71 protein-coding genes and 1 tRNA gene (2 of these 72 cut by a window edge) are annotated in these 52,016 nt (G+C 66.9%); 32 read left to right on the forward strand and 40 right to left on the reverse strand.

The features are described from left to right. The 17 genes from TS85_RS15740 to TS85_RS15810 all read right to left on the reverse strand — a co-directional run. Positions 1-1,338: the 5' portion of a phage major capsid protein gene (locus TS85_RS15740; protein WP_077228652.1), read on the reverse strand. Its footprint begins 30 nt before the window's first position; 1,338 of the gene's 1,368 nt are visible here — the first part of the coding sequence; it begins with the start codon at positions 1,336-1,338; its stop codon lies off the left edge, out of view. Between the two features lie 16 nt (positions 1,339-1,354). Next, positions 1,355-2,017 (reverse strand): HK97 family phage prohead protease, encoded by a 663-nt coding sequence (locus TS85_RS15745; protein ID WP_044333513.1) that lies wholly within the window; start codon positions 2,015-2,017, stop codon positions 1,355-1,357. Further along, positions 2,017-2,259, reverse strand: a complete 243-nt coding sequence (locus TS85_RS15750) for a hypothetical protein (RefSeq protein WP_044333514.1) — start codon at positions 2,257-2,259, stop codon at positions 2,017-2,019. The genes TS85_RS15745 and TS85_RS15750 overlap by 1 nt, the downstream gene beginning before the upstream one ends. Before the next feature lie 11 nt (positions 2,260-2,270). After that, complete coding sequence (locus tag TS85_RS15755) at positions 2,271-3,500, reverse strand: phage portal protein (protein ID WP_044333515.1); 1,230 nt, start codon at positions 3,498-3,500, stop codon at positions 2,271-2,273. Then, positions 3,500-3,655: a hypothetical protein gene (locus TS85_RS25480; RefSeq protein WP_155006440.1), complete on the reverse strand. Its 156-nt coding sequence runs from the start codon at positions 3,653-3,655 to the stop codon at positions 3,500-3,502. Before TS85_RS25480 ends, TS85_RS15755 begins: the two co-directional genes overlap by 1 nt. After that, positions 3,652-5,388: a terminase large subunit gene (locus TS85_RS15760; protein WP_044333517.1), complete on the reverse strand. Its 1,737-nt coding sequence runs from the start codon at positions 5,386-5,388 to the stop codon at positions 3,652-3,654. Before TS85_RS15760 ends, TS85_RS25480 begins: the two co-directional genes overlap by 4 nt. A gap of 3 nt (positions 5,389-5,391) precedes the next feature. Further along, positions 5,392-5,895: a P27 family phage terminase small subunit gene (locus TS85_RS15765; RefSeq protein WP_044333519.1), complete on the reverse strand. Its 504-nt coding sequence runs from the start codon at positions 5,893-5,895 to the stop codon at positions 5,392-5,394. A gap of 107 nt (positions 5,896-6,002) precedes the next feature. Then, on the reverse strand, positions 6,003-6,209 hold the full coding sequence (locus TS85_RS26145) for an HNH endonuclease (RefSeq protein WP_227698514.1): 207 nt from the start codon (positions 6,207-6,209) through the stop codon (positions 6,003-6,005). A gap of 124 nt (positions 6,210-6,333) precedes the next feature. Then, positions 6,334-6,537 (reverse strand): hypothetical protein, encoded by a 204-nt coding sequence (locus TS85_RS15775; protein WP_044333521.1) that lies wholly within the window; start codon positions 6,535-6,537, stop codon positions 6,334-6,336. 9 nt (positions 6,538-6,546) lie between these two features. Further along, positions 6,547-6,861: a hypothetical protein gene (locus TS85_RS15780; RefSeq protein ID WP_044333523.1), complete on the reverse strand. Its 315-nt coding sequence runs from the start codon at positions 6,859-6,861 to the stop codon at positions 6,547-6,549. Continuing rightward, a complete protein-coding gene (locus TS85_RS15785) occupies positions 6,861-7,403 on the reverse strand; it encodes a host-nuclease inhibitor Gam family protein (RefSeq protein ID WP_044333524.1) in 543 nt (180 codons plus the stop codon). The genes TS85_RS15780 and TS85_RS15785 overlap by 1 nt, the downstream gene beginning before the upstream one ends. Beyond that, positions 7,400-7,573 carry a hypothetical protein gene (locus TS85_RS25485; protein WP_155006441.1) on the reverse strand — a complete coding sequence of 58 codons (174 nt, stop codon included), beginning with the start codon at positions 7,571-7,573 and terminating at the stop codon, positions 7,400-7,402. The genes TS85_RS15785 and TS85_RS25485 overlap by 4 nt, the downstream gene beginning before the upstream one ends. 41 nt (positions 7,574-7,614) lie before the next feature. After that, entirely contained in the window at positions 7,615-7,836 is a 222-nt protein-coding gene (locus TS85_RS15790; protein ID WP_044333526.1) for a hypothetical protein, read from the reverse strand. A gap of 126 nt (positions 7,837-7,962) precedes the next feature. After that, complete coding sequence (locus TS85_RS15795; protein ID WP_227698515.1) at positions 7,963-8,625, reverse strand: hypothetical protein; 663 nt, start codon at positions 8,623-8,625, stop codon at positions 7,963-7,965. Further along, entirely contained in the window at positions 8,600-9,016 is a 417-nt protein-coding gene (locus TS85_RS15800) for a LexA family protein (RefSeq protein ID WP_044333527.1), read from the reverse strand. The genes TS85_RS15795 and TS85_RS15800 overlap by 26 nt, the downstream gene beginning before the upstream one ends. Positions 9,017-9,064: 48 nt before the next feature. Beyond that, complete coding sequence (locus tag TS85_RS15805) at positions 9,065-9,457, reverse strand: type II toxin-antitoxin system HicB family antitoxin (protein ID WP_044333530.1); 393 nt, start codon at positions 9,455-9,457, stop codon at positions 9,065-9,067. A gap of 21 nt (positions 9,458-9,478) precedes the next feature. Then, a complete protein-coding gene (locus TS85_RS15810) occupies positions 9,479-9,661 on the reverse strand; it encodes a type II toxin-antitoxin system HicA family toxin (protein WP_044333532.1) in 183 nt (60 codons plus the stop codon). 80 nt (positions 9,662-9,741) lie between these two features. On the opposite strand from TS85_RS15810, the gene TS85_RS15815 reads away from it, so the two are divergent. Further along, positions 9,742-10,098 carry a thermonuclease family protein gene (locus tag TS85_RS15815; RefSeq protein ID WP_227698516.1) on the forward strand — a complete coding sequence of 119 codons (357 nt, stop codon included), beginning with the start codon at positions 9,742-9,744 and terminating at the stop codon, positions 10,096-10,098. Here TS85_RS15815 and TS85_RS15820 read toward each other — a convergent pair. From TS85_RS15820 to TS85_RS15835, 5 genes are read right to left on the reverse strand one after another with little or no spacing between them, the layout of a single operon-like run. After that, a complete protein-coding gene (locus TS85_RS15820; protein WP_155006442.1) occupies positions 10,095-10,418 on the reverse strand; it encodes a hypothetical protein in 324 nt (107 codons plus the stop codon). The genes TS85_RS15815 and TS85_RS15820 overlap by 4 nt on opposite strands. After that, positions 10,415-10,660 (reverse strand): hypothetical protein, encoded by a 246-nt coding sequence (locus TS85_RS15825; RefSeq protein ID WP_044333537.1) that lies wholly within the window; start codon positions 10,658-10,660, stop codon positions 10,415-10,417. Before TS85_RS15825 ends, TS85_RS15820 begins: the two co-directional genes overlap by 4 nt. Before the next feature lie 54 nt (positions 10,661-10,714). Next, complete coding sequence (locus TS85_RS15830) at positions 10,715-11,083, reverse strand: HIRAN domain-containing protein (RefSeq protein WP_044333539.1); 369 nt, start codon at positions 11,081-11,083, stop codon at positions 10,715-10,717. A 37-nt stretch (positions 11,084-11,120) separates the two neighbouring features. After that, a complete protein-coding gene (locus TS85_RS25490) occupies positions 11,121-11,345 on the reverse strand; it encodes a hypothetical protein (RefSeq protein ID WP_155006443.1) in 225 nt (74 codons plus the stop codon). 8 nt (positions 11,346-11,353) lie between these two features. Then, a complete protein-coding gene (locus tag TS85_RS15835) occupies positions 11,354-11,761 on the reverse strand; it encodes a helix-turn-helix domain-containing protein (RefSeq protein ID WP_077228653.1) in 408 nt (135 codons plus the stop codon). A 77-nt stretch (positions 11,762-11,838) separates the two neighbouring features. Here TS85_RS15835 and TS85_RS15840 point away from each other — a divergent pair, with 77 nt between their 5' ends. The 16 genes from TS85_RS15840 to TS85_RS15905 all read left to right on the forward strand — a co-directional run bounded on the left by TS85_RS15840 (position 11,839) and on the right by TS85_RS15905 (position 20,601). Continuing rightward, positions 11,839-12,090 (forward strand): transcriptional regulator, encoded by a 252-nt coding sequence (locus TS85_RS15840; protein ID WP_077228654.1) that lies wholly within the window; start codon positions 11,839-11,841, stop codon positions 12,088-12,090. After that, positions 12,087-12,254, forward strand: coding sequence for a hypothetical protein (locus TS85_RS25495; protein ID WP_155006444.1), 168 nt, complete (start codon positions 12,087-12,089; stop codon positions 12,252-12,254). Before TS85_RS15840 ends, TS85_RS25495 begins: the two co-directional genes overlap by 4 nt. A gap of 364 nt (positions 12,255-12,618) precedes the next feature. Then, positions 12,619-13,086: a hypothetical protein gene (locus TS85_RS15845; RefSeq protein ID WP_044333543.1), complete on the forward strand. Its 468-nt coding sequence runs from the start codon at positions 12,619-12,621 to the stop codon at positions 13,084-13,086. A 306-nt stretch (positions 13,087-13,392) separates the two neighbouring features. Beyond that, the gene (locus tag TS85_RS15850; protein WP_052507961.1) at positions 13,393-13,851 is read left to right on the forward strand and encodes a helix-turn-helix domain-containing protein; all 459 of its coding nucleotides are present in this window, start codon (positions 13,393-13,395) and stop codon (positions 13,849-13,851) included. Then, entirely contained in the window at positions 13,848-14,105 is a 258-nt protein-coding gene (locus tag TS85_RS15855; protein ID WP_044333545.1) for a hypothetical protein, read from the forward strand. The genes TS85_RS15850 and TS85_RS15855 overlap by 4 nt, the downstream gene beginning before the upstream one ends. Further along, positions 14,105-14,344, forward strand: coding sequence for a DUF2312 domain-containing protein (locus TS85_RS15860; protein WP_044333547.1), 240 nt, complete (start codon positions 14,105-14,107; stop codon positions 14,342-14,344). The genes TS85_RS15855 and TS85_RS15860 overlap by 1 nt, the downstream gene beginning before the upstream one ends. Then, positions 14,341-14,607: a hypothetical protein gene (locus TS85_RS15865; protein WP_044333549.1), complete on the forward strand. Its 267-nt coding sequence runs from the start codon at positions 14,341-14,343 to the stop codon at positions 14,605-14,607. Before TS85_RS15860 ends, TS85_RS15865 begins: the two co-directional genes overlap by 4 nt. Beyond that, positions 14,604-14,906: a hypothetical protein gene (locus TS85_RS15870; protein ID WP_044333552.1), complete on the forward strand. Its 303-nt coding sequence runs from the start codon at positions 14,604-14,606 to the stop codon at positions 14,904-14,906. The genes TS85_RS15865 and TS85_RS15870 overlap by 4 nt, the downstream gene beginning before the upstream one ends. Beyond that, positions 14,903-15,073 carry a hypothetical protein gene (locus TS85_RS25875; protein WP_173426238.1) on the forward strand — a complete coding sequence of 57 codons (171 nt, stop codon included), beginning with the start codon at positions 14,903-14,905 and terminating at the stop codon, positions 15,071-15,073. Before TS85_RS15870 ends, TS85_RS25875 begins: the two co-directional genes overlap by 4 nt. After that, entirely contained in the window at positions 15,070-15,327 is a 258-nt protein-coding gene (locus tag TS85_RS15875) for a hypothetical protein (protein ID WP_044333555.1), read from the forward strand. Before TS85_RS25875 ends, TS85_RS15875 begins: the two co-directional genes overlap by 4 nt. Further along, positions 15,317-17,434, forward strand: coding sequence for a ParB/RepB/Spo0J family partition protein (locus TS85_RS15880; protein ID WP_044333556.1), 2,118 nt, complete (start codon positions 15,317-15,319; stop codon positions 17,432-17,434). The genes TS85_RS15875 and TS85_RS15880 overlap by 11 nt, the downstream gene beginning before the upstream one ends. Continuing rightward, positions 17,431-17,766, forward strand: coding sequence for a hypothetical protein (locus TS85_RS15885; RefSeq protein WP_155006445.1), 336 nt, complete (start codon positions 17,431-17,433; stop codon positions 17,764-17,766). Before TS85_RS15880 ends, TS85_RS15885 begins: the two co-directional genes overlap by 4 nt. Beyond that, the gene (locus tag TS85_RS15890; RefSeq protein ID WP_044333559.1) at positions 17,763-18,182 is read left to right on the forward strand and encodes a hypothetical protein; all 420 of its coding nucleotides are present in this window, start codon (positions 17,763-17,765) and stop codon (positions 18,180-18,182) included. The genes TS85_RS15885 and TS85_RS15890 overlap by 4 nt, the downstream gene beginning before the upstream one ends. Beyond that, positions 18,179-18,658: a hypothetical protein gene (locus TS85_RS15895; RefSeq protein ID WP_044333561.1), complete on the forward strand. Its 480-nt coding sequence runs from the start codon at positions 18,179-18,181 to the stop codon at positions 18,656-18,658. The genes TS85_RS15890 and TS85_RS15895 overlap by 4 nt, the downstream gene beginning before the upstream one ends. 238 nt (positions 18,659-18,896) lie before the next feature. Then, positions 18,897-19,103, forward strand: a complete 207-nt coding sequence (locus tag TS85_RS25500; RefSeq protein ID WP_155006446.1) for a hypothetical protein — start codon at positions 18,897-18,899, stop codon at positions 19,101-19,103. A 160-nt stretch (positions 19,104-19,263) separates the two neighbouring features. Then, positions 19,264-20,601 (forward strand): site-specific integrase, encoded by a 1,338-nt coding sequence (locus TS85_RS15905; protein ID WP_044333566.1) that lies wholly within the window; start codon positions 19,264-19,266, stop codon positions 20,599-20,601. A gap of 14 nt (positions 20,602-20,615) precedes the next feature. Here TS85_RS15905 and TS85_RS15910 read toward each other — a convergent pair. Both TS85_RS15910 and cpdR read right to left on the reverse strand, forming a co-directional pair. Beyond that, positions 20,616-20,690 (reverse strand) — tRNA-Val (locus TS85_RS15910). A gap of 60 nt (positions 20,691-20,750) precedes the next feature. Continuing rightward, on the reverse strand, positions 20,751-21,125 hold the full coding sequence (gene cpdR / locus TS85_RS15915) for a cell cycle two-component system response regulator CpdR (RefSeq protein ID WP_044336426.1): 375 nt from the start codon (positions 21,123-21,125) through the stop codon (positions 20,751-20,753). 117 nt (positions 21,126-21,242) lie between these two features. On the opposite strand from cpdR, the gene TS85_RS15920 reads away from it, so the two are divergent. After that, complete coding sequence (locus TS85_RS15920) at positions 21,243-22,088, forward strand: N-formylglutamate amidohydrolase (protein ID WP_044333568.1); 846 nt, start codon at positions 21,243-21,245, stop codon at positions 22,086-22,088. Between the two features lie 289 nt (positions 22,089-22,377). Here the strand turns inward: TS85_RS15920 and TS85_RS15925 are convergent, their stop codons facing one another. Then, positions 22,378-23,154, reverse strand: a complete 777-nt coding sequence (locus TS85_RS15925) for a SapC family protein (RefSeq protein WP_044333570.1) — start codon at positions 23,152-23,154, stop codon at positions 22,378-22,380. 47 nt (positions 23,155-23,201) lie between these two features. Next, entirely contained in the window at positions 23,202-24,650 is a 1,449-nt protein-coding gene (locus TS85_RS15930; protein ID WP_044333572.1) for an FAD-binding oxidoreductase, read from the reverse strand. 74 nt (positions 24,651-24,724) lie between these two features. Between TS85_RS15930 and TS85_RS15935 the strand changes: the two genes are divergently transcribed. The 3 genes from TS85_RS15935 (at position 24,725) to TS85_RS15945 (ending at position 27,128) form a co-directional block, all read left to right on the forward strand. Next, the gene (locus TS85_RS15935) at positions 24,725-25,180 is read left to right on the forward strand and encodes a hypothetical protein (RefSeq protein WP_044333573.1); all 456 of its coding nucleotides are present in this window, start codon (positions 24,725-24,727) and stop codon (positions 25,178-25,180) included. 137 nt (positions 25,181-25,317) lie between these two features. Further along, a complete protein-coding gene (locus TS85_RS15940) occupies positions 25,318-26,847 on the forward strand; it encodes a DEAD/DEAH box helicase (protein WP_044333574.1) in 1,530 nt (509 codons plus the stop codon). Positions 26,848-26,930: 83 nt separating this feature from the next. Next, positions 26,931-27,128: a DUF1289 domain-containing protein gene (locus TS85_RS15945; protein ID WP_044333576.1), complete on the forward strand. Its 198-nt coding sequence runs from the start codon at positions 26,931-26,933 to the stop codon at positions 27,126-27,128. Between the two features lie 10 nt (positions 27,129-27,138). Here TS85_RS15945 and TS85_RS15950 read toward each other — a convergent pair whose 3' ends face one another. The 7 genes from TS85_RS15950 to TS85_RS15980 all read right to left on the reverse strand — a co-directional run bounded on the left by TS85_RS15950 (position 27,139) and on the right by TS85_RS15980 (position 33,638). Continuing rightward, positions 27,139-27,759 carry a glutathione S-transferase family protein gene (locus TS85_RS15950; protein WP_044333577.1) on the reverse strand — a complete coding sequence of 207 codons (621 nt, stop codon included), beginning with the start codon at positions 27,757-27,759 and terminating at the stop codon, positions 27,139-27,141. A gap of 62 nt (positions 27,760-27,821) precedes the next feature. Then, on the reverse strand, positions 27,822-28,691 hold the full coding sequence (locus tag TS85_RS15955) for a dienelactone hydrolase family protein (RefSeq protein ID WP_044333578.1): 870 nt from the start codon (positions 28,689-28,691) through the stop codon (positions 27,822-27,824). A 247-nt stretch (positions 28,692-28,938) separates the two neighbouring features. Continuing rightward, complete coding sequence (locus TS85_RS15960) at positions 28,939-29,613, reverse strand: DUF1013 domain-containing protein (protein ID WP_044333580.1); 675 nt, start codon at positions 29,611-29,613, stop codon at positions 28,939-28,941. Between the two features lie 308 nt (positions 29,614-29,921). Beyond that, a complete protein-coding gene (locus TS85_RS15965) occupies positions 29,922-30,944 on the reverse strand; it encodes a glycosyltransferase family 4 protein (RefSeq protein ID WP_044336428.1) in 1,023 nt (340 codons plus the stop codon). A 23-nt stretch (positions 30,945-30,967) separates the two neighbouring features. Further along, complete coding sequence (locus TS85_RS15970) at positions 30,968-31,843, reverse strand: UDP-2,3-diacylglucosamine diphosphatase (protein ID WP_044333582.1); 876 nt, start codon at positions 31,841-31,843, stop codon at positions 30,968-30,970. Between the two features lie 94 nt (positions 31,844-31,937). Next, entirely contained in the window at positions 31,938-32,555 is a 618-nt protein-coding gene (locus TS85_RS15975) for a glutathione S-transferase family protein (protein WP_044333584.1), read from the reverse strand. 84 nt (positions 32,556-32,639) lie between these two features. Beyond that, a complete protein-coding gene (locus TS85_RS15980) occupies positions 32,640-33,638 on the reverse strand; it encodes an NAD(P)H-quinone oxidoreductase (RefSeq protein WP_227698517.1) in 999 nt (332 codons plus the stop codon). A gap of 79 nt (positions 33,639-33,717) precedes the next feature. Between TS85_RS15980 and TS85_RS15985 the strand changes: the two genes are divergently transcribed. From TS85_RS15985 to TS85_RS16005, 5 genes are all read left to right on the forward strand, one after another. Continuing rightward, positions 33,718-33,915 (forward strand): DUF1192 domain-containing protein, encoded by a 198-nt coding sequence (locus TS85_RS15985; protein WP_044333586.1) that lies wholly within the window; start codon positions 33,718-33,720, stop codon positions 33,913-33,915. A gap of 133 nt (positions 33,916-34,048) precedes the next feature. Further along, positions 34,049-36,376: an ATP-dependent Clp protease ATP-binding subunit ClpA gene (gene clpA, locus TS85_RS15990; RefSeq protein WP_044333588.1), complete on the forward strand. Its 2,328-nt coding sequence runs from the start codon at positions 34,049-34,051 to the stop codon at positions 36,374-36,376. A gap of 246 nt (positions 36,377-36,622) precedes the next feature. Next, positions 36,623-38,311: a sensor domain-containing diguanylate cyclase gene (locus TS85_RS15995; protein WP_044336432.1), complete on the forward strand. Its 1,689-nt coding sequence runs from the start codon at positions 36,623-36,625 to the stop codon at positions 38,309-38,311. A gap of 64 nt (positions 38,312-38,375) precedes the next feature. Further along, positions 38,376-38,579, forward strand: a complete 204-nt coding sequence (locus TS85_RS16000; RefSeq protein WP_044333590.1) for a hypothetical protein — start codon at positions 38,376-38,378, stop codon at positions 38,577-38,579. 31 nt (positions 38,580-38,610) lie between these two features. Next, a complete protein-coding gene (locus TS85_RS16005; protein ID WP_044333592.1) occupies positions 38,611-40,299 on the forward strand; it encodes a long-chain-fatty-acid--CoA ligase in 1,689 nt (562 codons plus the stop codon). A gap of 554 nt (positions 40,300-40,853) precedes the next feature. Here TS85_RS16005 and TS85_RS16010 read toward each other — a convergent pair. Both TS85_RS16010 and TS85_RS16015 read right to left on the reverse strand, forming a co-directional pair. Beyond that, entirely contained in the window at positions 40,854-41,111 is a 258-nt protein-coding gene (locus TS85_RS16010; protein ID WP_044333594.1) for a hypothetical protein, read from the reverse strand. A gap of 24 nt (positions 41,112-41,135) precedes the next feature. Then, positions 41,136-42,518, reverse strand: a complete 1,383-nt coding sequence (locus TS85_RS16015) for an NAD-dependent succinate-semialdehyde dehydrogenase (protein ID WP_044333596.1) — start codon at positions 42,516-42,518, stop codon at positions 41,136-41,138. A gap of 113 nt (positions 42,519-42,631) precedes the next feature. Here TS85_RS16015 and TS85_RS16020 point away from each other — a divergent pair, with 113 nt between their 5' ends. The 5 genes from TS85_RS16020 (at position 42,632) to queA (ending at position 46,149) form a co-directional block, all read left to right on the forward strand. After that, positions 42,632-42,877, forward strand: a complete 246-nt coding sequence (locus TS85_RS16020; protein WP_044333598.1) for an exodeoxyribonuclease VII small subunit — start codon at positions 42,632-42,634, stop codon at positions 42,875-42,877. An 11-nt stretch (positions 42,878-42,888) separates the two neighbouring features. Continuing rightward, positions 42,889-43,788, forward strand: coding sequence for a polyprenyl synthetase family protein (locus tag TS85_RS16025; RefSeq protein ID WP_044336434.1), 900 nt, complete (start codon positions 42,889-42,891; stop codon positions 43,786-43,788). A 17-nt stretch (positions 43,789-43,805) separates the two neighbouring features. Then, positions 43,806-44,309, forward strand: coding sequence for a pantetheine-phosphate adenylyltransferase (gene coaD / locus TS85_RS16030; protein ID WP_173426281.1), 504 nt, complete (start codon positions 43,806-43,808; stop codon positions 44,307-44,309). A 78-nt stretch (positions 44,310-44,387) separates the two neighbouring features. Beyond that, on the forward strand, positions 44,388-45,077 hold the full coding sequence (locus TS85_RS16035) for a peptidylprolyl isomerase (RefSeq protein WP_052507962.1): 690 nt from the start codon (positions 44,388-44,390) through the stop codon (positions 45,075-45,077). Between the two features lie 19 nt (positions 45,078-45,096). Next, entirely contained in the window at positions 45,097-46,149 is a 1,053-nt protein-coding gene (gene queA, locus TS85_RS16040; protein ID WP_044333603.1) for a tRNA preQ1(34) S-adenosylmethionine ribosyltransferase-isomerase QueA, read from the forward strand. 19 nt (positions 46,150-46,168) lie between these two features. On the opposite strand, the gene TS85_RS16045 is transcribed toward queA, so the two are convergent. Genes TS85_RS16045 through TS85_RS16055 form a run of 3 tightly spaced genes read right to left on the reverse strand, consistent with a single transcriptional unit; the run spans position 46,169 to position 48,358 of the window. Next, positions 46,169-46,486, reverse strand: coding sequence for a DUF3325 family protein (locus TS85_RS16045; RefSeq protein ID WP_044333605.1), 318 nt, complete (start codon positions 46,484-46,486; stop codon positions 46,169-46,171). After that, complete coding sequence (locus TS85_RS16050) at positions 46,476-48,068, reverse strand: PepSY-associated TM helix domain-containing protein (RefSeq protein WP_044333607.1); 1,593 nt, start codon at positions 48,066-48,068, stop codon at positions 46,476-46,478. Before TS85_RS16050 ends, TS85_RS16045 begins: the two co-directional genes overlap by 11 nt. After that, complete coding sequence (locus tag TS85_RS16055; RefSeq protein ID WP_044333609.1) at positions 48,065-48,358, reverse strand: hypothetical protein; 294 nt, start codon at positions 48,356-48,358, stop codon at positions 48,065-48,067. Before TS85_RS16055 ends, TS85_RS16050 begins: the two co-directional genes overlap by 4 nt. Before the next feature lie 93 nt (positions 48,359-48,451). On the opposite strand from TS85_RS16055, the gene TS85_RS16060 reads away from it, so the two are divergent. Next, on the forward strand, positions 48,452-50,752 hold the full coding sequence (locus tag TS85_RS16060; protein WP_044333611.1) for a TonB-dependent siderophore receptor: 2,301 nt from the start codon (positions 48,452-48,454) through the stop codon (positions 50,750-50,752). A gap of 8 nt (positions 50,753-50,760) precedes the next feature. Here TS85_RS16060 and TS85_RS16065 read toward each other — a convergent pair whose 3' ends face one another. Both TS85_RS16065 and TS85_RS16070 read right to left on the reverse strand, forming a co-directional pair. Continuing rightward, on the reverse strand, positions 50,761-51,819 hold the full coding sequence (locus tag TS85_RS16065; RefSeq protein WP_052507963.1) for a serine hydrolase domain-containing protein: 1,059 nt from the start codon (positions 51,817-51,819) through the stop codon (positions 50,761-50,763). Further along, positions 51,816-52,016 carry the 3' portion of an alpha/beta fold hydrolase gene (locus TS85_RS16070; protein ID WP_044333612.1) on the reverse strand. 804 nt of this gene lie beyond the right edge of the window, so the window shows 201 of its 1,005 coding nt (coding positions 805-1,005); its start codon lies off the right edge, out of view; the stop codon is at positions 51,816-51,818. Before TS85_RS16070 ends, TS85_RS16065 begins: the two co-directional genes overlap by 4 nt.

Below are 52,016 nucleotides of genomic sequence, written 5' to 3' on the forward strand. Positions count from 1 at the left end.
GAAGTTGACGGCACCGCCGCCCACGCGCCGACGCATGTGATATTTGACGAAGCCGGGCTGGGTGATGTTGTCGCGCACCACCGAGGTCCCAAGTCGATCGACGATGATGTACGCCTCGGCGAAGTCGCCAAACAGGACCGAGAGGCTGTCGGCACCGATCGCCGGCATGTCCTCGCCATCCGCAACCGGAAAGCCGAAAATCGATTCGACCAGCGCTCCGTCGCGCAGGCGAAGGTCAACCAGATAGTTGCCCTGCCCATCCTTGAGCTTGCGGACGGCGCCGACGGTGCGGCGTGCCATCAGGAAATTGGCGTTCTGGCGATAACCGGACTTCAGCTCGAAGATCAGATCGAGAAGCTTGTCCGAACCGTTGGTGCCGGTGCCGAACCCGCCCGAAGTGCCGGTGGCAATCGCCTGGAAGACGCCCCAGGCGCGGGTCTCGTCGGCGGTGGTGGCGAAGCTGTACTGCAGCAGCCCCTTGGGCTTCTGGTTGCCGTCACCGTTGATATAGGCTGCGTTCTCCTTACGGGCGAACTTGCCGTTCGACTTGTCGGAGATCCACGCTTCCACGTCGATCTTGGAGTCCTCGAGCAGCTTCTGCGTCACCTTCGGGTAAGCATAGAGCTCGTTGACCGGGATGCGCCACATCCCCAACTGGCCAGTGTCGGTCTGGCCCCGGGTGCCGGTCTCGCCAACCCAGGCGGCGTCGCCGTCGCCATTGTCGATCGGGCCTTCCAGCGCGTCGGTGCCGATCGCCACGACGTTTGCGAGCTGACGCATCGGCGTCGACTCGTAAATCTTCTTGACCATCCGGCCCGAGACGTCGGGGGTGACCCAGTATCCGCCGCTGGGGTCCGACGCGACCTGCATCGTGGTCGCCTTAAACTCGTTACGGCGCAGATAGCCGCCCAGGTCGGACTTATATTCGGTCAGACGGGCAGGATCGAAATCCTTCACCCCGATCAGCTCGCCGAAATCGCGCGCCGCCTTTACCTCGGAAGCGGCATCGCCGCCGGAAAGCGCGATACGGTTGGCCTTCGCCTCCATTTCGTCGAGACGCTTCTTCAGCTCAGCCTGGCCGTCGTCGATCGCCTTGTTCAGCTTCTCGACCTGGTCCTTGGTGACAGCGTCCTCGCCCTTCTTTTCCGCCTGCTTCAGGCGTGCGTCGTTCTGACTCTTGAACTCCTCGAACGTGCGGCCAAGGGTATCGACCGCCGCCTTCACTTCGGCGGTGAGATTGTCATCCTTGGTCTCGGGCGCGCGGGCAAGGGCGTGGGGTTGCGCCAGGGCGAGCGCCGCCGTAGCAGCCAGAAACTGGCTGCGATTACCGATGTACATGGTGGGTTTCCGCTTCTTAGCGCAGCGACTGGGCCGACTTGCGCAGGGCCATGAGCACGTCTTTCATCCCGTCACGGGATGCTGGCTCGGGACGCCCTTCGTCGCGGAGGGCCTGTTGTTTGCGGACGACGCTGACAGCCAGCTTCGCCTCGCGGTGGGAGAGCCCTTCGTCACGAAAGGCATGCTCCAATGCGCGATCGTCGATCGATTTGGCGCCGGTGATCAACGTCAGCTCGTTCATCGGAAAGGTAACGAGGCTGATCTCCCAGAGATCGGCCTTCAGAATGCGGCGGAGGCCGGTGGTGCGGTCGATTTCGTCCTTCGTCGTGCGGTAGCCGATCGAAAGGCCTTTTACCGCACCGGCGACGATCAGGGCACGCGCCGCAGCGGCCTGCGGGACTTCGAGCACCAGCTGCCCAGCCACCTTCAACCCGCGTTCGTCCTCGGCGATGTCGGTCCAGACGCCAACCGGCGTCCCGGCATCGTGCTGCCACAGCATCGGCGGATGCGCATTTTTCTTGCGCCACGCCGCGAGCGACTCCTTGAACGCACCCGGCATCACGATGTCGCCGCCACGATCGATCACGTTGTAGACCGAGCCGTAACCCGAAACGCTGCCCGTCGCGCCGTCGCCGTCGCCGGCGAGCTTCAGCTCCAGATCGAAAGACGCGCGCTCCATCAGGCGACCGCCAGCCGCTTTAGCTCGGCTTCAGCGCGAAACTTCACACGGTCGGCCAACTCTTCAAGGTTCAGCACCTCGGCGAGGCTGGAAATCCCACGAGCCGAGAACATTTTCCCCGCATAGGCTGTTCGTTCGCCGACCTTCCGCGACAGCACGAAATGGTACACGCCGCGCTCGATGCGACGATATCGAAAGCCGCGCGAGCGCATGGCTCGCGCGAGCTGCAGTATCACTTTCATGCTGCCTCCTATTACGCGATGACAGTCTTGATCGGCACTAGGTCGCGTCCGTCCTGCACCGCCATGTTGCCCTCGACGATGAACTGTTCGCCGCCTTCGTCCTCGCGCGGGTCCATATCCTCGAGCGAGAGCCAGCCATTCGCGTTGATCACGCCGTTGCGGCGCATGATCTGCAACCCTTCCTGGCGCGATTTGAAGTCGCCGCGCATCATGGCGGCCAGGTTGACCTTCACTTCCAGCCCTTGGGCCTGATCACGCTCGCTCAGCAAATTGACCTCGGCCGATTGCTCCATCCGCCCGCCCCACGGGGCCAGCGTGTGCATCGTGTGTGCGATGAACATGGTTTCGCCATTGTCATAGGCACCGGCGGCGCCAGGCACGCCGAGCATGATCGGCATCACCCGCGCAGCACGGCAGATTTCCTCGACTTGGAATCTCCGTGTCTCAATATGCTGGGCGTCCGCCCCGGTCATGCGCTGGGTGAACCACTTCGCCCCCCGGTCGAGAACCAGCGGATCCGCGTTTCCGGCCGCGGCATGGTTTTTCAGCCACTTCGTCATCAGCTTGTGCTGATCTTCGTTGAGGGGGCCGTCGATCGAGTACATTCCGGGGATCTTCAGCCCATCACGGTGCTGCCGCGCGTGCGATTCCTCCAGCGCGATCGCTAGCCCGAGCGCCTCCTGGGCGAGCTTGACCGTCTCCATGCCCATCCAGCCGTTCCAGCTTGGGCCGCGCAGGTGCCAGATGTCGCGCGCTTGAATCCGCCGGACGCGGTCATCGCTGCCTGTCACTTCGTAGGTCAGCGAAAGATCGGTGCCCTGCTTCACCGTTACGCGGCGAGGCTCAAGGGGGATCAACTCCAGCACCCGCCCATCGCCCGACCAACTGATGTAAACGAAGGCGTTCCCCACCAGCATCAGATGGAAAACGAGCATTTCCCAGAACTCGAACGCCGTCTGCCAGCTGTTGGGGCGTCGATGCAGGATCCGATAGAGCGGGTGATCGGTCGCGGCCTCGCTCCCGCGCCCGTTCTTCTTCGGTCGGCGCAGCTTGAATCCGCACTGCGCGATTCCTTCAGCCACAACCCGGGCGCAGGCAAACATCGCGGTCACCTGCAGCGCCGTCGACCAGGTGACGGCTACGCCCGACTTGCTTTCCTGCCCGATTAGGAAGCCGGGAAGGAACTCCAGGGCCGACTTCCGCTCAAGGCGCGCGCCGATCGAGCCGAAAATCCCGGCCATCAGTGGCGCAGGGCCGTATTGAGGATCGCGCCGGTCACGAGCAAAAGCCCGGCGACAATTACGCCCAGCGGTATCCAGATCATGCCGCACCCGGCGGCAATCGCCGCGGCGCCGGCGATGCCGGCAGCTTCCGCGATCCACTCGCTTCGCTTCATGCTGCCTCGCTTTCCCAGAATGACCTCGGCTCCGCGTTGCCGTTCATCGCCACCCCCAGCGCCGCCATCAGCGCGACCGGATTGTCGATTTTCGCCTCTTCGCGGGGCTTGTTCGGGTAGACATTGTCTTTCTTGTCGGGCTTCCCGACGACGTTATTCATCTGCCATTCCATGACGGGGCAGCCTCCATGGCGGATCAGCCCCGCCTTGGTGAGCGCGTCGAGCTGCTTCATCGGCTCGGAGAAGTTGAGCACGATCGGCCGGTACTCGATGACCGGCACGCCTTTCTTCTGCAGCCGGGTGACCAGCATCGTCGCCTGGTGCGGGTCGTATGCGACGGACTCGACCTGAAACGCGCTGACCGCCTCGTCGATCGCGAGCTCGATCTCCTCGTAATCGACGATGTTGCCGTCGGTGACGTCGATCAGTGCCTGAGCGTCCCATCCTGCATAGGATGGGGTATTCGCGACCGTCTCGGAGGGCAGGAAGTACCGGCCGAGCCGGATATACGGATCTTCCTTCGTCGCCTTGTCGCCGATCGGCGGGAATAGATACTCCAGCGCCGCGATGTCGACCTTCGAAGCGAGGTCGAGGCTCAATATGCAGCGCCGGCCCCGCAGCATCTCCAACGCCGCCGCTTCGGCGAACCGCATCGGAATCGCCTCGTCGCGGCATTGCCGCCACTTCTCGACGTCGAAATAGGCGGCCTTCGCCGCCACCCACAGGTTGAGATGCTTAGTCTTGAAGATGCCGCGTTTGCGCGGCGTCGAAATCGCGTCCCGCAACCGAGCGATCAGAAAGTCGGCGCGAACCGAAATCCCGAAATTCGGGTTCGCTTTGCGAAGCGTGGCCTCCGCCTTCCAGTCGTCCTCCGGGTCGGCCGCATATTCGGCGAAGAACGTGTCGTGATCGAGCGGCGGACCACCATTATGGCCGATCCCGGCCAGCTTCTCTCGCTCCTCCTGGATCAGCGCATAACACGGCCCGGCAAGGTTCTCACCGGCGGTGGTGATGAGGATCTGCAGCGGCTGATCGCGGGCACCCATGCCCGTGATCATCGTATCGACCTGAGCATCGTCGGCGTGCTCGTGATATTCGTCGTGGATCGAGCAGCTCGGGCTCTGCCCGTCGCCCGGATCGCCGACGATCGTCTCGAACTTCGACCCGTCCTCTTCGCGGACGATCGCCTTGGCGGGTACCTCCAGCCCGAAACGCCGCTTCAGCCCCGGCGTGCGCTGCACCATCAGCCGCGCGGGACGGAAGACCTCCCATGCCTGCTTTTCGTTGGTCGCGCCTGAATAAACCTCGGCGCCGAACTCCCCGTCGTAGCAGAGCATATACAGCGCGAGGCCTGCGGCGATCGCCGACTTGCCGTTCTTGCGCGGCACCACCAGGAACAGCCGCCGGAACCGGCGGAGCCCCTTCTGCTCACCGCCCCTATGAAGCCACCCGAAGGTCGCGCAGATTACCCAGACCTGCCACGGCTGCAGGATCAGCCGCTCTTTCTTCTTCGCCCATTGCCCCTTTGAGTGCGGCAGCATCTCGATGAAACGGCACGGTCGCGACGCTTTTTCGTCGTCAAACCGAAATGGAAACTCAGCCGATCGGCTGCGCTTCAGCTCGTCCAGGAACCGCAGGCACTGCGCGCGGATCTGCTTGCCCGCGGGGATCTTCCCCGTGATGACGTCGGTCGCGTACTGGCGGGCGATCGCCGGGTAATTGCGATCCGCCATACATCAGAGGCTGCCCCACCCGTCGTCATCCGGCTTTTCGCCCGTGGCGATGCGGAGGGCGGCGGATGGATTGAGCATCAGCTCCCCCAGCAGCGACTGCGCCTGGCGCATGGCGTCGGAAAGCATCGCCACCTCGGGCCGCGCGCGCACCATCTTGGTGACGACGGCAACCTTGCCGGCGGAGCGCAGCGTCTCGCTCGTGAAGGTATCCCCCTCGACCTCCAGCACCGCCTTCAACCGCTGCACCTGGCCGAGCCGCACCGCGAGCAGCGCGACATGCTCGGAATAATGCTGGCTCGCGCGCTTCTGCTCCTCGAGCAGCGCCGCGATGGAACCGAAGATCAATTGCTCGAGGTCGCCGAGGTGAATCGGCGGAATCATCGTGCCGATCGGCGCGGGCTCGCCCTGGGCAAGCTCGCGATCGGGCCGGCTATTGCCTGTCAGCGCCTTAAGCGCAGGCTCCTTCCGCCGCCGCCCGGAGCCGGGCCGAGGTCCACCACTGGCCATCCGCCCTCACTTTTTACCCTTTGAAATCGCCCGCGCAAAAATTTGTCTGAACGTCGGTGTCCGGTAGGGGGGACCCCAGACATCCGACCCACCCCCCACCCTCGCGGCTACCGGCGGGCCTCGGCGCGGTCCGCCGCGGCCGCCGCGCGCTCCGCCGCCGACTTCGCGTCGTGGCAGGGCACGCAGAGGCCCTGCTTGTTCGACCGCTCGTCGCTGCCGCCCTCGCTCAGCGGCGTGATGTGATCGACGCGTTCGCTTGGGGTGGTGCGGCCGTTCGCCAGGCACGACCTGCACAGCGGTTCCTCGTCGAGCACTTGGCGGCGATCGCGCTGCCCAGCACGACCGCGCTTGCGTCGGTCGTGGGCGCCTGGCTGCAGCTGCCAGGGCTTGCGCTCGCGATACCCGGGTGGCCGGAACGCCGGCGGCTGCATCGGCACGCTAGAACGCGCCGCAGCGCCCGCGCGCATGGTTGCCGCTCAGCCGGCGCCATAGCTTGGGCGCCCGCTTCTCGCGCTTCGCCCGCGCGATGGGGCGCTGCTCCGGGTTGGCTGCCAGGTCCAACCCCAGCCACACCGGATCAGCGCCCATGGCGGGGCGCACTGCGGCGGTGAAATACTCGTCGGCGATCATAAGCACGCGCATCCCGGTCTCCTAAAGCTCGGCCACGGTCAGGGCCTCGAGCGTGGCGTCGGTGCGCCCGCCGGCGCTGCTGACCGCGCTCACCACCAGGTCGGCGACCAGGTGGCCCGGGATTCGCAGCTCGGTATCGCCCAGCCCGCCCAGCCAGGCGTCCATCGCCGGGCCATACGCGCCGTGCAGCTCCACCACGTGGCGCCCGCCCTCGAACGTGCCGGACGACCAGCGCGCGACCCGGTCGGCGCCCACGGCGATCGGCGCCCCGGCCAGCTCGGCCGAGCGCGCCAGCGCACGCCGCAGGCCGCAATGGGCGCGGGCAGGATCGCCCATCAGCGCTTGGCCGCGGGGCGGGCGCCGTCCTGGGCGACCCGCTCCAGGAAGAACTCGTCGGCGCCGGCCGCGACGCTGAAGCCGCGCCGCTTCAGCTTGGCGGCATCGGGCCCGGCCAGCCCCTTGCGCACCGCAGCTTTGTCGATCGACACGGTCACCCGGACATAGGGCTTGCCCCACTCCAGCTTGCGCATCGCCTCGGCCTGCTGATCGAAACTGGCCTTGGCGCTGATCAGGCTCGAGGCTCCGAGCTTCGATCCGATCATGCACCCGCCCAGCTCGATCGACTTGCGCTTGCCCTCGGTCAGCGCGGCGGCGTTCGCCTTCCACCACGGCTCGATCAGCGCGGCGATCGCCGCCATCTCGTCGATCAGCGGGGTCGCTGCCCCATCGGCGGCGGCATTGGCACGCGCCAGAATCTTGGTGCGGCGCTCGGCGATCGTCGTCATCGCACCGGCCAGCACGGCATAGCGCTCGAGCAGCGCGGCGGCTTCCTCGATCGAAGTCGGCGCCTGCAGCGCGGGGGTGTCGGTCGCCGTCATGCGACCACACCCTTCAGCGCGGCGAGCTCGACGACGGCGCGCTGCCCCGTCTCGATCGCGTCGGCCACCTGGACCAAAAAGCCGGGGCTCACCGCGACTCCGTTGCCCAGTATGGCGGGATACGCAGGCGGCGCCGACGCGACGCGGCGGATCAAGCTGACGTCCAGCATTCGGCACTCCTTCGATAAACGGGGCTGGAGGCCCGGCCGGGTCAGACCCAGACGCCGCCGTTGCGCCCCGGCGTGACCTTTATGGTCGCCGGTCGCGCGGCCGATCCGCGAAAGGGGGTGACGATGCCGGTGGCGATCGCCTGCGCGCTCGCTTCGAACGCATCATATTCCCGCGCGGTATAGGTCCGCAGCCGCATGTCGTGGATCAGCTTGTCGAGATCTGCGCTCGCGCGCTCCAGCTGATCGACGATGGGCTCGGCCATTCGGAGCCTCCAGAAACGCATCGAGCCCGCGCTGGTGGGGGACCAGCCGGGCTCGGGGCGCAATTGTTGCGGGGTCGTTTTTGGCCGTTCCGTGTACGTTTTGGGAGCCTCTTTTTCGGCAACCCCCTAAATTATTCCCGCCTGCGCCGCAGCCAGCGCCGCCGGATCGATCTCCTTGCGCACCGCCGCACGGATGCGAGGCCACAGGTCCAGCGCGTCGATCAACAGCCTGCGGGCGCGATCATGGTGCATCCGGTGCCGCCGGGCGGCGCTGGCCAGGCCGACGTCGCCGACGATCATGTCCAGGATCGCGCCGACCGGCCCCTGCACCGCCGCGCGCCAACGGGTATAGGCGACCTCGCTGCGCACCGCGCCCAGCGCCTCGTAAAACGTCCCGTCGCCCTTGCGACCGCCATCGACCCGCGTCTCCAGGCTGGCAGTCTTGATCAGCACCTCGGCAGTACAGCGATGCGCCGCCTCGCGGATCGCGACGCCGGACGCCAGCTGGTCCGCGTCGATTGCCCCCGACTGGTATAGCCGCGCCAGCGCGCCCTGCCGCACCTTGCTGGCATGCTCCAGCGTCTGCGGCGTTCCCTGCTTGTGCGACCAGCGTTCGCGCAGCGCCACCTCCTCCTCGATGCCGGGCGCGAGGGTCTGGACGACCGGTTTGATCTTGCGACTGGTGCGCTTGCCCGCCGGCGGCTTGGGGCGCGGGCGCCCCAGCACCAGATGCTCGAACCGCTGCCGCTCGATCGCGTGCGCGTCACCCGTGCCGTCTGTTCCCGCCATGCCCCACCCCGATCTCGACATCGGGGATATGGTCGAGCTGCGGCGGCAGCGGCAGACTCGGAATCGGCAACGGTGGCGTCAGCTCGAGCTCGCCGACATTGACCCGCCAGCCATTGTCCTGGAGCTGCAAGAGCGCATCGACCTGGCTGAAGCGCTTGGCCCTCCCGATCAGCATGATGCCCCGGCGCTTGCCATACACCCGCCGCACCAGCCCCTCGCTGTCGAGCTGGCGCACCAGAGCCTGAATGCGCTGCTTGCTCAGCCGCATTCCACCGGCGATCTCGCCCTGGGTAGGGCTCACGCCATGCTCCAAATAGAACATCTTGATAAACGCGAGCACCTGGTACTTGCGGCTGATCGCCGCGCTCAGCGATCCGGCACCTTGCAACATACGCGGGCTACCCTCCCGCGCGGAACATAGCAGGAATATGCGCGTCCGCTAGTGCGCCATCTCGATCTCGTTCTTGGTCGCCTCCGCGATGAACGCGCTGCGGGTCAGCTTGCGCGCGCTCGCCGCCGCGTCGATCGCGTTGAGGATGCCGCGATCGAGCGAAATGTTGATGCGCACCGGCGCCCCCGTCCGGGCCACGCGGGGAACCGCGATGAGGAAAGCGCCCTTCGCCAGATCCTCCGCATATTCGGCGGCAATCTCTTCCGCCTCGCGCGGTTCGATCACCGCGTCGGCATCGAACCACAGATCCATCGCCTCGCACGCATTGGGAACGACGTCGGCCAACCTGTCGGCAGCCGAGAAGCACCCGGGCAGATCCGGGAAGGTCACGCCATAGGCGCTATCCGGATCCTTGTGCACGATCGCAAAATACGTCTTCATTCTCACCTCCATGGGGCTGGCTCAGAGCCAGCCCGCCATTTTCGCTATCGACCGCGCCGTGCCGAGCGGCAGGTCTTTCTTCGGGTGCGGGATGATCACACGCTGCGTGCCCTTCGCCATCTTGTGGTGCGAGCCCTTGACCGAAACCAGCGCCCATCCCTCGGCTTCGAGGCGCTTGATGATCTTTTTGCTATCCCGTTCCATACACACAGATATACACATCGACGCCGAACCGGTCAATAGCTAATGTGTAATTTAATACACACAAAATGGGGTTGCCTGTAATGTTGATTGCCGCCGTCCTTGCTTGCGCCCCCGTCGCGATCGACGGGGACACCCTGCGCTGCGGGCGTGAGCGCATCCGCCTGATCGGCATCGACGCGCCCGAGCTACCCGGCCATTGCCGTCGGGGCCGCAAATGCGTGCCGGGAGACGCCCAGGCATCGAAGCGCAGCCTGCAGGCCGCGCTGCGCGGTCGCGCGACGATCCGCCGCTTCGGCTTCGATCGCTATGGCCGCACGCTGGCATCGGTGGCGATCGGCGGGAACGACTTGAGCTGCCACCAGCTCCGCGCTGGCGCTGCGGCCTATGTGGCGCGCTGGGACACGGGTGGCACGGTCCGGCGGGAGTGCGGGCGCTAGGGATGCGCGGGCGGAATAAACCTTATCAGGAGAGCGACCAGCACCCCGATTGCGGTGAGCAGTCCAGCCAGGCAGACGAAGATATAAGGCTTGGTTGGTAGGTGCTTGGTCCGCTCTTCGAGCACGGCGGACTGGACGAGCAATGAGCGCACATCTGCGTTGAGCTGCCCGAGCTGGCGATCGACGCCTTGTTTCCAGTCATCGCTCATGCCGCCGTCATTACCACCGCCGCCAGTGCGTTTCCATTGCTCCTGCGCGATCCGCTGCTGCTCTTCCGAAGAATGAAGTTGGACAATCGAAGTGCGCGGAATGTCGGTCACCGTGCCCCCCATTGGTCGATCATGCGGTTGAGCGCGTCGAGTATCTCGCCGGTCGCCGAGACGGCACGACTGCCAAGTTGCGCTTGCTGATCTGGGCTCCCAGCGAACAGCGATGCCTCGAAAGCGGAGTGGGCGAGCAGAGCGTTGTGAATCGCGAAGGTAATATCGACCAGTTCGCCTCGCGTGACGGGCTCGGCCATGGAGCGGCTCCACATATCTTCGAGGTGCGGATCGTCCGTCATCAATCCAATGCCTCCATCTGGCGCCGACTTTCTCGAAATCCGCGTCCCGTGCTCTCAATATCCCGGAAACTTGGCTGAAATCTCCTCGCTCGACCATCCTCGCTCCCGGCACGCTTCAAGGCCGTCGCCGCCAGTGGCGCAGTTAAGCACGACTCCGAGGCTCGGCCTGTCCGGCGTCCCGCCCGTGATGTGCTCGATCAATGCAAATACCGGCTTTTCCTCGTCTATGATCAGACGGGTAAGGAAACCGTCTCTCGGCAAATATCCAATTGTCTCGTCGGCTTGGCTCACCACGCGAATCGCGCGCCGATCGAAGCGGTTGCCCGGCTCCGGACGGAGGTCAACGAGTTCTCCGGCCTCGCACCGTTCAATCTCATCCTGATAATGCGACTCGCCAACGATATTGACGGTGTAAATTCCCATGCCCTTGCCCCCTTTAGGCCGAAAAGATGCTCCGCGATCAGGATGGGACCCGCGCCAAAATGTCGCGATGCATCGCGACGCATCGATCTAGCTTTTGCCGAAGCGGCCCCGGGGGCAGCTGCTCATTCATCGTGGCGAAAGTATTTAGAAAGGCGGTGATTGCTTGCGAGTTGCCACCTACTGGAAGCAGGGCAACCGTTAGCGCTGAAACCAGATTACTGATCGCCATTCCTGTCAGTTCTGCATCTGTATGATCGCTCATATACCCTCCTATTTCGTTTGATCGCCCGTCGTCTCCGGACGAAATCCCACCGGCGGCGCTTGGACGCGAGCCGGGGGAGATGCATGGCCAGCCATCGAGCGCGCGATCTGAAGGAGTGCCTGCTGATCCGCTCGGCTAAGGCGGTCAAAGCAATCGATCAGCTCGAGCTGCTCGTAATTCAACGTTCGCGCAGCGGCGGTGACCGCGTCGGGATCATCGCTTTCTCCCGTGAGATATTCAGCCGTCGTGCCGAGGGCTCGGGCGATCTTCAGGAGATGAGGAGAGGATCTGCGCGGCCGGCGAATCAGGCTGTTTATGGTCGTTTGTGAAACCTCGACGCGGCGCGCCAGCTCAGACTGAGTAATACCCAGCTCTCTGATTCTGGCTTCAATGCGCGGGCCGACCTCCATACGCATATCCTACCGGAAAGCCGGTAGCATCATATTCCGCAGTTGCGGTTGACCATGTACCGCATTTGCGGTAGGCAACCGGCATGGCGGTAGAACATCATTCCGACTCGTCGTTGGCACGAGCTGTCCGAGTGGCAGGTTCTCAGAGCAAGTACGCGCGCCTCATTGGGGTTGCCCAGCAAACGGTCCACGACTGGCTCAAGAAGAAGCGCCCCCTTCCCGCCGAGCACGTCCTCAAGACCGAAGCCGAAACCGGCGTCTCGCGCCACGATCTCCGCCCCGATCTCTACCCGCGCGAGTCGGCGACTGATCATGCCGGGGAGCTCGATCGATGAGCCCGATCACCGAGCTTGCGATGCTCGCCGGGATATTTGCGGGCCAGTGCCTCACCATGGCGGCGAATCGGCAGCTTAGCCGACAAGTCGCTGACTTCGAGCGGACCGAACGAGCGCGCCTGCATCGCGTCGTCGTTCACGATCCGAACAGGGGGCATCGATAATGCGCCCCTCACCCATCCGAACCGACGTTTCCGGCTCGATTGCGTCGGCTCCGGCCAAGGGGAGCGCGCCTTTAGCCATGCGCGCTCCCTGCGGTCCCAATCCATCATCCCCACTCGGCCCCTGGCAGGCGGGCCGAGACCGCCGCGCGTACCCCTGTGTCTTCCGCGCGCGGCCGCCCCACTGCCTGCCCTGTCTGCGTATCCGGCGGGGTGCCGGGTGTAATCTTCAATCGGCACCCCGTTTCGCAGGCACCGTTGAGTCGGCGCGCGCGCATTCCGGTTCGCGTGACGCGCCGCCCCTCGGGACGCACCGGCGCCGGCCTCCCCTAGAGGGCCGGCGCCGGATTTATTTCGGAGCCGTCGCATGACCAAGCTCCGCGCCCCCGCCTCGATCGAGGAAGCGCTCCAGCGCATCGCCGTCCAGATCCCCGGCGGCCTCGCCACCATGGCACAGCGCATCGATCGCCAGCCCGGCACGCTGCGCGCCTGGGCCGATCCCGACCGCGTCGAGCAACTGCCCCTTCCCTGTGCGATCGAGCTCGATCTGCTGTTCCAGGAACATGGCGGCGCCGGTGCGCCCTGCTTCGAAACCTATGGCTTTCAGCTCGATCAAGGCCGCGCCACCCGCTTCGCCAGCGAGATCGAGCTCGCCCGCTGCACGATCGCCGTCGTGAAGGAAGCGGGCGAGGCCGGGGCCGCACTGATCGTCGCTGGCCTGCCCGGCGCCACGCACGCCGACAGAGCTGCCGCCTTCAAGGAAATCGCCGAGCTGGACGGTGCGATCAAGCGCGTCCTGCCGCACATCACCCCGGATCGGGAGGCGCCCCCCTAAGCACCGGCCAGGCGCCAGCCAGCCGACGGCCCGTCGGCACACCCCGTCAATCGCCCCCGCCGTCCCGCAGCAAACGCGCTGCCGGGAACGGCTTTCTGCTGCCCGAAGGAGTCACCCCGATGCACGTTCAGAATTGGAGCCTTTGCCGATCCGGCGCCGCAATGATGCTGCGCGGCACGCTGCCAGATGGCTCGCCCGTGCGCATTGCGGTCTCCAAGGTCGAGGGCCGCGACGGCACGACCATTGCGATCGATCGCTTCGGCGGCACACGCACGTCCTCGACTCGGGCGAAAAGGCCGGTGCGCTGTGACTCCCGGCACCTATCTGCGCAAACGCCGCACCGCCGCCGGTCTGTCGATCGAAGATGTCGCCGCCCTGCTGCCCACCGAGCCGCACGTCGATCTCCGCGCCCGCGTCGAATGGCTGCGCGGCATCGAGGAGGGCGCCTATCCGGCGATGACGCCAAATACCGTGCTGGCGATGCGCGAGGCATTCCCGTTCGATCCCGACATCGTCTGCTGGTTGTTTGCGCTCCAGAACTCGCCCGATCTTCCGGCGCCGCGCCTCTGCCGCATCTGTGCGTGCAGCGAGGAGGACGCCTGCGTCCCAGTCTGCTCCTGGGTCGCCCCCGATCTCTGCTCATCCTGCTCCGACGAACCCGGCGATGTCCTCGCCTGCAGCTGCCAGGGCGGGCCCGAGCAGACGGGCTGCGCCCTGCGCGCCGACGACTGCCCGATCCACGGCATCGAGGACGCGGCAGCGTGAGCGCCGAACGCGCCCGCCGGCACAAATCGCCGCGCTATCACCCCGCCGCCCCGGGGCGCGCCGATCGGCTGATCCTCGCGCGCCTGGATCGCACGCACCCGAGCTGGTGCCGCTGCACCCGCTGCACGCCCCCCGGCCCGGCCGATCGCGGCCCCCTGCGCGGCTGCGCCCCTGCGCTCGGCCTCGTCGCCGGCGTCCTGTTCGTCGCCCTGCGCGGCACGCCCGCGCTCGCCCTCATTTTCCGGAGCTTTTGATGACCGAACCCGTAGCTGCTGACGAACTTCGCCTCCTGATCGAGCGCGCCGAGCGCCTCGAGGACGAGAAGAAGGGCCTCGCAGACGACCTCAAGGACGTGATGGCCGAGGCCAAGGGCCGGGGGTTCGACGTCAAGATGATCCGCCAGGTGATGCGTCTCCGCAAAATGGAGAAGCACCACCGCGACGAAGCCGAGGCGATCCTCGAAACATACCTCATCGCGCTGGGTATGAAATGAACCCCGGGCTCATCACCAGGCGGCAGAAGCTCCAGGCGGCATACGACTATGTCGTCGAGCAGCAGCGCGCCGACACCCCCGCCGACGCGATCATCGCGCACCTCGTCGCCGCACACGGGGCGAGGCACCGGCCAAACTGGGAAACCAATCGCCTGACGGTCGCCGGCGTTACGTCGACCTGCACCTCCGATGCGGGCGTGCAGCTCCTGCGCAACTGGGCGCGCAACGCCAGCCTCCGCCTGATCATGGCGAATTACCAGTGATCGAACCCGAGAAACTGGCCCCGCCAACCCGCCGCCCGCCGATGCCCGGCCCGCTCGTCGTCCTGACCAACGGAATGGCCCTGATCCTTCAACCCGACGGAAGCCACGCAATGCAGCGGCTCGAGGCCGGGCTCACGCTCGGGTGGATGGACACGCCCGAGCTGGGCGGCATCATCCTCTCGATCCGCGACGCGCACTGTCACGCAGAGGGACTGGTGACGACCCTGTCGCGCCCCGGCCTGCGGGGCTTGATCGAGGACCTGCAGGACATCGACGCGCAACTGGGCGAGCGGCGATGAAGCCCAACCCGGGCCATCTCCCCGCCGAGGCCATGGGCAAGCGCGTCAACGTGCGCCTGGCCAACGGCTCGCTGCGCACGGGCTGGCCCGCCGACGGCCGCGGCGCGTGCCGCTGGACGATCGAGCACAGCCCCTTCGACATCGCGGAATATGAGGTGGCCGCATGAGCGCGCTGCCGGAGATCCCGGACTCGGTGACGACGCTCGATGAGCTCGGCCGCTGGATCGACAGCGCGTGCGCAGGCGGTCTGGCCGAGTCGCTCGCAGACCGGATGCGCCTCACCGTCGCGGTGATGGATCGCGCGGTCCTGATCGGAGAGCGCCTGCGCGCGGAAACCGCAACCGACACGCCGGCGGCACCACCCGCCGGCGCGTCATCTTCCCCCAGCTTTGCCCAGCCGGAGAACGACGATGCCGTATAGAGCGCTGACCATCGACCAACTAGACCTGTCGCCCTTCAACGCGCGCACCGACAAGCGCGCCCTCACGCCATCCGCGATCGAGGCAATGGCAACATCGCTGGCCGCCAAGGGCCAGATCATGCCGATCGTCGTCCACCCGATGAAGGGCCGGAAGGACAAGTTCGGCGTCTTCGCGGGCCAGCGCCGCTATCGCGCGTTCAAGGCACTGATCGAGGCGGGCAGGCTGCCCCGCGACCATCCGATCGACGCGATGGTCCGCGAGGCGGAGACCGAAGGCGACCTGATCGCCCTGTCGACCGCGGAGAACGCGATCCGCTGGGACCTCTACCCCTACGAAACCTATGCGGCGCTTGCCCGGTCGCGAAAGCGGGGATCCTCGATCGAGGAGATCGCCGGCATCATGGGCCAGGACATCGACTGGGTCCGCCGCGGCGTTCGCCTCGGGATGCTGCCCGAGCCGATCTTCCGCGCCTATGCCGAGGACGAGATCACGCTGGAATGCGCCAAGGCCTTCGCCGCCACTGAGGATGCGCAGCTCCAGCTCCACGTCTTCCTGAAGTTCAAGGAACAGCCGCGCCACCTGCGCACCGCGACCACCGTGCGCCAGATGCTCAAGGTCGGCGATCGCGAGCTGACACGCCTGCTCCATTTCGTCGGCGAGGAGACATATCGTGCCGAGGGCGGGCGCTTCGAACTCGACATGTTCGCGGACGAGGAGGAGCATCGCGGCATCGTCACTGACGAAGGGCTGCTGCGCGACCTCGCCTCGGCCAAGCTCGACGATCTGCGCCGCAGGATCCGCGCGCGCGTCGGCCGCGAACTGCGTTTCGGCGCCGAGCCGCCGATGAACGACTTCAACATGATCGACCGGTCGCTCCAGATCGTGCCGCCATTGTCGCCGCTGTCAGCCGAAGACGTGGCCCGGCACGAGCAGCTGCTCGCCGAACAGGCAAAGCTAGAGGATTGCGCCCGCGATCTGCTCGGCGACGATGGCGAGCCGCTGCCCGGATCGGAGCCCGCATTCGCGGAGATCGACGCGCGCTACGGCCCCAACGAAGCGGAGATCGCACGCATCGAGGACAGCCGCCCGATCGCGTTGCCCGCCGGCGATATCTTCGCGACGATCGACATCGATGACGACGGCGCGACCGAGATCCGTTACTGGTGGAAAGACCACAAGGCGCGCGCCGCAGCGGACAAGTCGGCGTCGAAGCCCCCTGCACGTCGCCAGCCGCACAACAGCTTCTCGATCGATCGCATCTTGTCCGATGGTGAGGCGATCGCCGCGCCGATCGGCGAGCCCTGGCACGCCCGCACGATCGCCGAGCACCGCGCGAAAGACAGCTATGGCCTCACCCAGGACGGCGTCCAGTCGCTGCGCTCGCTCCGCCGCGCGATCCTGCGCGGGCAGTTGCTCGAGGATGGCGACGCCGCTGGCACCGTCGCCCGCGACTATTTCGTGTGGGGGCAGCTCCGGATGGTTCTCACCCGCACCGCCAGCGCCGCGATAGGCATGAAGTCCCTGATCGCGCCCGATCGCGACACGCCCGAGGCGCGCGAGCTGATCGAGGCGACGACGATGTGCCGGTACGAAAACGCGCTGCTCGAGCTCGCCGAGTGGGACTGCTTTACCGAGGGCGACCTGGCGACGGCATTCCGCGCCTATCGCGCGCTGGACGAAGCGCAGAAGGACGAAGCGCTGACCTTGCTCGCCTGCATCCCGCTCGAGCGCTCGCTTAACGCTGACGGCTATCGCATCCCGTTGCACGACGCGGTGGCCGCCGAGACCAGCATCCACGGCCCTTCCTCGCTCCGCGAATTCGAGGCGTTCACGCCGACCGCTCCCTTTTTCGCGTTGTTCTCGAAGGATCACCGACTCGAGCTCGCCCTCCCCTTCGTCGATCGGGCCACCGTCGCGACCTGGGCAAAGCGCAAAAGCGCCGAGCAAACCCAGTTCCTCGCCCGCGTCTTCGTCGACCAGACCGCCGACCTCCTCGACGGCACCGATCGCGACGCCGGCAACTGGGTGCATCCGATCCTGCAATTCGGGCCGCAGGACCCGGCCCGGAGTGGCGGGGCAGCCGCAATGCAGGAAGCTGCAGAGTGAGCGACCCAAAAATTTCCCTCGAGCGCGCGGGCGAACTCGCCAAGGTAATGTGCGAAGAAATGGACCAGGTGCTCCGGCGCCGCTTGGCGATCGCCCAGCATGTCTACTCGCCTGCGGAACAGGTAACCGCGCTCGGCATAGCGACCGAGAAGATGATTGGCCTGACGATCTTCGCCCACGCCGGGGTACTGGCCGGTGGCAATCCGCGGCTCGCCGGGATGTCAGCGGCAATGCTCAGGAAAGCCTGCGATCGCGCCGAGATCGAAGCGCCCACGCTCATCGCCCAATTCGACGATGCCATGTTGGCGGTGCTGCGCGGAGCGACCTCATGACCCCGATCGATCTCCCCGCCGCCTATCACGATCTGCTCACCAGCACGATCGAGCCCGAGGGGTTCGAGATACCGCACGCGATCGGCGTCGATGCGGACGGGGCGTTGACGATGTTCGCGCTCGCGCTCCCGGTACCCGATGCCTACCAGCGGATGGTGTCCGAATGGGCATCGGGGAAATTCTCCGAGCTGATCTTCGCGTTCGACCGCTACGCCCTTCCCGACCAGGGCACGACGCTGGGCGACCTAATGGCAGGCTGGCACTTCACCTTGAACCGGCCGCGTCCCTTCATCATCGAGTGCCGTTTCGGCCCGCGCGAAATGCGCCCGATCGACTGGTCCAATGCGCACTGGAATGCCGCGCTGACACGCGAACTGCGCGCCCATATTCGCGCGTCTTTCGGAAAGCGCGGATGACGCAATTCGCCGCCAGCACCACGGTCAGCGCCAGCGCCTCCCGCGATGAGATCGAGCGCACCCTGGTCCGCTACGGCGCCGACCAGTTCCTGTACGGATGGCAGGATGAAGCGGCAGTCGTCGGCTTCCGGATGAACGGCCGGAAGGTCCAGTTCACCCTCGCGATGCCCGACAGGAAAGATCGCCGCTTTACCCATCATTCGCGCGGCGAGCGGACCGCCGAGGCGGCGAGCAAGGAATGGGACCAGGCCGTCCGCCAACGCTGGCGCGCGCTGGCGCTCGTCATCAAGGCCAAGCTCGAGGCGATCGAAAGCGGCATCAGCCTGTTCGAGGACGAGTTCCTCGCCAACATCGTCCTGCCCACCGGCGAGACCGCCGGAAGCTGGATGCGACCGCAGATCGCGGAGGCGTACCGCATCGGCACTATGCCGGACATGCTCCCCATGCTCCCGGCGCCGCCGAAGGGAACGGCATGATGGCGTGCCAGCACCTCGCTCTCCCCGATGGAAGCCACGCGATCGTGTGTTCGTCGCGCCGCGCCCTGCGCTGCACGTGCGGACGGAAGGCGCCCCTCCTGTGCGACTGGAAGGTGCCGGGAAAGAGGAGCGGCACCTGCGACGCGCCGATCTGCGCCGAATGCAGCACCAGCCCGGCCCCGGGCAAGGATCTGTGCCGCGAACACGCCGATGCGTGGAATGCCCGGAAAGCGACGCGATGAGCCGCGGGCAACCGCCTTCCCCGGAAAGGAGCGCCCTCGTCGGCAGGATCGAGGATCTCGAACACCTCGCCTTGCGCGAGGTGGTTCGCCGCTTCCCGACCTGCGGCAACCAGCTCGAGGCAGCCGCCCGCACCGCTTACCGCCTCGGCATCCGCGATGCCGTGCGCCTGCTCACCGCGCCCAGCGCCAAGGGGAAGTCATGAACGCGCCGTCGATCGTCCGCCTCGACCAGAAACTCAGCCGCGCAGCCCAGGACGGCAAGGGGGTGCGCCTCGAAGGCCCCGACCTCGACCTGCTTGTCAGCCTCGGGCTGATCGACATCATCCATCGCGCCAAGACCAGCTATCTGAAGGAACAATCACGATGTCGCGACGCGAGGCTCCGCTCTATCGACGGGGGAAATACTGGCTCGCCTGGGACCGCAAGGCCGACGGATCGCTCCGCAGCCCGTTCCTCGCCATCTTCTGGTACGACCCCGCCGCCCGACGCACCCGCAGCGCTTCGACGGGCACAGCGGAAGTTGAAGCGGGGGTGACGGCGCTTGATCGCCGATACCTTGCCGATCGCGACGAGGCGCCCGCCTATTGCCACGCGTGTGGCCAGCCCTTCGCGCGCGCCGACGCCTATCTGCTGTCCGACGCGATCAGCGACTATCGCCTCGAAAAGGGCGATGAGCGCAGCTCGGCCGACAGCATCGTTGCGCGGCTGAAGCACGTGCTCGACTTTCTCGAGGCCGAATCGGCGAAGGGCGCGGAGGCACGCTTCGGCATCGACACGAGCTGCGCGATCGCGGTGGCCACACCCTTCGCGGAGGCGTTCCGCGCCTGGTCGCGCGCGCAACCGGTCGTCTGGCGGAACGGCGAAGGCGTCATCACGACGTCGCGCCCCCGCGCGCCGGCGACGACCGAGGAATCGATTATCCAGCTCGCGGCCGTCCTCAACCACGCGGCGGATACGAGGCGATCGAACGCACGCCCGGAGTTCAAGCCGCTCCCCCGTCGGCGGGTATCGCGGCCCCGGCGAATCCGCGCCGGAGTCGACGTGCTGGCACGTTTCGCCGCTTATGCAGCCGAGGAAGGCGACAAGCGCTCGTCGCTGCGCCCGTTCCTGGTCGCGTCGATCTGCACGCTCGCCCGGCCCGACGCGATCGTCGATATCTCAATCGCGCCCCACCGAAAGCAATGGTGGCCGGGATCCACCACGCTCGACCTCAATCCCCTCGGTCGATCCCAGACCAAGAAGTTTCGCCCCGTCGTCCCGGTGATGCCGCTCCTGGAGAAGTGGTTGTCGGTGGAGCTGACCGCCTATGAGGCCCTGGAGCCCGCCGAGCGCGCCGGGCGGGGATGGCTGGTCAGCTATTTCGGGCGCCCGGTGAAGGACGTCCATCGCACCTGGTCTTCGATGCTCGAGTCGCTGGGCATGCCAGCCGATCGCGAGTGGATGCCCTACGTGCTGCGGCACAGCCTCGCGACCCTCGTCCGCAACCGCGGCGTCGGTCAGTGGGAGCTCGCAGGCTATATGGGCCACCGCGCTCCCGGACAGACCGAGACCTATGCGGTCGGCGAATATCCGAACGTGATCGCCGCTCTCGGCGACATCCTCGAAGAGATCGATTTGCTGGCTCCGGGAGCACTGCACCGGAGTAGCACCGGAACCGGGTCATCCGTCATTGAGCTAAGGAGAAGCAAAATGACCGGATAGCCCGGCTCATAAGGTGGTGGGCGTGGCAAGGATTGAACTTGCGACCCCTGCGATGTCAACACAGTGCTCTACCACTGAGCTACACGCCCCCAAGGAGGGCGGGCTTTAGCGGGGGTTCGCGCGCTACGCAAGCACCCGAATCCGCAAAATCAATTGAGCCCGACATTCTCCGCTTCGAACAGCCGATCCACCTCAAGCACCAGGTCGCGCAGGTGGAAGGGCTTGGACAGGATTCGCGCCTGCGGCATCTGCTTTCCGGCCTTCAGCGTCACCGCCGCGAACCCGGTGATGAACATCACGCGCATGTCCGGCGCGATTTCGCTCGCGCGCTGCGCCAGTTCGATTCCGTCCATCTCGGGCATCACGATATCGGTCAGCAGCAAGTCGAAGCGCTCGGCCTGGAGCAGCGGGATCGCCGCCGTGCCGCGATCGACGGCGCTGACCGCATAGCCCGACCGCTCAAGCGCGCGCGTCAGATATTCGCGCATCACGCGATCATCCTCGGCGAGCAAAATCCGGATCATCCACCACCCCAAAAGCCATCTGACGGCGCCCATCTTATGCGCGAAGCCCTTAAGATTTTCCAGCCAGGGCGGGGGCGGCATTGCCCAGCATGGGACAGCTGTCCTAGGCTCCACTCCGTGTCGACGCCTCCCTCCTTCGAACGCCACGGCCCGCTGGCGCCGCTGAGCCCGGTGGTGCTGTCGGTGCCGCATGCCGGGCGCGACTATCCGCTGGCGCTGCAGGCGGCGCTGCGGGTGCCGCTGGCGGCGCTCCGGGGGCTGGAGGACCGGCATGCCGATGCGCTGGGCCAGGGCGCCCGGCGGACCGAGACGCTGTTCGTCGCGACCCGCGCCCGCGCCTGGATCGATCTCAACCGCGCCGAGCATGAGCGCGACCCCCGGCTCGACGATGGCGCGACGGCGACCGGGGCGCCGCTGTCGGCGAAGCTGCGCAGCGGGCTGGGACTCGTCCCGCGCCGCGTCGGCAATTCGGGCGACCTGTGGCAGCGGCGGCTGAGCGCCGACGAAGTCGCGCTGCGGATCGTCGAGGACCACCGCCCCTATCACGCCGCGCTGGCGGCGGCGCTCGCGGCGGCGCGGGCGCGTTTCGGGATTGCGGTGCTGCTCGACGTCCATTCGATGCCCCCGCTCGGCCATCCCCGCTCCGCGCCGCGGATCGTGCTGGGGGATCGTTTCGGCAAGGCGGCGGCCAGCCGCTTCTCGGGCAGGATCGAGGGCGTGGTGCGCGCGCACGGCGTCGCAATGGCGACCAACGCCCCCTATGCCGGCGCGCATATATTGGAGCGGCACGGCGATCCGGCCGCGGGCATCCACGCGCTCCAGCTCGAATTCGATCGCGCGCTGTATCTGGACGAGCGGCTGGACGCGGTCGGCACCGGCCTTGCCCCGACGATCCGCCTGCTCCGCGCGATCGTCGATGCCGTCGCCGACGAAGCCGTTCCCACCGCCATCGCTGCCGAATAGGCAAGAAAAAACCACCTCGTGCACGGGGCACGAGGTGGCCAAGGTTCAGGGAGGAGGCACACCCGAAGGCGTGCCGCACAGCTCCGCGAAAGGGGGGAACACGAAGCCGTACAAGACAAATATAGGCGAGCCGCGAAGGAGTTCAAGGCAAAGAAAGCGCTTTCTGAAAACCGTGCATCGATCGCGATAAAATCGAGCCCCGCCCGCCTGCGCAAAACGAAAAGGGCGCGGCGCGCGGCCCGTTTCGGGGACCGCGCGCCGCGCCCTTTCGGACGCCGAAGCGAGTGGCTTAGACGAGCTGCGGCTGCGGCTGCGGCACCTTGCCCAGGCGCATCTGGCGCCCGAAGATGTCGCGCATCAGCGCCAGCGAGAACAGGTGGGCGTAGATCAGCGGCAGCATCCCGTTCTGCGTGATCTTGCGCAGCTGGTCGCCGCGCAGCTCGTTGAGCTTGGCTTCGTCCACCATCAGGAAGCCGCGATAGATGAAGGGCTGTTCCGCGCCATCGGGCTGGATCGAGACTTCGCCGTCGATCAGCAGGCCCAGATCCTTCAGGTCCTTCATGAACGCGCCGGTGCGCGCGCCCGCCTGTTCGAACGATTCGTTGAACTGGAGGATGTTCTTGGTCAGCTCGCTCGGCTGGCCATTGTCGAACAGCGGCTCGCCGTCTTCGAACGCACCGATCACGTTCGACGTCGGATCGAAGCACAGCGACAGCTCGTCGCTGTCCGGACGCAGCCGCGCCAGCAGATACGGATAGCGGCGGACATAGGCGGGGACGTAGAAATTGGGCTCGGTCAGCGTGCCTTCCGAATCGAAGAACACGTTGACGCCCTCGTTCAGCCCCATCAGCGCCAGCGGCACCGGCTCGTCGCCCACCGAGAAGACGATCGGCATGAAGCGCTGCACCATCGGGAATTCCTCGACGGTGACCGGCACGGCGTGCTGGTCGACCAGGAACGATGCCTTGTCGAAGGTGCGGGCGCGATAATCGCCATGCACCTGGCTCGAAAGCGGCTCGATCTGGTTATAGAATAACGGAAGTCCCTGCTGTGGCGCGCTGGCCATCCTACTCTCCTGAATAAATGCGGCTGGGTGGAAATCTGGTCGCGGGTCTATGGCGTGCGCGGCCCCGGCGCAAGGCTGACGAGCTTGCCCGGATTGAGGATGTTGTGCGGATCGAATGCGCCCTTGATCGCGCGCAGCGCGGCGATGCGCGACGGCGCGCTCAGCCGCTCCAGCTCATCGCGCTTCATCTGGCCGATGCCGTGTTCGGCGGAGATCGATCCCCCCGCCGCGACCACCATGTCATAGACGAAGCTGCTGATCGCATGGCCTTCGCCGGCATACCAGCTTTCGGCATCGGCGCCGTCGGGCGCGCGGACGTGGAAATGGACATTGCCATCGCCGAGATGGCCGAAGCCGCTGGCATGGGTGCCGGGAAAGGCGCGTTCGGTCGCCGCAGCACCTTCGATCAGGAAGCGCGGCATGTCGTCCACCGGCACCGAAATATCATGCTGCATCGCCGGCCCCAGCGCGCGTTCGGCGCCGGAGATCGAATCGCGCAGGTTCCAGAACGCCTCGACCTGCGCCTCGCTCGCCGAAATCACCGCATCCTCGGCGAGGCCAGCCTCGAACGCAGGCATCAGCAGCCGTTCGAGCAACGCCCCCGGCGCCTCCGCCGCCGGATCGGTCGCGACCGATTCGATCAGCACATGCCACGCATGCGCCCCGTCCAGCGGCGACCTTGTCCCCGGCACATGCGCCAGGACATGCCCCAATGTCTCCGCCGGGATGACTTCGAAGCTCTCGATCGTGTCGGTCTGTGCCTCCAGCATCCGCAGCAACTCCAGCGCGCGGTGCGGGCTTTCGACGCCCACCCAGGCGGCGGCACGCTGGACGATCGCCGGGTAGAGCCGCAGCGTCGCCGCGGTGACGATCCCGAGCGTCCCCTCGGCCCCGATCAGTAACTGGGTAAGGTCATAGCCGCGATTGTCCTTCTTGAGCGGCACCAGTCCGTCATGCACCGATCCATCGGGCAGCACCGCCTCGACCCCCGCCACCAGGCTGCGCATCGTCCCGAAGCGGAGCACCTGCACGCCCCCGGCGTTGGTCGACACCAGCCCGCCGATCGTCGCGCTTCCCTTGGCGCCCAGGCTCAGCGGGAAGCGACGCCCCACCTCGCCCGCAGCGGCATGCAAATTGGACAGGATCACCCCGGCCTCCGCGACCGCCAGATTGCTTTGCGGCAGCATCGACCGGATGCGGTTCATCCGCCGAGTCGACAGCAGCAGCGCGGAACCGTCGATCGGCGGCGTCGCACCGCCGACCATCCCGGTATTGCCCCCCTGCGGCACGATCGGCACCCCCGCCGCCGCCGCCAGCGCGACGATCGCCGCAACCTCCTCGGTGGACCCCGGCGAGAGCAAAGCCGGCGCCGCGCCGCGATAGCGCCCGCGCCAATCGGTCAGCCAGGGGGCGATATCCTCGGCATCGGTCGTGACGACCTTGGGTCCGAAGCGTTGGCGCAGCGTGTCGACGAGGTTGGTCTGGGCAGGGGTCATGGCCGGAATCGACTAGCACGCAGCCGGGCAGTTCATCCACTGTTCAAAACTATGCCGTAAAACCGTCGCCCGACATGTCGAATCCGATGCTTGCCGCCCCCGGCCTCCTGCTGTTGCTCGCCGCGCCCGCCACCGCGCCCCAGCCGCGCGCCTGGGCCGATGCCGGCGATGGCGTCCAGCAACACGCCTCGATCCACGTCCCCCGGCTCACCGTCACGACCACCACGGTCATCCTGCGCGAGGCGCGGCGCCCCGCGCTGGTCGAGAAAAAGGCCGATGACTGCGTCAAGATGGACAAGCTCGCCGGGTTCTCGGTCAACCGTTTCGACAGCGTCGACCTCGTCCTCAAGGACGGCTCGCTGCTCCGGGCCAAGCTGGGATCGGACTGTCCGTCGCTCGGATTCTATTCGGGATTCTATGTGAAGCCCAATCGCGACAAGAAAATCTGCGCCAAACGCGACGCGCTCCGGACGCGGTCGGGGCGAGTCTGCTCGGTGCTCAAATTTGCCGCTTTGGTCCCCCAGCGTTGAAATCGCGCATATTTTTGCCGCGACATGTACGAATCCTGCCCGTCACCACCTCCAATAGCTTGACAATTGGAGCCAAATCCGCAAGCGCGTGAAGGCTTTGGCGGCGTGGGCACTCACGCCCAATTCCGGACATTTGCATGAACTTTGCCGATCTCGGCCTTTCTGACGAACTTCTGCGCGCGGTCACCGACGCCGGCTATACCGAGCCGACTCCGATCCAGCAGCAGGCGATCCCCTCCGTCCTGATGGGGAAGGACCTGGTCGGCATCGCCCAGACCGGCACGGGCAAGACCGCCGCGTTCGTCCTCCCCATGATCGACATTCTCGGCGAAGGGCGCACCCGCGCGCTGATGCCGCGCAGCCTGATCCTCGAGCCGACGCGCGAACTCGCCGCGCAGGTGGCGGAGAATTTCGAGAAATACGGCACGCACCACAAGCTGAGCATGGCCCTGCTCATCGGCGGCGTGCAGATGGGCGATCAGGTCAAGGCGCTCGAAAAGGGCGTCGACGTGCTGATCGCCACGCCGGGCCGGCTGATGGATTTGTTCGGGCGCGGCAAGATTTTGCTCACCGGCTGTTCGCTGCTGGTGATCGACGAGGCCGACCGGATGCTCGACATGGGGTTCATCCCCGATATCGAGGAAATCTGCACCAAGCTGCCCAAGCAGCGCCAGACTCTGCTCTTCTCCGCGACGATGCCGCCGGTGATCAAGAAGCTCGCCGACAAATTCCTGGATAATCCCAAGCGCATCGAAGTGGCCCGCCCGGCAAGCGCGAACGTCAACATCCGCCAGTTCGTCGTCCAGTGCGCGGCGTCGGACAAGCGTTCGGTGCTGCGCGAGTTGCTCCGCGCCGAGGAAGTGACCACCGCGATCGTCTTCAGCAACCGCAAGACGACGGTCCGCGACCTCAACAAGAGCCTCCAGAAATCGGGCTTCCGCTCGACCGAGATTCACGGCGACATGGAACAGTCGCAGCGGATCGCCGAGCTGGAGCGCTTCAAGCGCGGCGACGTCAACATCCTGGTGGCGTCCGATGTCGCGGCCCGCGGGCTGGACGTGAAGGGCGTGAGCCACGTCTATAATTTCGACGCGCCCTGGCACCCCGACGATTATGTCCACCGCATCGGCCGCACCGGGCGCGGCGGCGCGACGGGGATCGCCTATACGCTGGTGACGCCCGAGGATGCCGAGAACATCTCCGAGATCGAGAAGCTGACCGGGCACAAGATCGAGCGCGTCAAGCTGGCCGGCGCCAAGCCCGCCGCGACGCCGGACGAAGTCGAGGCCGAAGAGGCGCCCAAGCGCAGCCGCGGTCGGCGCGGTGCCAAGCCGGCGCCCGAGCAAAGCGCGCCCGCCGAGGGTGTCGAGACAACGCAGCCCGAGCGCGAGCCCGCCCCGCGCGAGGAACGTCCCCGCCAGGACCGCACCCGCGATCGCGCACCGCGCCGCGACACGCCACGCGAAGAGCGCCCGCGCGACGCCCGTGCGGAACGTCCCCGCGACGAACGCCCCCGCGAGGAGCAGCCGCGCGCGCCGCAGCGCGAGGAACGTGCCCGCTCGGAGCCGCGCCACGAGCCCCGCCGGCGCGCCGAATCGAACGACGGTCCGGACGATGGCTGGAACGGGCCGGTTCCCGACTTCCTGAAATACACGCTGGGTGCATGACCCGAGCGCGGCGGGTTTCCGCCGCGTTCGCGGCCCGCGCGGCCCGGTGCTGGCCATAGCGCCTGATCGGCGACAGTGAAGCGATGCCCAAGATACCGAGCCCCTGCGTCAATCACTGCGTGCTGGAACCGGTGACCGGCTGGTGCGCCGGCTGCGGGCGCTCGATCGACGAAATCGTCCGCTGGGGCACCACCACCCCCGCCGATCGCGCGGCGGTGGTGGCGGCCTTGCCCGCGCGGATGGCGCGGCTCGCATCGAGAACGCCGCCCGCCGCCGAATAACCGCCCCGCGCTATGCTGGCACGGGCATCGCCGCATCGTCGAGCGCGCCCGCACGAACATAGGCATCCCGCCCGCTCACCCGCGCGAAATAATCCACAAAGACGTCGCGCTTGGGCAACCAGTCGAACATCACCCCCCAGCCGACCGAGGATCCGACATAGACATCGGCGGCGGTAAAGCGGTCCCCGGCGATATAGGGGTGCGCCGACACTGCCTTTTCGAGCACGTCGACGGCCAGCGCATAATTGCCATAACCGAACATCCGGCCCTGTTCAGGCGACGGTTCGAACTTGGCAAATTGGTTCGTCGTCGCCTGTTCCAACGGCCCGGCGGCGAAGAACAGCCAGCGATAATAATCCGCGCGCTCATGCGGCAGCGGCGCGAGCCCCGCCTCGGGAAACGCCTCCGCCAGATAGGCGCAGATCGCCGCGCATTCGGTCACCACCTTGCCGCCATGGACGATCGCCGGGACCTTCCCCATCGGGTTGATCTCGAGATAGTCTTGGCCCTTCATCGTCGTGCCATAGTCGACGATCTCGGTGCGATAGGCGGCGCCCGTCTCTTCGAGCATCCAGCGCGCGATCCGCCCGCGCGACTGGGGGTTGGTGTAAAGTATCAGCTCATCCGACATGGCATTCACTCCCGCTCGCTATAGAACATATAGTGAACACGTCATCCCTAAGTCGTCAAGCGCTATAGCGACGCCTCGAACAAATGGAGCAGCCGCGCCCACGCACGCTCGGCCTGCGCAGGATTATAGGCGCGGCTGTCGGGCGGGCACCATCCGTGGAGCGTGCCCGGATAGACCTCGATCTCGGCGGGCAGCTTCGCCGCCGCGAACGCCGCGCGCAATTTGGTCTTGTCGTCGGGCGCGCGGGCATCGTCATTCTCGGCGATGGCGAACAGATACTGCCCCTTGAGCCGCGGCACGAGCAGCAACGGGCTGTCGGCATCGTCGGTCGCCAGCCCGCCGCCGTGGAACGACGCGCCCGCACGCACCCGGTCGGGCGCCACTGCCGCGGTGCGCAGCGTCATCGGCCCGCCCATGCAATAGCCGGTGCTGCCGATCCCACGCTTCGTATCGACCTCGGGCTGCGCATCGAGAAAGGCGACGAATGCCTTGCCATCGCTCGTCGTCCCCGCCGCCGTCAGCGCCGCGCGCCACGGCGCGATCTTCTGCCGCACCTCGGGCTGGTCGAACGATTCACCCGGCTTGAGGAACGGCGCCTTGGTCGAGCGATAGAATTGGTTGACGGTGAGCACCGCATAGCCCGATTCGGCGAGCCGATCGGCCATCTGGCGGAAGGCGGGGCGCAGCCCCATGATGTCGGGCCACACCAGCACGCCGGGGTGCTTGCCGGTCGCGGGCGCGACGAAATAGGCGTCGGCGGTGCCGTCGGGCGTCGTGATCGTCACGTCGCGGCCCTTGATCGCCAGTGCATTGGCGGGGCTCGGCAGCAATATGCCGATGCCGGCGACGGCAGCGACGGCACCGAACCCCCGCCGCGTGATCGGCTCCGCCAGAAACCGTTCGTTATCCGCCGCCGTGAATTCGTCGCACATACCAGCCTCCTGCCCTCGCCGCTCGAAATCCCCCCGAGTCGGCAAGGCGCAGGCTACACAAGCGATCGCCCCGCGTCATGCACGCAGGAACAAGCGCTTACGTTTGAAAATTCGCGAAAGAGCGAATTTCAAGCGGCACCGGCCCGCTCCCCCGCCCGGCCACCCAACGGCAGTATTCTATGGGTGGCCGGGCGGGGGAGCGGGCCGGTGCCGCGAAATGCGCCAAAGCGCATTTTCAAACGGTGGCTTAGTGGCGGAACAGCGTTTCGGCAGTGTGCTCGACCGGGCCGGTCGGCGCATCGCCCTGCTCGGCCTCGCGGGCATGCGCGTCGCGCTCGGCACGGAGCTGCTCGATCAGCGCCTCGCGGTCACCCTCCAGCCTTGTGTCGGTCGGCGCCTCGATCCCAGCCGCCTTGGCCGCGCGCGCGACCAGCGCGTCCAGCTCGCGCTGCGTCGTCAGGCCCAGCGTCACCGGGTCCTTCGGGGTGATGTTGGTGATGTTCCAATGGCTGCGGTCGCGGATCGCGGCGATCGTGGTGCGGGTGGTGCCGATCAGCTTGCCGATCGCGCCGTCCGAAATCTCCGGGTGATGGCGCAGGATCCAGGCGATGCCGTCGGGCTTGTCCTGGCGCTTCGAAACCGGGGTATAGCGCGGCCCCTTGGTGCGGCGGACCTGCTCGGGGCCCTTCTGCATCTTCAGCCGATAGTCGGCATTGGCCTGGCCCTTGTCGATCTCGTCCTGCGTCAGCTCGTGCGCGCGCACCGGATCGCGACCGGTCAGCTTGGTCGTGGCGGTGTCGTCGGCGATCGCCTGCACCTCGAGGATGTGCAGCCCGCAGAACTCCGCGATCTGCTCGAACGAGAGCGACGTGTTGTCGACCAGCCAGGAAGCGGTCGCATGCGGCATCAGCGGCTGGGCCACGGAAAGTCTCCAGAAATAGAAAGGGCCGCCCATCACGGGCGGCCGGTCATGGTCGTGACTTAATGCGCCACGGGCCTAAGGGCAAGCTGTTCCGGTATTTACCGGGGGCCGAGGGGGATTGGGGTGGGGCCGAGAAGAATTTATGGGGGCGCAAGTGCGCCCGAGGCGCGGAGGCGCAGAGAGCAGAAGAAAGAAAGACGAAGTTCACCGTTCTCATCTGCTGCGGCGCAGCCAATCCAGCTTCTTTTCCTCCGCGCCTCCGCGCCTCGGGCGCACTTGCGCCCCCAAAAAAACCGCCGCCAGAGCCCTTACGCCGCCTCGTCCTCCTCCTCGCGCGCCACCAGCGCGTTGAGGAACTGGCGCGCGCTCGCTTCCCAGGTGAAGGTGCGGCCATAAGCGGCGCACGCCCGGCGATCCTTGGTCAGCGCCCGGCCGATCGCCACGGTCAGGTCTTCGTCGGTCGCCCCGGTGGCGTCGGTCAGCACATCGATCGGCCCCGTCACCGGATAGCCCGCCACGGGCACCCCGCACGCCAGCGCCTCGATCATCACCAGCCCGAAGGTATCGGTGCGGCTGGGGAAGACGAACACATCGGCACCGGCATAGGCCGATGCCAGCTCGGCGCCGAACATCGGCCCCAGGAAATGCGCATCGGGAAAGCGCGCCTCCAGCGACGCGCGCGCCGGGCCGTCGCCGACCACGACCTTGGTCCCGGGATGCGTCGTCTGCAGGAACGCCTCGATATTCTTCTCGACCGCCACCCGCCCGACATAGAGCTGCACCGGCCCGGCCAGCCCCGCCATCGCCGGGTGCGGCGCCAGTCGAGGGTGGAAATTGGCGAGGTCAACGCCCCGCCCCCAATGGCGGACATGCTTCAGCCCGTGCGCGGCGAGCGACTCGCGGATCGAGGGAGTCGAGGCGAGGATCGCCGACGACGGCGCATGGAACCAGCGGATATAGTGCCAGATCCATTCCGCAGGCACGCCCGACCGCGCCGAGACATAATCGGGGAACTGGGTGTGATAGGCCGTGGTGAAGGCCCGGTGGTTGCGCAGGCACCAGCGCCGAGCGGCGACGCATAGCGGCCCCTCGGTCGCCAGATGGATCGCGCTGGGCCGGAATTGCTCCAGCATCGCGCCCACGCTGGCGGTCCGCGTGATCGCCAGCCGGATTTCGGGATAGGTCGGGCAGGGCAGCGAATAGAACAGGTCGGGCGATATGACCTTCACGACATGCCCCTGCCCCACCAGCACGTCGCGCACCGATTGGAGCGTGCGAACGACGCCGTTGACCTGGGGCTCCCAGGCATCGGTCACGATTGCGATACGCACGGTCTCGGCCTCCGCCGCTGCCGTCACGCCGCCGCCAGTCTGACCCCGGAAGGCTGCGCGTCGCGCGCGGCAATTTCCTCGGCCCAATGGAGAATTTCCATAGTGCCGTCGTAATGCTCGACGAGCGCGGTGCAACCCTCCACCCAGTCGCCGTCGTTATAATATTCGATTCCGGCGATGGTGCGCATCTCCGCCTTGTGGATATGCCCCGCAATCACCCCGTCGATCCCGCGATGCGCCGCCTCGTGCGCAACGATCTCCTCGAACTTGGAAATGAACGACACCGCGTTCTTGACCTTCTGCTTGGCGTATTTGCTCAGCGACCAATAGGGCAGGTTGAACGCGCGGCGGACCAGATTGACCCAGCGATTGAGCCCCATCATCATTTCATAGGCAGCGTCGCCCAGGTGCGCGAGCCAGCGGTGCGACAGCGTGATCGCGTCGAATTCGTCGCCATGGAGCACCAGCAGGCGGCGGCCATCGACGGTGGTGTGGATCGCCTGGCGCCTGATTTCGACGCCGCCGAAGTCGAGCCCGGAGAACTGGCGGAACATCTCGTCATGGTTGCCGGGGATGTACACGATCCGCGTGTTGCGCTTGGCGCGCTTCAGCACGCGCCACACAATGTCGTTATGCGCGGCGGGCCAGTAGAAGCGCTTCTTCATCGCCCAGCCGTCGATGATGTCGCCGACCAGGTACATCGTGTCGCTGTCGACGTGATCCAGAAAGTCGATGAGCATCGCGGCGTTGCATCCGCGCGTGCCGAGATGGACGTCGGATATCCACACCGTGCGATACTGGCGCCGCCCGGCGACGATGCGTTCGGGGATCGACGGGGTGATCGAATGAAAATCGGCGATCTGCGCCGCGTCGAACGGAAGCCTGCTGATCGTGGCCATCGCCCCTGTCCCCGCACTTGCCTTGCCTGGGGCGGCTAATGCCTCGGCAATGTTACAAGTCGGGCGACGGCGATTTCACCGGCCTGTCACAATCTCACGCATCGATCGCGACATGCCCCGGCTGCGCCGCAACGCGCGCGATCCACACGCGGACATTCGGATAGGGCTGGAGATCGAAGCCGCCCTCCCCCGCGACATGGGTATAGGCATAGAGCGCGATGTCGGCGAGCGTCAGGCCGCTGCCTACGAGGAACTCGGTCCGCCCCAGATGCGCGTCCATCAGCGCCAGCGCGGCATGGCCCGCCGCGATCTTGCCCGGCAGCATCGCCCGCTGAAGCTCGCTCAGCGCCGCCTCCCCCACCCAGCGCCGCCAGAAGCGCACCGTCGCGATATTGGGTTCGTGGCTATATTGCTCCCAGAACATCCAGCGCAGCATGTCGGCATGGGCGAACCGATCGACCGGGATCAGCGGCGTGCCATGCGCCAGATAGACGCAGGCGGCGTTGCTTTCGGGCAGGAAATCGTCGCCAAGCTGGAGCACGGGGATGCGCCCGTCGGCGTTGACCTCGCCCAGGAACTCCGCCGTCCGCGTCTCGCCCTTCAGGATATCATACTGCCGCCGCTCGAGCGGAATTCCGACATGCGCCGCGGTCAGCCGGATCTTGTAGCAATTGCCCGAGGGCGCGAATTCGTGGAGCAGCAGCGCGGACATAGCGGACCCTTTCCGTTCGACCCGCGCGCCCTCGACAAAATCGCGCCGCTTGGCAAGCGCGGCGCGAGTGCCTTCACCCCGCTGTTACCCCATCGTCAGCACGATCTTGCCGACATGGTCGCCCGCCTCCATCCGGCGATGCGCCTCGGCGGCGCGATCGAGCGGGAAGCTGGTGTCGATCACCGGCTTGAGCTTGCCCTCCGCGACCAGCGGCCACACCATCCGCGCGATCTCGTCGGCGACCAGCGTCTTGAACTCGACGCTGCGCGGACGGAGCGTCGATCCGGTCAGCGTCAGCCGCTTGCGCATCACCTGCCACAGCGGGATCGTCGCCTCCGCCCCGCGCTGGACCGCGATCGAGACATGGCGGCCATCCTCGGCCAGGCACTGGATATTGCGGGGCACATAGTCGCCCCCGACCATGTCGAGCACGATATCGACTCCGCGCTTGGCCGTGATCTCCGCCACCCGCGCCACGAAATCCTCGGTCTTGTAGTTGATCGCATGATCGGCGCCGATGCCGCGCGCCGCGGCGCATTTTGCGTCCGATCCCGCGGTCACGATGCTCGTCAGCCCGAACAGCTTCGCCAGCGCGATCGCCATCGTCCCGATGCCGCTGGTGCCGCCATGGACCAGGATCGTCTCGCCCTCGGTCGCATAGGCGCGCTCGAACACGTTGGTCCACACGGTGAACAGCGTCTCGGGCATCGCCGCCGCCTCGATCATCGTCAGCACGGGCGGCACCGGCAGGCACTGCCCCGCGGGCGCCACCGCATATTCGGCATAGGCGCCGCCGCTGATCAGCGCACAGACCTTCTGCCCCAGCATCTCGTCGGGCACATCCTCGCCCAGCGCAACGATCGTCCCCGACACTTCCATGCCCAGGATCGACGGCGCGCCCGGCGGGGGCGGGTACAGCCCCATGCGCTGCATCACTTCGGGACGATTGACCCCTGCCGCCGCGACTCGAACCAGCACCTCGCCCGCCCCGGGGATCGGGACCGCCCGGCGAACCGGCATCAAGACTTCGGGACCTCCAGGCAATTCAGGGTCGATCGCGACCATCCACTCCGGCACGATCATCGGCTTGTTGTTTCCGTTCTCAATGCAACCCTCGCGTCTTATTGACATCGCTTCGCCGCCGGTCAACGTTCGGCGGGTAATGGACCTCGACGAGAATCTCCCGCGTCGCAAGGACGATTTGGCTGCCCAATTGGGCAGGCAGGATCTCGATCCGTTCTCGGTCGAGGAGCTTCAGGAACGCATCGTCCTGCTCGAAGCAGAGATCGAACGGACCCGGACGCGAATGCATCGCGCCGTTAACCACCGCGCAAGCGCCGACGCCCTATTCAAGCGATGAACTCTACCGCACCCGCCAGGCGCAACGCCTATAATGAAGGGTGCGGGACCGCGACGCTTGATGCCAGGCACAACACTCCCGACATATCGGTAGTTCGGGCTTGGTATCCCTCTGGCCCGACTGGAGTTGTCTAATGCCTAGTTTCGCCTCCGCCCTCGAATCCACGCTGCACAAGGCACTCGAAGCCGCGTCTTCGCGCCGCCACGAATATGCGACGCTCGAGCATCTGCTGCTGGCGCTCGTCGACGACGAACACGCCTCGAAGGTGATGAGCGCGTGCGGCGTCGAGCTGGGCGAGCTCAAAGCCACCGTGGCGCAGTATCTCGACACCGAGCTGGAAGCGCTCAAGGTCGAGAATGCGACCGATCCCTCCCCCACCAGCGGGTTCCAGCGCGTCGTCCAGCGCGCGATCCTGCATGTCCAGTCCTCGGGCCGCGACGAAGTGACCGGCGCGAACGTGCTCGTCGCCTTGTTCAGCGAGCGCGAGAGCTATGCGGTCTATTTCCTGCAACAGCAGGACATGAGCCGCCTCGACGCGGTCAGCTTCATCAGCCACGGCGTCGGCAAGGGCTCGACGCCCCCCGAAGCCACGACGCCCAAGGGGGTCGACGAGGACAAGACGCCCAAGCAGGAGACCAAGAGCGGCAAGGGCGAGAGCGCGCTCAAGCAGTTCACCGTCGACCTCAATGAAAAGGCCCGCAACGGCAAGGTCGACCCGCTGATCGGCCGCGCCGCCGAGGTGGATCGCACGATCCAGATCCTGTGCCGCCGCAGCAAGAACAACCCGCTCTATGTCGGCGATCCCGGCGTCGGCAAGACCGCCATCGCCGAGGGGCTGGCGCGCAAGATCGTCGAGGGCCAGGTTCCCGACGTGCTGCTCGAAGCGGTGATCTATTCGCTCGACATGGGCGCGCTGCTCGCCGGCACCCGCTATCGCGGCGATTTCGAGGAGCGGCTGAAACAGGTCGTCAACGAGCTCGAAAAGCTGCCCCACGCCGTGCTGTTCATCGACGAGATCCACACCGTCATCGGCGCGGGCGCGACCAGCGGCGGGGCGATGGACGCCTCCAACCTGCTCAAGCCGGCGCTGTCGGGCGGCGCGATCCGCTGCATCGGGTCGACCACCTACAAGGAATTCCGCAACCATTTCGAGAAGGACCGGGCGCTGCTCCGGCGCTTCCAGAAGATCGACGTCAACGAACCGTCGATCGAGGATACGGTCAAGATCCTCGCCGGGCTGCGGTCTGCGTTCGAACAGCATCATTCGGTGAAATACACCCCCGACGCGATCAAGTCGGCGGTGGAGCTGAGCGCGCGCTACATCAATGACCGCAAGCTGCCGGACAAGGCGATCGACGTGATCGACGAAGTCGGCGCGATGCAGATGCTCGTGCCCCCCAGCCGCCGGAAAAAGGTGATCACGCCCAAGGAGATCGAGCAGGTCATCGCCACGATGGCGCGCATCCCGCCAAAGAGCGTGTCGACCGACGACACCCGCACCCTCGCCAATCTCGAAACCGACCTGAAGCGGGTCGTGTTCGGGCAGGACAAGGCGATCGAAGTGCTGTCCTCGGCGATCAAGCTCAGCCGCGCGGGGCTTCGCGATCCCGACAAGCCGATCGGCAATTATCTGTTCAGCGGCCCCACCGGCGTCGGCAAGACCGAAGTCGCCAAGCAGCTGTCCGAGCTGCTCGGCATCCCGCTCCAGCGGTTCGACATGTCCGAATATATGGAGCGGCATTCGGTCAGCCGGCTGATCGGTGCGCCCCCGGGCTATGTCGGTTTCGACCAGGGCGGCCTGCTGACCGATGCCGTCGATCAGCAGCCGCATTCGGTGCTGCTGCTCGACGAGATCGAGAAGGCGCACCCGGACCTGTTCAACATCCTGTTGCAGGTGATGGACAATGGCCGGCTCACCGATCAGCACGGCAAATCGGTCGATTTCCGCAATGTTATCCTGATCATGACCACCAATGCCGGTGCGTCGGACATGGCGAAGGAATCGGTCGGCTTCGGCGACATGGGCGGCCGCGAGGACGTTCAGGAAGAGGCGGTGAAGAAGCTCTTCACCCCCGAATTCCGCAACCGCCTCGATGCGATCGTGCCGTTCGACTATCTGCCGACCGAAGTGGTCGGGCGCGTCGTCGACAAGTTCATCCTCCAGCTCGAACTCCAGCTGGCGGACCGCGGCGTCCATATCCAGCTCGACGACGAGTCGAAGGCGTGGCTGACCGCGCGCGGCTATGACAAATTGTACGGCGCGCGCCCGATGGGCCGGCTGATCCAGGAGAAGATCAAGCAACCGCTCGCCGAGGAACTGCTGTTCGGCAAGCTGATCCATGGCGGCGAGGTCAATGTGAAGCTCAAGGACGGCGCACTCGCCTTCGAGATCGTCCCCGCCGCGCCCAAAAAGCCCAAGGGCAAGGGCGGCAAGAAGGCGGAGGCCGTGAAGGCGAAGTAACGCTCTCCACAGTGGATATCGGACGGGCCGGGATGCGAATCCCGGCCCGTTTCGTTTTGAAGCGCGAAAGCATGCCCGCGCTGGGCGCGCCGGGCGCGTCTTCGGCACCTGCCTGTCCCAAATATGGACATGTGCAATATTCGGTTCGTCGCAAATCTGCGCGGACCGAAGTGCGATTGGCGCGCGGACAGCGCCCTGACGCCCGAAGTTTACCGGTTGTTCGTCATGTTACCCGTAGCAGGGATCATGTTCGTCCGTTTTTGGCCCCGGTTCCTGCGCCTGATGGTCGCCAGCCTCGCCCTGTACGCAGCGGCGCGCCCGGCGATTGCCGAGGCCAGCGCCGCTGGGTCCCCCCTCGACCTGTGCATCCTGCGCGATACGGGCGGGATGCGCCCCGCGGCGCTGTTCCATCAGCCGCAGCGCTTCGATTGCACCACGCCGCAGCATAAGTTGGGAACGGGCGATTTCTGGGTGCTATCCTCGCCGATCGACCGGCAGTCGCTGGAATCCGATCCGCTGCGCGTGCGGCTGGCGAGCGTCTGGCAGGAGCGGCTGACGCTCCACATCCTCTATGCGGACGGCGAAATCCTGTCGATGGCGACCGGGCGCACCGGCGTCGCCCCCTTCATCCAGCTTGGAGCGGTCGTCGAACAGCCGCTGCCCGCGCGCCCGGCCAAGGTCGTGCGCCTGCTGTGGCATGTCGAGAAATCGCCGAACATGCGCGGCATCCTGTTCGGCGCGCGGCTCGCCACCGCCGACCAGAGCCGCGCCATCAATCTGCGCATGGCCGCGCTCTATGCCGGATTTGCCGGGCTGTGCCTCGCACTGGTGATGTACAATCTGGCGCTATGGGGCGCGCTTCGGCACCGGTTCCAGCTCGACTATTGCGTGATGGTCGCGGCGCTGATGCTCTACACCTTCACCTCGTCGGGGGCGATGTCCTGGGCGTTCCCCGGCCTGGCGAACAATGATCGCCTGCGGTTCAATTATCTCCTGCTCGGTCTCGCCTCCGCCGCCGCGATCATGTTCGCCCGCAATTTCTTCGAGCCGCGGATTTTCGCCGGGTGGCTGAAACGCTATTCGACCGGGGTGGCGCTGGCCACCTCGGGCGCAGGGCTGTCCTTCTTCCTCCTGGCACCCGTGGCGCCGCGCGTGCCCGACATCGTGTTCACGCTGGCGTTCCTGGGACTCGCCACTGTCGTCGGCCCGATCCTGTGGCGGGGCTGGCGGCAGCGGAGCAGCTATGTGTGGCTGTTTGCGGTCGGGTGGGGATTGCCGATCCTGATGGCGCTGCTGCGCACGCTGTCGAACCTGCATGTGCTGCCCTGGAGCTTCTGGATCGACAATTCGACGATCGTCTCGGCGACGAGCGAGGCGCTGATGTCCGCCATCGCGATCGCCTATCGCATCCGCCTGTTGCGTGACGAGCGCGACGACGCGATCGCCGCCGAAGTGATGGCGCGCCGGCTGGCGGATACCGATCCGCTGACCGGGCTGCTCAATCGCCGCGCCTTCCTGAACAAGGCCATTGCCCGCGAGGGCGACCAGCAATTGCTCGTGGTCGACATCGATCACTTCAAGCGCGTCAACGAGACCCTCGGGCATGACGGCGGCGACGAAGTGCTGCGCGTCTTTGCCCGGGTGATGCGCACTACGCTTCCCGCCCAGACGCTGGTCGCGCGGATGGGGGGCGAGGAATTTGCGATCCTGACCCCCGCGGAATCGGCGATCGAGCCCGATGCGCTGCTGGCCCGCCTCCGCAACGCGCGGATGCCGTTCGACCTGCGCGTGACGGCCAGCATCGGCGCCTGTGTCGGGCCGCTGGTCACCGATCGCGACTGGAAGGCGCTGTATCGCGGCGCCGACGCGGCACTTTTCGAAGCAAAGTCGGCGGGTCGCGACCGTTTCCGCACCGCCGTCCGCCGCGCCGCCTGAAACCCCGCCGCTTGCGGCTCCCGCCCGCTTGCGGCTCCCAGCGCATGCGCGTAGATGTGCGACCATGACGCGACGCAATCGGATCATCCTCGCAGGAGCAGCGGCGTTGGCGCTGGTCGCCTTCGCGTCGCCGCAGCACCGCGCATCGATCCAGATCCTCGCCCATGATCAGGGCGACGTTTCCCCGCGCCGGATTCAGGCGGTCGTCGACCTGGGGCTTGTCGGGGTTTCGGTGCTGGTCACCTGGAGCCGACGCCTCGCCTATTGACGCTCGCCCGGCGCTGCTTACACTCGTGTAAATGAGCGATTTCGAGAGTATCTGGCGCACCGCCTATCGCCACCCCGGGGCATGGGACGATTCCTTTCCTCCCCTGTCGATGGCCGAGCTGTTCGACGCGAGCGCGACCGCGCATCCAGAGGCGCCGCTGCTCGATTTCATGGGCCGCAAATACAGCTATGCCGAAACGCTGGACGGCGCCAATCGCGTCGCCTGCGGGCTGCGCGCGCTGGGCTATGGCCCCGGCGACCGGATCGGCTTGTTCCTGCCCAACGTGCCCCATTATGTCGCCGCCTATTATGGCATCCTCAAGCTCGGCGCGGTCGTCGTCAATTTCTCGCCGTTGTACAGCGTCGAGGAACTGGCGGCGCAGGTTGCCGATTCGGGGACGCGGCTGTTGTTCACGCTCTCCGCGACCGCCCTGCTCCCGACCGCGCTCAGGGTGCTCGAGCAGAGCGCGGTCGAGCGGCTGGTGGTCGGATCGATCGCCGGGGCGCTGCCTCCGGCCAAGTCGCTGTTCTACCGGCTGTTCCGCACCGCCGAAGTCACGCCACGCCCCGCCGATCCGCGCGTCCTGGCGTTCTCGGCGCTGATCGCCAACGAAGGATCGTGCGTCACCCCGGCGATCGACCCCGAACGCGATCTGGCGCTGATCCAATATACCGGCGGCACCACCGGCATCCCGAAGGGCGCGATGCTGACGCACCAGAATCTGTCGGCCAATGCGCGGCAGGTCGCGCGGCTCGACCCCGATCTGGGCAAGGTCGCCGATCGCATCCTGGGCGTCCTCCCCTTCTTCCACGTCTTCGCCAATACCTGCGTGCTCAATCGCACCGTGCTGACCGGCGGCGAGATCGTGATGCTGCCGCGCTTCAACGCGCAGCAGGCGCTGGCCGAGCTGCGCCGCACCCGCCCCGGCGCGCTGCCGGGGGTGCCGACCATGTACCAGGCGCTGCTCGACGCGCCGGGGATGAAGCCCGATGATTTCAGCAGCCTGCGCTTCTGCATCTCGGGCGGCGCGCCGCTGTCGCAACAGCTCAAGGAGAGCTGGGAATCGATCACGCACGCGCATGTGATCGAAGGCTATGGCCTGTCCGAAAGCGCGGGCGTGGTCTCGGCCAATCCCTATGTCGGGCTCAACAAGCCGGGCACGATCGGCCAGCCGCTGGCCGCCACCCGCGTCCGGCTGGTCGACAAGGAGGACCCGACCCGGCCTCCGCCAGAGGGCGAACCGGGCGAGATCGTCGTGGCAGGCCCCCAGATCATGCAGGGCTATTGGAACCGCCCCGATACCGATGCGACCGTGTTCGCCACCGTCGATGGCGAGTCGCACTGGCTGCGCACCGGCGATGTCGGGACGATCGACGAAGACGGCTATATCCGCATCGTCGACCGGCTGAAGGACATGATCGCGGTGGGCGGCTTCAAGGTGTTCCCCAGCCAGATCGAGGCGGTGCTCTATCGCCACCCCGCGGTGAAGGAAGCGCTCGTGATCGGCCTCCCCGACGCCTATCACGGCGAGCTGCCCCACGCCTATGTCACTCTAAACGAAGGCGAAAGCGTCGAGGGGCCGGGGCTGTGCCTGTGGCTCAACGGCCAGCTTGGCAAGCATGAGCGGGTCAGCGAATGCGTAGTGCGCGCGACCATGCCCAAGACGATGATCGGCAAGCTCAGCCGCAAGGACCTGGTGGCGGAGGTTATGGGCGCTTGAAAGGCATGCGCCCAACCGTGACCGGCGCTATACACGCCCTCCGCTCACCGAAACACCGCGCTGCCGACAATTTAAATCATCGGGCACCCTGGTGCGCCAAACACCGATTCATCGCCATCATAGTATATGTTATAATAATAAACGTAGTTCGGATCCCAGACGTAAGTCGTACCCGAATGCTGCCGGGCGAACCGCCGAGCGGCGTTGTCGCATTCGGGTGAGGTCTCCCAAGGAGCAGGCGGATGATCCTCGTATGCGGGAACCGGAGTAGTAATTGCCAAAGCCATTGATGAAGATGACACTAACGCCACGGACGCAAGCGAAACCAAAATCAGTTTTACCATTGCGCTTCCTTTCCCGTCACAGGGTGTGACGCCGCAATGCTACATAAATATCAAGCAGAATCAATAAATAAGTCGCAAATTACGCTAGGACGAATGCGGTCAGCACCCTCTCCCTTTGTGGGAGATTGAAGGGGTAGGGAGACCTGATCTCGAATGGCACTCCCCCGACCTCGCAGCGAGGTGGACAGGGACTGCCACCAGCCCCCCCCCTTACAGCCCCAGCTTCTCCAGCGCCTCCGCCAGCTCCGCATTCACCCCCGCATCGTCCCGCGGCGCCAGCCGGTTCAACGCCGTCTGCACCCGGCTCTGCGCCACCTGGAGCGCCTTGTGCCGCACCTGCCGGACCAAATTGGTCCGCCCCGATCGGCTCTCCCCGAGCAGCGCCGCCCATTTCGCCTCCTCCGCCGCGAGGATCGCCAGCGCGAGGCGAAGGCCGTCGCGGCGGCCATGCGCATAGTCTTCGGACATCTTCCCCTTATCCTCGTTCGCGCCTCAATCGCCCGGCTTCGCCCCCGCGCCATACATCACGGCCTTCAGGTTCATGAACTCGTGCATCCCCCATGGCCCCAGCTCGCGGCCATGGCCCGACAGCTTGACCCCGCCAAACGGCGCCTCGGGCGTCGAGGCGAGCAGCGCATTGACCGCCGTCATCCCGCTCTCGATGTCGCGGGCGAACTGCTCGATCTCCGCCGCGTCCTGCGTCCAAACCGACGAGCCCAGCCCATAGGGCACATCGTTCGCCAGATCGATCGCCTGGGCGATGTTCGCCACTTTATACACCGCGGCGACGGGGCCGAATATCTCCTCCTTGGCCACGTCGCTCTCCGGGTCGATGCCGGTCAGCACCCCCGGCGTCATCCATGCGCCGGGCCGGTCGATCCGCTCGCCCCCCAGCCGCAGCGTCGCGCCTTCGGCCTGGGCGCGCGCGACCTGTTCCAGCACGGTGTCGCGCTGCGCCTCGCTCGACAGCGGGCCCATCACCGTCTCGGGGTCCATCGGGTCGCCGATCTTGACCGCGCGCATCCCCGCCTCGAACCGTTCGAGGAACGCGTCATACACCTCGGCATGGACGATCATCCGCTTGGCGCAGATGCAGCTCTGCCCCGCATTCTGGACGCGCGCAGTCACCGCGGTCTTCGCCGCGAGGTCAATATCGGCGGAGGGCATCACGATCAGCGGGTCCGACCCGCCCAGCTCCAGCACCACTTTCTTGAGCGCCCGCCCCGCCGCAGTCGCCACCTTGGCCCCCGCGCCTTCGCTCCCGGTCAGCGTGACCGCGACGACGCGCTTGTCGGCGATGATATCGGCCACCTTGTCCGATTTGATCGCGAGGTTCTGGAACAGCCCGTCGGGCGCGCCCGCGGCGCTGGCCAATTGCTGCATCAGCGCAGCGCAGCCCTGGACGCTGGAGGCGTGCTTGAGCAGCGCGACATTGCCCGCCATGATCGTCGGGGCGAGGAAGCGCACCACCTGCCAATAGGGAAAATTCCACGGCATCACCGCCAGCACCGGCCCCATCGGCAGCCACCGCGCCTGCGCGCGGCCGGTCGGGGTCTTGACCGTCCTCCCCTCCAGATAGCCGGGGCCCTGCTCGGCATAGTGGCGGAAGCCGGCGATGCACTTGTCCACTTCGGCTAGCGCGCCGGTAATCGGCTTGCCCATTTCGCGCACCGCGGTCTCGGCCAGATGCTGCTTGTTCGCCGCCCACTGGTCGGCAATCGCCGACAGCAGCGCGGTCCGCTGCTCGATCGTCGCGTTGCGCCATGCGCGATAGGCCGTCTGCGCGCGCGTCAGCGCCAGTTCGATGCCGTCCTCGTCCAGTTCCTCGAAACTGCTGCCCGCCTCGCCGGTCGCCGGGTTGATGCTCGTGAACATGGCAATCTCCTGTCTGGTCGCGCCTCAACGCGGGGCTAGGCCGGCAAGTGCCATCGCCGCAATTCTACGCTGGTATGTTGCCTTCCCTGCCCGCCGTGCCGCATAGCGTGTCCATGGCAGACCAAGCGGACATCGCAGAGCTTTCGTTCGAGGAAGCACTGAAGGAACTGGAGCGGATCGTGGGCCGGCTGGAAAGCGGCGATGCCGCGCTCCAGGAGGCGATCGACCTGTATGAGCGCGGCGACCGGCTGCGGCGACAATGCGCGGCGCGGCTCGATTCGGCGCAGGCCCGGATCGAGGCGATCCGCACCGATGCGGAAGGGCGCCCGACGGGCACCACGCCCTTCGCCGCCGCCTGAGCGTGGCGAGCATGGCCGACGCCTCGCTCCCCCTCCAGGCTGCGCTCCGCGACGTCGCGGGCGAGATGGACCGGATGTTCGACTCGCTGCTCGCGGTGCCGGGCGATCCGCGACAGGGGCTGTACCGCGCGATGCGCCACGCCGCGATCGGCGGGGGCAAGCGGTTGCGCCCGCTGCTGGTGTTCGCCACGTCGCGGCTGTTCGCGGTCGACCGCAGCCGCGCCGCGCGCGTCGCCGCCGCGCTGGAGGCGATCCATGTCTATTCGCTCGTCCATGACGATCTCCCCGCGATGGACGACGACGATATGCGCCGCGGCAAGCCCACGGTGCACAAGGCGTTCGACGAAGCCACCGCGATCCTGGCGGGCGATTGCCTCCACGCGCTGGCGTTCGAGATACTGGCCGACGAGGCGACGCACCCCGATCCGTTCGTGCGGATCGAGCTGGTCGGCGCGCTGGCGCATGCCGCCGGCCCTTCGGGCATGGCGGGCGGCCAGATGATGGACCTGGAGGCGGAGAAGGCCAGCTTCGACCTCAACACCGTGACGCGGCTCCAGGCGATGAAGACCGGCGCGCTGATCAGCTGCGCGGTCGAATGCGGCGCGATCCTGGGCAAGGTGCCGGTCGAGGGCCGCACCGGGCTGCGCGGCTATGCGCGCGACGTCGGCCTCGCCTTCCAGATCGCCGACGACATCCTCGATGCCGAGGGCGACGAGGCGCTGGCGGGCAAGAAGCTGCGCAAGGACGATGCCCAGGGCAAGGAAACCTTCCTCACCCTGCTCGGCCTCGATCGCGCGCGGGCACAGGCGCGGCTGCTGGTCGAACAGGCGGTGGAGCATCTCCATTCCTATGGCCCGGAGGCCGACCTGCTGCGCGACATCGCCCGCTTCACGCTGGACCGGGATCGCTGAGGAGCGCCGACATGACCATCCGCACCGGCGTCTATCCCGGCACCTTCGATCCGATCACCCGCGGCCATATGGACATCATCCGGCGCGGCGCGAAGCTCGTCGACCGGCTCGTCATCGGCGTGACCACCAATCCGTCGAAGAACCCGATGTTCACCATCGAGGAACGCATGGAGATGGTGAAGCGCGAGACCGCGGATCTCGTCGACGGCGACATCCAGGTCGTGAGCTTCGATTCGCTGCTGATGGACTTTGCCGAGCGCGAGCACGCCAGCGTCATCATCCGCGGGCTGCGCGCGGTCGCCGACTTCGAATATGAATATCAGATGGCCGGCATGAACCAGCAGCTCAACGACCGGATCGAGACGGTCTTCCTGATGGCCGACGTCTCGCTCCAGCCGATCGCCAGCCGGCTGGTCAAGGAGATCGCGCTATACGGCGGCGCGATCCGCAAGTTCGTGCCGCCCCGCGTCGAGGCCGAAGTCGCCGCGCGCGTGGTGCGGATCGGCCGCAAGGGCAGTTGAGTCGCGGGCTTCCCGCAACGCGGCGATTGCTTTAGACCCCGGTTCCAAATCCAGTACCTGCTCCGATCGGGGATATTGATGCGTTTCGTTGCTGCCCTGGCCAGTCTGGCCGCCCTGTTTACCGCCGTCCCCGCTTTTGCCCAGAAGCCACCCGCAAAGGTCGAGGTCGAGCCGCTCAAGGGCGTCGCCTCCGACGGCGCGAACGTGCCGGTCAAGGTTGCCGCCGATCCCGAAAACACCTGGGTCCTCGATCTGTCGACCGGGGGTCGCGTCACGATCCGGCTGCGACCCGACGTCGCGCCAAAGATGGTCGAGCGAATCAAGACGCTCACGCGCCGCAAATTCTATGACGGCATCATCTTCCACCGCGTCATCGACGGCGGCGAGAACATGGCGCAAGGCGGCGACCCCAAGGGCAACGGCACCGGCGGCTCCGACCTGCCCAACGTGCCCGCCGAGTTCAACAACCTGCCGCATGTCCGCGGCGCGGTGTCCGCCGCGCGCGCGACCGATCCGAACAGCGCGAACAGCCAGTTCTTCATCATGTTCGGCCCGCGGCTGGGCTTCGACCATGATTACACCGTGTTCGGTCGCGTCACCGATGGCATCCAGTGGGTCGACAAGATCGAGCGCGGCGAGCCGCCCGCCAACCCCACGCGCATCCTCCGCGCCTATGTCGCCGCCGACAATCCCCCGCCCTATCAGGCGCCCGCCCCGGTCGCGAACGCGCTGCCCGAAGGCGAGACGAAGGTGACGCTGCCCCAATAAGGCAGCGTCGACCGATCCCGTGAACGTCGACCTTTTCGATTTCGAGCTGCCCCCGGAACGCATCGCGCTCCGGCCGGCGGAACCGCGCGATGCCGCGCGGCTGCTGGTGCTCGATGGCGACACCACAAGCGACGCCCATATGCGCGACCTGCCCGCGATGCTCCGCGCGGGCGATCTGCTGGTGTTCAACGATACCCGCGTGATCCCCGCCCAGCTCGAGGGGCACCGCGCCCCCCGCCCCGGCGCCGAGGATGCGGCGGGCGCACGGATCGGCGCGACGCTGCACAAGCGCGAAGGGCCACGCCGCTGGCGCGCCTTCATCCGCAACGCCAAAAGGCTGGCCGAGGGTGACGCAGTCGATTTCGGCCAGGGCGTCAATGCCCGCGCGCTCGACCGCGCCGACGATGGCAGCTTCGCCCTTGAGTTCGCAGGCGACGAGCCCATCGAGCTGCTCCTCGAACGCTGCGGGCGGATGCCGCTCCCACCCTATATCGCCTCCAAGCGCCCCACCGACGCGCGCGACGCCGACGATTACCAGACGATGTTCGCGACCGAACCCGGCGCCGTCGCGGCCCCCACGGCGGCGCTCCACTTCACCCCGGGACTGATGGCGGCGCTGGCGGCGGCGGGAGTGGGTCACACGACGCTGACGCTCCATGTCGGCGCCGGGACCTTCCTGCCGGTCAAGGCGACCGACACGACCGAGCACCGGATGCACGCCGAATGGGGCCGCATCGACACCGCCACCGCCGATCGCCTCAACGCCGTCCGCGCCGCCGGCGGCCGCGTGATCGCCGTCGGCACCACCAGCCTGCGCCTGATCGAAAGCGCCGCGGGCGAGGACGGCATCGTCCGCCCCTTCGAAGGCGACACCGCGATCTTCATCACCCCCGGCTATCGCTTCCGGGGGATCGACGGGCTGGTCACCAACTTCCATCTGCCGCGCTCGACGCTGTTCATGCTGGTATCGGCGCTGATGGGGCTGGATCGGATGAAAGCGGGCTATGCCCATGCGATCGCGCAGGGCTATCGCTTCTACAGCTATGGCGACGGGTCGCTGCTGCTGCCGTAGCGCGCCTCGGTTTGCCGCTTCAGGCCACCGCGATCACGCCAGCGCAGAGCAGCGCCGCGATCGACAGGCGAAAGGCGATGCGCGGGCGCCAGGACAGCAGCAGGACGAAGGCGACGCCCGCGACCGATATCTGCGCGACCCAGCCAACGATGCCGATCGCGCTGCCCCATCCCGCTATCGCAAGCAGCAGCGACAGGCCCAGCAGTACGCTGCCCGCCACCCGCACCGTGGCGGGCGGGAGTAAGCGGAGCGCGGGATCGTCGCGGCGATGTTTGGCGACCGACGCCGCCAGCCCCGCCAGCCCGGTATAGGCGATCAGCCCGGCCTCAAACGCCATGCGACACCCCCTCCCCGATCGACGCGGGGCGCATCCGGGGCTGCCGGACGCGCGGGCTCGGCTGCCGCCGGGCGCGCCATGCCGCAAAGCCGAGCAGGCCGGCGCACGACAGGAACACCAGGTCGAACGCCACGAACAGCCCGTCGCCCGCCGCGATGCTATGCACGATCCCCCGACCGGTGGTCAGCGCGTTGACCACCGGCAGCGCGGCGAACAGCGCGGCTGCGACTGCCAGCGTCTCGGACCAGGCGCGCGCCGCAGGGCGGAGCAGCGACAGCGCGGCGAGGCCGAACCAGAGCTGGAACATCGCCGACACTTCCATGTCCGCCCGTCCGGCCAGATCCGCGGGCAACAGCCGGTTGGCGAGCAGATACGCCGCCATCCCTGCGGGCAGGCACGCGATCGCCCCGATATTGAGCCGCTCGACCAGCCGCAGCCCGAGGAACGGCGCTGCGCCGGGCCTGCGCCGCTTGGCGGTCCACAGCACCAGCCCGGTGCCGACCATCGCAGTGCCGGTCAGCCCGAGCAGGAAGGCGGTCCAGCGCAGCACCGGCCCCGCAAACGACGCCAGATGCAGCCCCAGCAGCACCCCCGCCGTGCGGATCGCCGGCCCCGGCTCAGGCGACATCGACAGCCGCTGGCCGCTCGCACCGGAATAGACGATCGACCCGCCCCGCGCGTTCAGCCGGTCATTGCCGCTGCGCGCCAGCGTCACCGTCGCCGCGGCATCGCCGGGGTTGCGCACGACGATGCTGTCGGGACGCCCACCCTGCCATGCCCGCGCGGCATCGGCGATCATCGGCGCGACCGGGGCCAGCGGCGCCGGACGCCCCGCTGCCGGGACCTCCGGGGCCGTGCCATAGGCTTCGGCGGCAAAGGCGGCGGGCTTGGGGTAATTGGCCAGGATCGGCCACGGCATGTACATGACGACCAGCGTGATCAGCCCGGTATAGGTGATCATCGCATGGAACGGCAGCGCGAGCACCGCCGTCACATTATGCGCGTCGAGCCAACTCCGCTGACCCTTGCCCCAGCGCAGCAGGAAGAAATCGACGAAGATCCGCTTGTGCGTGATCACGCCCGAAATAATCGCCGCGAGCATGAACATCGCGCACAGGCCCGCCAGCCAGCGGCCCCAGGGGTGCGGCAATTGCAGCTGGAAGTGGAAGCGATAGAAATGCTCGCCGCCCCGCGTCTCGCGCGCAGCGAGCGGCGTGCCGGTCTGCGGATCGAGCTTGATCTCGCCCGCGCGTTTGGGGCGCGGCGCGTTGGGGTCCGGATTGGGCCGCGGCATCGCGAAGATCCGGGTCTCGCGTCTCCGGGCATCGGGGAGATAGATATACCATTGCAGCGCGTCGGGCGCCGTCGCCTGCATATGCGCGAACGCAGTCTGTGCCGCCTGCACCGGCGACGTCTCGGGCAGGTTCAGCTCGGGCTGCATCCAGCGTGTGATCTCGGGCCGGAAATAGCTTGCGGTGCCGGTCAGGAACATCGCGAACAATATCCATCCGGCGAGCAGCCCCAGCCAGCCATGGATCCACGCCATCGACTGGCGCACGCCCTTTGCCGCAGCGCCGCTCATGGCCGCACCCCCAGCGCCAGCGCGAGCCCGATCGACGCCGCCGCAATCCCCCAGATCACCGCCGCCACGCGCCCGAGCCGCGGTTCGTGAAACGCCCATAGCCCGAAGGCCGCGAACACCGCGAATGAGGCGATCATCGCCCACAGAGTCGCTTCGACGCGGGCGATCGGCGCGAGCCGGGCGAACAGCGCGGCGAGCCCCGATGCGGCGGCATAGCTTCCGACCAGCGCGATCAGGCTGCGCGCGCACAGCCGCGCCGTCACCCGCCGATGTCCCGCGATCTGCGGCATAGCCCCCTCCCTTCGAAAATCCCGGGTTGCCCCTAGCCAAAGCCTTGCCTAGTAGCAATTGCGAATCGTTAGCATTAATAAAACGGGGACCGCATGATCTACTTTACCGCACGTCCGATGGGCGCGCCGCGCCGCGCGCTGGCGCTGGCCTTGCTCAGCTGCGTCGCCGCGCCGATGGCGAATGCGCAGACCGCCGCCGACGCGCGCGACGAGCCCGAATCGATCGTCGTGACGGGCATGCGCGACAAGCAGACCGGATCGGGGACCAAGACCGACACCCCGCTGATGGCAACGCCGCAGAGCATCACCGTCATCGACAATGACGAACTGATCCGCCGCAACGCGCTGTCGATCAACCAGGCGCTCGGCTATGTCGCGGGCGTCTCCCCCAACCAGCGCGGGGCGATGGTCACGCGCTATGACCAGCTGATCCTGCGCGGCTTCACGCCGGGCGTGTATCTGGACGGGATGCGGCTGCTCGCCGGGCCCTATTCGATGCCGCAGATCGATTTCAACCGCATCGACCATCTCGACGTGGTCAAGGGTCCAGCCTCGGTGCTCTATGGCAATTCCACGCCCGGCGGGCTCGTCAACCTGACCAGCAAGATGCCCGAGGCCACCGCTTTTGGCCGGATCGAGGGGCAGGTCGGCAATTATGAGTCGCTGCGCGGCGCCGTCGACATCAACCAGCCGCTCGACAGCGAAGGGCGGTTGCTCGCGCGCGTCGTCGGCGGCTGGCAGAAGAGCGACGGGCTGACCGACGGCACGTTCAGCGAACGCTATCACATCAGCCCGATGGTCAGCTTTGTGCCCACGCCGGACACCAGCTTCACGCTGGTCGCCGCCTATCAGCATTCGCCCAGCGGCGCCGGCTACTCGGGGGTTCCGGCCTATGGCACCGTGCTCGCCAACCCGCTGGGGACGCTGCCGCGCGACCTCAACACCGGCGATCCCGCCTATGAACGCTACAACCACAAGGCCAAGTCGATCGCGGCGTTCTTCCGCCACGACTTCAACGATGCGCTGACCTATCGCTCCAGCGCACGATTCCAGAACAACAGCTTGTCCTATCGCCAGCTCTACGTCGCGGGCTTTGCGACGACGGGCACGGGGTCCGCGCGCAACACCGATTTCTCGACGATCATTCGCGGCGGCGGCGGCGCCGACGAGGATTTCGACACGCTGACGATGGACAACAGCCTCAATGCGAAATTCGCGACCGCGGGCATTCGCCACAATGTGCTGGTCGGGCTCGACTATCAGCGCATCACCGGCGAGAACTTCCAGCAGTTCAACAGCGGCCAGACCAGCAACCCGCTGACCAGCGTCCCCAATCTGAGCCTGTTCTCCCCCAGCTATGGCGGGACGATGCCCAGCTTCGACCTCACCAAGCTGTCGAGTGCCTATGCCAACACCTATACCAAGCGCGACCAGACCGGCGTCTATCTCCAGGACCAGATGAGCATCGGGCGGCTCCAGCTGATCGCCAGCGGACGCTATGACTGGTACGACCAGCACACGCTGAACAAGAAGACCAACGGCGTGTCGCTATTGTCGCAGAACGCCTTCACGATGCGGCTGGGCGCGCTGTACGAGCTGCCGTTCGGCGTCTCGCCCTATTTCAGCTATTCCGAATCGTTCGAGCCGCAGTCGGGGACGACCTATCTCGGCGAGGCGTTCGATCCGGTGACCGGGCGGCAATATGAAGCCGGCGTGAAGTTCCAGCCGCGCGGCACCAACGCGATCTTCACGCTGTCGGCCTATGACCTGCGCCGCCAGAAGGTCCCCGTCGGCGATCCCGCCGCGGGCACCAACGGCATCCCGAGCACTGCCCAGATCCAGATCGGCGAAGTGCGCGTGCGCGGCGTCGAGCTGGAAGGGCGCGGCAAAGTGGCGCCCGGCTTCGACGTCGTCGCCGCGGCAAGCTATACCGATGCGATCATCACCCAGGGCACCCCGGCGATCGCGGCCACCGCCACCAACAGCGGCACGCCGACCACCACCGGCACCCGCCAGCTCGGCACCCCCGAATGGGCGGCGTCGACCTTCCTGTCCTATGATCTCGGCAAGAGCGGCAAGGTGCGCGGGCCGCTCGCCGGGCTGAGCTTCGGCGGCGGGGTGCGCTATGTCGGCGGATCGGATGGCACGACGAGCTATCTCGTCGTCAACAATGTCACGACGTTTCAGCGGTTCACGACCGACAGCTTCGTGCTGGTCGATGCGCTGATCGGCTATCAGCTCGGGCAGGCGAGCGCCGCGCTGGAGGGATGGAGCGTCGCGGTCAACGCCGCCAACCTGTTCGACAAGACCCACATCACCGCCTGCCCGTTCAACAACAGCTGCTATTACGGGGCGCCACGCACGGTGATCGGATCGCTGCGGTTTAACTGGTAGGCCCCACGCTACTCCGCGGCGCCCGTGCCGCGCTCGGCGGCGGGGACGATCCCGTCGTCGAGGAGGCGGCGCAGCGCCGCGATATGCCCGGTATCGCGCGCGCCGCCGGCGTCGGAGGTCATGACGACGGTCAGCTTCAGGTCGGGCACGATGAACAGCATCTGCCCGCCATAGCCCCAGGCGAAGCGCAGCGGGTGGCCGTTGCTCGTTCCGACGAACCAGCCATAGCCATATTGCCCGCCGCTCCACGGCGACACGGTGCGCGGCGTCCAGCTCTCCGCGATCCACGCCGCGGGGACGATGCGGCGGCCGTCGAGCTCGCCGCCCAGCCGATACAGCTCGCCGAACCGGGCCAGCGCGCGCGGCGACATCAGCATGTCGTTGCCGCCGAAATAAATGCCCTGCGGATCGCGCGGCCATGCCGGCATCGCGATGCCGAGCGGCGTGGCCAGCCAGTCGCGCATCAGCGCATGCGTGTCGCGACCCGAGGCGCGGGTGAGCATCGCGGACAGGAGATGCGTGTTGCCGGTCGAATAGAGCATGCCGCCGCCCGGCTCGTCGACGAACGGCCGCGACAGCGCGAAGCGGACCCAATTGGGGCTCGACACCCATCGCCCATAATTCTCGCCCGACGTCCGCTCGAGCCCGGCACGCATCGTCAACAAGTCGCCGACGCTGAGCCGCGCCAGCCGCGGATCGGGCCGCGCGGGCGCATCGGCGCCGAGCACCGACACCACGCGCTGGTCGACGCCGGTCAGCACGCCGCGCGCGATTCCGATCCCGACGAGCGCGGACAGGACCGATTTCGACGCCGACTTGATGTTGACCGGGCGATCGAGCGGCGGGCCGCCGTTGATGCGGTGCTCCGCCAGCGTCTGCCCGTCGCGCAGGACCAGCAACGAGCGTATCCGGGGCAATTGCTCCGCCGCGGCAACGGTGCGGGCGAGCCCGGCGGAGTCGAGCCCCTGCGTCTCGACCGGCGCCGCCGTCGTTGGCGTCGGCTCCCCGGCGGGGGCATCGTTGCAGCCGAGGAGCAGCAACGCGAGCGCACAGGCCGCGACCCTCATGCGCCGATCGCCGTGCGCAAGGCGCGGAGGAACGCCTCGGGCGCCTCGACCTGCGGCGCATGGCCCAGCGTATCGAACCGGATCAGCCGCGCATTCGGGATACGCCCGACCGCCGCCTCCGCCGCCTGTGGCACGGTCCGCACGCTGCCGCGCCGATCGGGCGGCGCGCTGGTCGCGCGGAACGCCGTCAGGTCGCG

It is taken from the genome of Sphingomonas hengshuiensis (genome assembly GCF_000935025.1).
Classification (GTDB): Bacteria; Pseudomonadota; Alphaproteobacteria; order Sphingomonadales; family Sphingomonadaceae; genus Sphingomonas; species Sphingomonas hengshuiensis.

Bases quoted from the DNA above. Each gene is read 5' to 3' on its own strand.
- TS85_RS15745 (WP_044333513.1), bottom strand. From the start codon at position 2,017: ATGGAGCGCGCGTCTTTCGATCTGGAGCTGAAGCTCGCCGGCGACGGC.
- TS85_RS15750 (WP_044333514.1), bottom strand. From the start codon at position 2,259: ATGAAAGTGATACTGCAGCTCGCGCGAGCCATGCGCTCGCGCGGCTTT.
- TS85_RS15755 (WP_044333515.1), bottom strand. From the start codon at position 3,500: ATGGCCGGGATTTTCGGCTCGATCGGCGCGCGCCTTGAGCGGAAGTCG.
- TS85_RS25480 (WP_155006440.1), bottom strand. From the start codon at position 3,655: ATGAAGCGAAGCGAGTGGATCGCGGAAGCTGCCGGCATCGCCGGCGCC.
- TS85_RS15760 (WP_044333517.1), bottom strand. From the start codon at position 5,388: ATGGCGGATCGCAATTACCCGGCGATCGCCCGCCAGTACGCGACCGAC.
- TS85_RS15765 (WP_044333519.1), bottom strand. From the start codon at position 5,895: ATGGCCAGTGGTGGACCTCGGCCCGGCTCCGGGCGGCGGCGGAAGGAG.
- TS85_RS15775 (WP_044333521.1), bottom strand. From the start codon at position 6,537: ATGCGCGTGCTTATGATCGCCGACGAGTATTTCACCGCCGCAGTGCGC.
- TS85_RS15780 (WP_044333523.1), bottom strand. From the start codon at position 6,861: ATGGGCGATCCTGCCCGCGCCCATTGCGGCCTGCGGCGTGCGCTGGCG.
- TS85_RS15785 (WP_044333524.1), bottom strand. From the start codon at position 7,403: ATGACGGCGACCGACACCCCCGCGCTGCAGGCGCCGACTTCGATCGAG.
- TS85_RS25485 (WP_155006441.1), bottom strand. From the start codon at position 7,573: ATGCTGGACGTCAGCTTGATCCGCCGCGTCGCGTCGGCGCCGCCTGCG.
- TS85_RS15790 (WP_044333526.1), bottom strand. From the start codon at position 7,836: ATGGCCGAGCCCATCGTCGATCAGCTGGAGCGCGCGAGCGCAGATCTC.
- TS85_RS15795 (WP_227698515.1), bottom strand. From the start codon at position 8,625: ATGGCGGGAACAGACGGCACGGGTGACGCGCACGCGATCGAGCGGCAG.
- TS85_RS15800 (WP_044333527.1), bottom strand. From the start codon at position 9,016: ATGTTGCAAGGTGCCGGATCGCTGAGCGCGGCGATCAGCCGCAAGTAC.
- TS85_RS15805 (WP_044333530.1), bottom strand. From the start codon at position 9,457: ATGAAGACGTATTTTGCGATCGTGCACAAGGATCCGGATAGCGCCTAT.
- TS85_RS15810 (WP_044333532.1), bottom strand. From the start codon at position 9,661: ATGGAACGGGATAGCAAAAAGATCATCAAGCGCCTCGAAGCCGAGGGA.
- TS85_RS15815 (WP_227698516.1), top strand. From the start codon at position 9,742: ATGTTGATTGCCGCCGTCCTTGCTTGCGCCCCCGTCGCGATCGACGGG.
- TS85_RS15825 (WP_044333537.1), bottom strand. From the start codon at position 10,660: ATGACGGACGATCCGCACCTCGAAGATATGTGGAGCCGCTCCATGGCC.
- TS85_RS15830 (WP_044333539.1), bottom strand. From the start codon at position 11,083: ATGGGAATTTACACCGTCAATATCGTTGGCGAGTCGCATTATCAGGAT.
- TS85_RS25490 (WP_155006443.1), bottom strand. From the start codon at position 11,345: ATGAGCGATCATACAGATGCAGAACTGACAGGAATGGCGATCAGTAAT.
- TS85_RS15835 (WP_077228653.1), bottom strand. From the start codon at position 11,761: ATGCGTATGGAGGTCGGCCCGCGCATTGAAGCCAGAATCAGAGAGCTG.
- TS85_RS15840 (WP_077228654.1), top strand. From the start codon at position 11,839: ATGGCGGTAGAACATCATTCCGACTCGTCGTTGGCACGAGCTGTCCGA.
- TS85_RS25495 (WP_155006444.1), top strand. From the start codon at position 12,087: ATGAGCCCGATCACCGAGCTTGCGATGCTCGCCGGGATATTTGCGGGC.
- TS85_RS15845 (WP_044333543.1), top strand. From the start codon at position 12,619: ATGACCAAGCTCCGCGCCCCCGCCTCGATCGAGGAAGCGCTCCAGCGC.
- TS85_RS15860 (WP_044333547.1), top strand. From the start codon at position 14,105: ATGACCGAACCCGTAGCTGCTGACGAACTTCGCCTCCTGATCGAGCGC.
- TS85_RS15865 (WP_044333549.1), top strand. From the start codon at position 14,341: ATGAACCCCGGGCTCATCACCAGGCGGCAGAAGCTCCAGGCGGCATAC.
- TS85_RS25875 (WP_173426238.1), top strand. From the start codon at position 14,903: ATGAAGCCCAACCCGGGCCATCTCCCCGCCGAGGCCATGGGCAAGCGC.
- TS85_RS15875 (WP_044333555.1), top strand. From the start codon at position 15,070: ATGAGCGCGCTGCCGGAGATCCCGGACTCGGTGACGACGCTCGATGAG.
- TS85_RS15880 (WP_044333556.1), top strand. From the start codon at position 15,317: ATGCCGTATAGAGCGCTGACCATCGACCAACTAGACCTGTCGCCCTTC.
- TS85_RS15890 (WP_044333559.1), top strand. From the start codon at position 17,763: ATGACCCCGATCGATCTCCCCGCCGCCTATCACGATCTGCTCACCAGC.
- TS85_RS15895 (WP_044333561.1), top strand. From the start codon at position 18,179: ATGACGCAATTCGCCGCCAGCACCACGGTCAGCGCCAGCGCCTCCCGC.
- TS85_RS25500 (WP_155006446.1), top strand. From the start codon at position 18,897: ATGAGCCGCGGGCAACCGCCTTCCCCGGAAAGGAGCGCCCTCGTCGGC.
- TS85_RS15905 (WP_044333566.1), top strand. From the start codon at position 19,264: ATGTCGCGACGCGAGGCTCCGCTCTATCGACGGGGGAAATACTGGCTC.
- cpdR (WP_044336426.1), bottom strand. From the start codon at position 21,125: ATGATCCGGATTTTGCTCGCCGAGGATGATCGCGTGATGCGCGAATAT.
- TS85_RS15925 (WP_044333570.1), bottom strand. From the start codon at position 23,154: ATGGCCAGCGCGCCACAGCAGGGACTTCCGTTATTCTATAACCAGATC.
- TS85_RS15930 (WP_044333572.1), bottom strand. From the start codon at position 24,650: ATGACCCCTGCCCAGACCAACCTCGTCGACACGCTGCGCCAACGCTTC.
- TS85_RS15935 (WP_044333573.1), top strand. From the start codon at position 24,725: ATGTCGAATCCGATGCTTGCCGCCCCCGGCCTCCTGCTGTTGCTCGCC.
- TS85_RS15940 (WP_044333574.1), top strand. From the start codon at position 25,318: ATGAACTTTGCCGATCTCGGCCTTTCTGACGAACTTCTGCGCGCGGTC.
- TS85_RS15945 (WP_044333576.1), top strand. From the start codon at position 26,931: ATGCCCAAGATACCGAGCCCCTGCGTCAATCACTGCGTGCTGGAACCG.
- TS85_RS15950 (WP_044333577.1), bottom strand. From the start codon at position 27,759: ATGTCGGATGAGCTGATACTTTACACCAACCCCCAGTCGCGCGGGCGG.
- TS85_RS15955 (WP_044333578.1), bottom strand. From the start codon at position 28,691: ATGTGCGACGAATTCACGGCGGCGGATAACGAACGGTTTCTGGCGGAG.
- TS85_RS15970 (WP_044333582.1), bottom strand. From the start codon at position 31,843: ATGGCCACGATCAGCAGGCTTCCGTTCGACGCGGCGCAGATCGCCGAT.
- TS85_RS15975 (WP_044333584.1), bottom strand. From the start codon at position 32,555: ATGTCCGCGCTGCTGCTCCACGAATTCGCGCCCTCGGGCAATTGCTAC.
- TS85_RS15980 (WP_227698517.1), bottom strand. From the start codon at position 33,638: ATGATCGTGCCGGAGTGGATGGTCGCGATCGACCCTGAATTGCCTGGA.
- TS85_RS15985 (WP_044333586.1), top strand. From the start codon at position 33,718: ATGGACCTCGACGAGAATCTCCCGCGTCGCAAGGACGATTTGGCTGCC.
- clpA (WP_044333588.1), top strand. From the start codon at position 34,049: ATGCCTAGTTTCGCCTCCGCCCTCGAATCCACGCTGCACAAGGCACTC.
- TS85_RS15995 (WP_044336432.1), top strand. From the start codon at position 36,623: ATGTTCGTCCGTTTTTGGCCCCGGTTCCTGCGCCTGATGGTCGCCAGC.
- TS85_RS16000 (WP_044333590.1), top strand. From the start codon at position 38,376: ATGACGCGACGCAATCGGATCATCCTCGCAGGAGCAGCGGCGTTGGCG.
- TS85_RS16005 (WP_044333592.1), top strand. From the start codon at position 38,611: ATGAGCGATTTCGAGAGTATCTGGCGCACCGCCTATCGCCACCCCGGG.
- TS85_RS16010 (WP_044333594.1), bottom strand. From the start codon at position 41,111: ATGTCCGAAGACTATGCGCATGGCCGCCGCGACGGCCTTCGCCTCGCG.
- TS85_RS16015 (WP_044333596.1), bottom strand. From the start codon at position 42,518: ATGTTCACGAGCATCAACCCGGCGACCGGCGAGGCGGGCAGCAGTTTC.
- TS85_RS16020 (WP_044333598.1), top strand. From the start codon at position 42,632: ATGGCAGACCAAGCGGACATCGCAGAGCTTTCGTTCGAGGAAGCACTG.
- TS85_RS16025 (WP_044336434.1), top strand. From the start codon at position 42,889: ATGGCCGACGCCTCGCTCCCCCTCCAGGCTGCGCTCCGCGACGTCGCG.
- TS85_RS16035 (WP_052507962.1), top strand. From the start codon at position 44,388: ATGCGTTTCGTTGCTGCCCTGGCCAGTCTGGCCGCCCTGTTTACCGCC.
- TS85_RS16045 (WP_044333605.1), bottom strand. From the start codon at position 46,486: ATGGCGTTTGAGGCCGGGCTGATCGCCTATACCGGGCTGGCGGGGCTG.
- TS85_RS16050 (WP_044333607.1), bottom strand. From the start codon at position 48,068: ATGAGCGGCGCTGCGGCAAAGGGCGTGCGCCAGTCGATGGCGTGGATC.
- TS85_RS16055 (WP_044333609.1), bottom strand. From the start codon at position 48,358: ATGCCGCAGATCGCGGGACATCGGCGGGTGACGGCGCGGCTGTGCGCG.
- TS85_RS16060 (WP_044333611.1), top strand. From the start codon at position 48,452: ATGATCTACTTTACCGCACGTCCGATGGGCGCGCCGCGCCGCGCGCTG.
- TS85_RS16065 (WP_052507963.1), bottom strand. From the start codon at position 51,819: ATGAGGGTCGCGGCCTGTGCGCTCGCGTTGCTGCTCCTCGGCTGCAAC.